This is a genomic window from Bartonella sp. AA168HLJHH, assembly GCF_042197365.1.
In the GTDB taxonomy this organism is placed as follows: domain Bacteria; phylum Pseudomonadota; class Alphaproteobacteria; order Rhizobiales; family Rhizobiaceae; genus Bartonella.
This window is the reverse complement of sequence record NZ_JBHIRS010000002.1, coordinates 57,672-115,342: the sequence shown is the minus strand read 5'-3', so window position 1 is coordinate 115,342 and position 57,671 is coordinate 57,672. Positions and strand designations below refer to the sequence as shown.

The 57,671-nt window shown below is 37.8% G+C and carries 47 protein-coding genes and 3 pseudogenes (2 of these 50 cut by a window edge); 29 read left to right on the top strand and 21 right to left on the bottom strand.

Annotated elements, in window-relative coordinates:
* From ACFINM_RS02420 to panB, 10 genes are all read left to right on the top strand, one after another.
* Positions 1-732: the final stretch of a RelA/SpoT family protein gene (locus ACFINM_RS02420; RefSeq protein ID WP_375620716.1), read on the top strand. The gene continues 1,494 nt to the left of window position 1, outside the view; the window shows 732 of its 2,226 coding nt (coding positions 1,495-2,226); the start codon falls outside the window, past its left edge; it ends in the stop codon at positions 730-732.
* A gap of 16 nt (positions 733-748) precedes the next feature.
* Positions 749-1,327 (top strand): orotate phosphoribosyltransferase, encoded by a 579-nt coding sequence (pyrE, locus tag ACFINM_RS02415; RefSeq protein ID WP_375620810.1) that lies wholly within the window; start codon positions 749-751, stop codon positions 1,325-1,327.
* 93 nt (positions 1,328-1,420) lie between these two features.
* On the top strand, positions 1,421-2,029 hold the full coding sequence (locus tag ACFINM_RS02410) for a DUF2062 domain-containing protein (RefSeq protein ID WP_375610146.1): 609 nt from the start codon (positions 1,421-1,423) through the stop codon (positions 2,027-2,029).
* Between the two features lie 26 nt (positions 2,030-2,055).
* Positions 2,056-2,457 carry a holo-ACP synthase gene (gene acpS / locus ACFINM_RS02405; protein ID WP_375612950.1) on the top strand — a complete coding sequence of 134 codons (402 nt, stop codon included), beginning with the start codon at positions 2,056-2,058 and terminating at the stop codon, positions 2,455-2,457.
* Positions 2,458-2,536: 79 nt separating this feature from the next.
* Entirely contained in the window at positions 2,537-3,349 is an 813-nt protein-coding gene (gene lepB, locus ACFINM_RS02400; RefSeq protein WP_375611213.1) for a signal peptidase I, read from the top strand.
* Positions 3,330-4,037, top strand: coding sequence for a ribonuclease III (gene rnc, locus ACFINM_RS02395; protein WP_375612949.1), 708 nt, complete (start codon positions 3,330-3,332; stop codon positions 4,035-4,037). Before lepB ends, rnc begins: the two co-directional genes overlap by 20 nt.
* A complete protein-coding gene (gene era / locus ACFINM_RS02390; RefSeq protein WP_375620719.1) occupies positions 4,030-4,935 on the top strand; it encodes a GTPase Era in 906 nt (301 codons plus the stop codon). Before rnc ends, era begins: the two co-directional genes overlap by 8 nt.
* Positions 4,936-4,960: 25 nt before the next feature.
* A complete protein-coding gene (recO, locus tag ACFINM_RS02385; protein ID WP_375620720.1) occupies positions 4,961-5,707 on the top strand; it encodes a DNA repair protein RecO in 747 nt (248 codons plus the stop codon).
* A 23-nt stretch (positions 5,708-5,730) separates the two neighbouring features.
* Positions 5,731-6,591, top strand: a complete 861-nt coding sequence (panC, locus tag ACFINM_RS02380; protein ID WP_375640151.1) for a pantoate--beta-alanine ligase — start codon at positions 5,731-5,733, stop codon at positions 6,589-6,591.
* Positions 6,588-7,403, top strand: a complete 816-nt coding sequence (gene panB / locus ACFINM_RS02375; RefSeq protein WP_375612945.1) for a 3-methyl-2-oxobutanoate hydroxymethyltransferase — start codon at positions 6,588-6,590, stop codon at positions 7,401-7,403. Before panC ends, panB begins: the two co-directional genes overlap by 4 nt.
* A 98-nt stretch (positions 7,404-7,501) precedes the next feature.
* Here the strand turns inward: panB and ACFINM_RS02370 are convergent.
* From ACFINM_RS02370 to ACFINM_RS02360, 3 genes and pseudogenes are all read right to left on the bottom strand, one after another.
* Positions 7,502-7,644, bottom strand: a pseudogene (locus ACFINM_RS02370) (integrase); the annotation flags it as partial.
* A 351-nt stretch (positions 7,645-7,995) separates the two neighbouring features.
* Positions 7,996-8,613, bottom strand: a complete 618-nt coding sequence (locus tag ACFINM_RS02365; RefSeq protein WP_375610152.1) for a YfbR-like 5'-deoxynucleotidase — start codon at positions 8,611-8,613, stop codon at positions 7,996-7,998.
* Complete coding sequence (locus ACFINM_RS02360) at positions 8,606-9,478, bottom strand: YgfZ/GcvT domain-containing protein (protein WP_375612944.1); 873 nt, start codon at positions 9,476-9,478, stop codon at positions 8,606-8,608. The genes ACFINM_RS02365 and ACFINM_RS02360 overlap by 8 nt, the downstream gene beginning before the upstream one ends.
* 64 nt (positions 9,479-9,542) lie before the next feature.
* Between ACFINM_RS02360 and ACFINM_RS02355 the strand changes: the two genes are divergently transcribed.
* Complete coding sequence (locus ACFINM_RS02355; RefSeq protein ID WP_375640148.1) at positions 9,543-10,871, top strand: dihydroorotase; 1,329 nt, start codon at positions 9,543-9,545, stop codon at positions 10,869-10,871.
* A 417-nt stretch (positions 10,872-11,288) separates the two neighbouring features.
* Here the strand turns inward: ACFINM_RS02355 and ACFINM_RS02350 are convergent, their stop codons facing one another.
* Positions 11,289-11,657, bottom strand: coding sequence for a TIGR02301 family protein (locus ACFINM_RS02350; RefSeq protein WP_375640144.1), 369 nt, complete (start codon positions 11,655-11,657; stop codon positions 11,289-11,291).
* 501 nt (positions 11,658-12,158) lie between these two features.
* Between ACFINM_RS02350 and cysS the strand changes: the two genes are divergently transcribed.
* From cysS to pssA, 5 genes are all read left to right on the top strand, one after another.
* A complete protein-coding gene (gene cysS / locus ACFINM_RS02345) occupies positions 12,159-13,667 on the top strand; it encodes a cysteine--tRNA ligase (protein ID WP_375612941.1) in 1,509 nt (502 codons plus the stop codon).
* 49 nt (positions 13,668-13,716) lie between these two features.
* The gene (locus tag ACFINM_RS02340) at positions 13,717-14,388 is read left to right on the top strand and encodes a DUF421 domain-containing protein (protein WP_375620811.1); all 672 of its coding nucleotides are present in this window, start codon (positions 13,717-13,719) and stop codon (positions 14,386-14,388) included.
* 115 nt (positions 14,389-14,503) lie between these two features.
* On the top strand, positions 14,504-16,387 hold the full coding sequence (locus ACFINM_RS02335) for an ABCB family ABC transporter ATP-binding protein/permease (RefSeq protein WP_375620728.1): 1,884 nt from the start codon (positions 14,504-14,506) through the stop codon (positions 16,385-16,387).
* A 117-nt stretch (positions 16,388-16,504) separates the two neighbouring features.
* Complete coding sequence (locus ACFINM_RS02330; RefSeq protein WP_375611224.1) at positions 16,505-17,203, top strand: phosphatidylserine decarboxylase; 699 nt, start codon at positions 16,505-16,507, stop codon at positions 17,201-17,203.
* A gap of 8 nt (positions 17,204-17,211) precedes the next feature.
* Positions 17,212-18,051: a CDP-diacylglycerol--serine O-phosphatidyltransferase gene (gene pssA / locus ACFINM_RS02325; protein ID WP_375640138.1), complete on the top strand. Its 840-nt coding sequence runs from the start codon at positions 17,212-17,214 to the stop codon at positions 18,049-18,051.
* 70 nt (positions 18,052-18,121) lie between these two features.
* On the opposite strand, the gene ACFINM_RS02320 is transcribed toward pssA, so the two are convergent.
* The 10 genes and pseudogenes from ACFINM_RS02320 to rpsF all read right to left on the bottom strand — a co-directional run bounded on the left by ACFINM_RS02320 (position 18,122) and on the right by rpsF (position 28,591).
* Positions 18,122-18,871, bottom strand: coding sequence for an SDR family NAD(P)-dependent oxidoreductase (locus tag ACFINM_RS02320; RefSeq protein WP_375640134.1), 750 nt, complete (start codon positions 18,869-18,871; stop codon positions 18,122-18,124).
* Between the two features lie 2 nt (positions 18,872-18,873).
* The gene (purF, locus tag ACFINM_RS02315) at positions 18,874-20,367 is read right to left on the bottom strand and encodes an amidophosphoribosyltransferase (protein ID WP_375610159.1); all 1,494 of its coding nucleotides are present in this window, start codon (positions 20,365-20,367) and stop codon (positions 18,874-18,876) included.
* Between the two features lie 115 nt (positions 20,368-20,482).
* Positions 20,483-21,025, bottom strand: a complete 543-nt coding sequence (locus tag ACFINM_RS02310) for a CvpA family protein (protein ID WP_375620729.1) — start codon at positions 21,023-21,025, stop codon at positions 20,483-20,485.
* Between the two features lie 142 nt (positions 21,026-21,167).
* Entirely contained in the window at positions 21,168-22,544 is a 1,377-nt protein-coding gene (gene radA, locus ACFINM_RS02305; RefSeq protein ID WP_375611228.1) for a DNA repair protein RadA, read from the bottom strand.
* 6 nt (positions 22,545-22,550) lie between these two features.
* Positions 22,551-23,495 (bottom strand): annotated as a pseudogene (locus ACFINM_RS02300) (DnaB-like helicase C-terminal domain-containing protein); the annotation flags it as partial.
* A gap of 603 nt (positions 23,496-24,098) precedes the next feature.
* Positions 24,099-25,589, bottom strand: coding sequence for a replicative DNA helicase (locus ACFINM_RS02295; protein WP_375610161.1), 1,491 nt, complete (start codon positions 25,587-25,589; stop codon positions 24,099-24,101).
* A gap of 594 nt (positions 25,590-26,183) precedes the next feature.
* Positions 26,184-26,780: a 50S ribosomal protein L9 gene (gene rplI, locus ACFINM_RS02290; protein WP_273791080.1), complete on the bottom strand. Its 597-nt coding sequence runs from the start codon at positions 26,778-26,780 to the stop codon at positions 26,184-26,186.
* A 25-nt stretch (positions 26,781-26,805) separates the two neighbouring features.
* Positions 26,806-27,786 carry a hypothetical protein gene (locus ACFINM_RS02285; RefSeq protein ID WP_375640129.1) on the bottom strand — a complete coding sequence of 327 codons (981 nt, stop codon included), beginning with the start codon at positions 27,784-27,786 and terminating at the stop codon, positions 26,806-26,808.
* A gap of 149 nt (positions 27,787-27,935) precedes the next feature.
* On the bottom strand, positions 27,936-28,184 hold the full coding sequence (gene rpsR / locus ACFINM_RS02280; protein ID WP_375620813.1) for a 30S ribosomal protein S18: 249 nt from the start codon (positions 28,182-28,184) through the stop codon (positions 27,936-27,938).
* Positions 28,184-28,591 (bottom strand): 30S ribosomal protein S6, encoded by a 408-nt coding sequence (rpsF, locus tag ACFINM_RS02275; RefSeq protein WP_375612935.1) that lies wholly within the window; start codon positions 28,589-28,591, stop codon positions 28,184-28,186. Before rpsF ends, rpsR begins: the two co-directional genes overlap by 1 nt.
* 335 nt (positions 28,592-28,926) lie before the next feature.
* Between rpsF and ACFINM_RS02270 the strand changes: the two genes are divergently transcribed.
* From ACFINM_RS02270 to gmk, 7 genes and pseudogenes are all read left to right on the top strand, one after another.
* The gene (locus ACFINM_RS02270) at positions 28,927-29,514 is read left to right on the top strand and encodes an undecaprenyl-diphosphatase (RefSeq protein ID WP_375620732.1); all 588 of its coding nucleotides are present in this window, start codon (positions 28,927-28,929) and stop codon (positions 29,512-29,514) included.
* A gap of 77 nt (positions 29,515-29,591) precedes the next feature.
* Positions 29,592-30,536 carry an ACP S-malonyltransferase gene (fabD, locus tag ACFINM_RS02265; protein WP_375620733.1) on the top strand — a complete coding sequence of 315 codons (945 nt, stop codon included), beginning with the start codon at positions 29,592-29,594 and terminating at the stop codon, positions 30,534-30,536.
* Positions 30,537-30,554: 18 nt separating this feature from the next.
* The gene (gene fabG, locus ACFINM_RS02260) at positions 30,555-31,292 is read left to right on the top strand and encodes a 3-oxoacyl-[acyl-carrier-protein] reductase (protein WP_375620734.1); all 738 of its coding nucleotides are present in this window, start codon (positions 30,555-30,557) and stop codon (positions 31,290-31,292) included.
* A gap of 261 nt (positions 31,293-31,553) precedes the next feature.
* Positions 31,554-31,790, top strand: coding sequence for an acyl carrier protein (locus ACFINM_RS02255; RefSeq protein WP_004860281.1), 237 nt, complete (start codon positions 31,554-31,556; stop codon positions 31,788-31,790).
* 101 nt (positions 31,791-31,891) lie between these two features.
* Positions 31,892-33,154: a beta-ketoacyl-ACP synthase II gene (fabF, locus tag ACFINM_RS02250; RefSeq protein ID WP_375620735.1), complete on the top strand. Its 1,263-nt coding sequence runs from the start codon at positions 31,892-31,894 to the stop codon at positions 33,152-33,154.
* A gap of 96 nt (positions 33,155-33,250) precedes the next feature.
* Positions 33,251-34,359 (top strand): annotated as a pseudogene (gene mltG, locus ACFINM_RS02245) (endolytic transglycosylase MltG).
* A 298-nt stretch (positions 34,360-34,657) separates the two neighbouring features.
* Positions 34,658-35,335: a guanylate kinase gene (gene gmk / locus ACFINM_RS02240; RefSeq protein ID WP_375620736.1), complete on the top strand. Its 678-nt coding sequence runs from the start codon at positions 34,658-34,660 to the stop codon at positions 35,333-35,335.
* 29 nt (positions 35,336-35,364) lie between these two features.
* On the opposite strand, the gene rsmA is transcribed toward gmk, so the two are convergent.
* The 6 genes from rsmA to lptF form a co-directional block, all read right to left on the bottom strand.
* Entirely contained in the window at positions 35,365-36,195 is an 831-nt protein-coding gene (gene rsmA, locus ACFINM_RS02235; protein ID WP_375620737.1) for a 16S rRNA (adenine(1518)-N(6)/adenine(1519)-N(6))-dimethyltransferase RsmA, read from the bottom strand.
* Positions 36,186-37,199: a 4-hydroxythreonine-4-phosphate dehydrogenase PdxA gene (gene pdxA, locus ACFINM_RS02230; protein WP_375620738.1), complete on the bottom strand. Its 1,014-nt coding sequence runs from the start codon at positions 37,197-37,199 to the stop codon at positions 36,186-36,188. Before pdxA ends, rsmA begins: the two co-directional genes overlap by 10 nt.
* The gene (locus tag ACFINM_RS02225; protein WP_375640123.1) at positions 37,199-38,155 is read right to left on the bottom strand and encodes a SurA N-terminal domain-containing protein; all 957 of its coding nucleotides are present in this window, start codon (positions 38,153-38,155) and stop codon (positions 37,199-37,201) included. Before ACFINM_RS02225 ends, pdxA begins: the two co-directional genes overlap by 1 nt.
* 109 nt (positions 38,156-38,264) lie before the next feature.
* Entirely contained in the window at positions 38,265-40,625 is a 2,361-nt protein-coding gene (locus ACFINM_RS02220) for an LPS-assembly protein LptD (protein WP_375640118.1), read from the bottom strand.
* Positions 40,626-41,717 (bottom strand): LPS export ABC transporter permease LptG, encoded by a 1,092-nt coding sequence (gene lptG, locus ACFINM_RS02215; RefSeq protein WP_375640114.1) that lies wholly within the window; start codon positions 41,715-41,717, stop codon positions 40,626-40,628.
* Positions 41,714-42,904, bottom strand: a complete 1,191-nt coding sequence (lptF, locus tag ACFINM_RS02210) for an LPS export ABC transporter permease LptF (RefSeq protein WP_375620742.1) — start codon at positions 42,902-42,904, stop codon at positions 41,714-41,716. Before lptF ends, lptG begins: the two co-directional genes overlap by 4 nt.
* 407 nt (positions 42,905-43,311) lie before the next feature.
* On the opposite strand from lptF, the gene ACFINM_RS02205 reads away from it, so the two are divergent.
* The 3 genes from ACFINM_RS02205 to ACFINM_RS02195 are packed head-to-tail and all read left to right on the top strand — an operon-like array spanning position 43,312 to position 44,208.
* Positions 43,312-43,758 carry a DNA polymerase III subunit chi gene (locus ACFINM_RS02205; protein WP_375620743.1) on the top strand — a complete coding sequence of 149 codons (447 nt, stop codon included), beginning with the start codon at positions 43,312-43,314 and terminating at the stop codon, positions 43,756-43,758.
* Entirely contained in the window at positions 43,758-43,955 is a 198-nt protein-coding gene (locus tag ACFINM_RS02200) for a hypothetical protein (protein ID WP_375640110.1), read from the top strand. Before ACFINM_RS02205 ends, ACFINM_RS02200 begins: the two co-directional genes overlap by 1 nt.
* Positions 43,942-44,208: a hypothetical protein gene (locus ACFINM_RS02195; protein ID WP_375620744.1), complete on the top strand. Its 267-nt coding sequence runs from the start codon at positions 43,942-43,944 to the stop codon at positions 44,206-44,208. Before ACFINM_RS02200 ends, ACFINM_RS02195 begins: the two co-directional genes overlap by 14 nt.
* Here ACFINM_RS02195 and ACFINM_RS02190 read toward each other — a convergent pair.
* Entirely contained in the window at positions 44,205-45,494 is a 1,290-nt protein-coding gene (locus ACFINM_RS02190; RefSeq protein ID WP_375620745.1) for an MFS transporter, read from the bottom strand. The genes ACFINM_RS02195 and ACFINM_RS02190 overlap by 4 nt on opposite strands.
* A 566-nt stretch (positions 45,495-46,060) precedes the next feature.
* Between ACFINM_RS02190 and bafA (ACFINM_RS02185) the strand changes: the two genes are divergently transcribed.
* From bafA (ACFINM_RS02185) to bafA (ACFINM_RS02175), 3 genes are all read left to right on the top strand, one after another.
* Positions 46,061-51,565 (top strand): BafA family autotransporter, encoded by a 5,505-nt coding sequence (bafA, locus tag ACFINM_RS02185; RefSeq protein WP_375640106.1) that lies wholly within the window; start codon positions 46,061-46,063, stop codon positions 51,563-51,565.
* A gap of 363 nt (positions 51,566-51,928) precedes the next feature.
* Positions 51,929-54,493: a BafA family autotransporter gene (gene bafA, locus ACFINM_RS02180; RefSeq protein WP_375640103.1), complete on the top strand. Its 2,565-nt coding sequence runs from the start codon at positions 51,929-51,931 to the stop codon at positions 54,491-54,493.
* Positions 54,494-55,332: 839 nt separating this feature from the next.
* A protein-coding gene (gene bafA / locus ACFINM_RS02175; RefSeq protein WP_375640098.1) for a BafA family autotransporter crosses the window boundary here: on the top strand, positions 55,333-57,671 show its 5' portion. The gene runs 229 nt beyond the window's last position; only the first 2,339 of its 2,568 coding nucleotides appear in the window; the start codon lies at positions 55,333-55,335; its stop codon lies off the right edge, out of view.

Genomic DNA, 57,671 nt, shown 5'->3' with positions numbered 1-57,671 from the left:
GAATATATGGGAAAGCAATTTTCAAAAGACCTTTTGAAGAAAGTTTTGCCACGTTTAGCACGTAAAGATGTAGAGGATGTATTGGCTGCTGTTGGGCGTGGAGAGCTGTTTTCCGCTGATGTGATTAAAGCGGTTTATCCTGATTATCAAGATCACCGTGTGGTACAAAAGTCATCTTTTAGGCCTGGGGAAGAAGGTTGGTTTAATATTGAAAATGCTCAAGGTATGATTTTTAAAGTTCCAGAAAATGAGAAGAATGCAAAGGTCGAGAATCATCAATCTAAAGCATTGCCTATTAGAGGAACCCGTGGAGATATACCCGTACGTTTTTCACCGGAAGGAGCAGTACCTGGAGATCGGATTGTTGGTATTATGCAGCCAGGAGCTGGGATCGTTATTTATCCAATACAGTCTTCAGCTTTGATGGCGTATGATGATCAGCCAGAACGATGGATTGATGTCCGCTGGGATATTGATGCCCAAATGAATGAACGTTTTCCTGCACGGATGGATATTTTAGTTGTAAATAGTCCAGGTTCTCTGGCTGAAATTACACAAATAATTTCTGCTAACGATGCCAATATCCAAAATTTATCTTTTATCCGTACAGCACCAGATTTTACAGAAATTATGATTGATTTGGAAGTGTGGGATTTAAAACATTTGAATCGTATTTTTTCTCAGTTAAAAAAGGCAGGTTCAGTAAGTACAGTACGGCGGGTTCATGGATAAAAAGAAAGATTTTGCAATGAAGACACAAGATGTCATTGATATTTTTAAACAAGCAGATGCTATTCTAGAAGGGCATTTTATTTTAACATCGGGGCGCCATAGTGCGACTTATATGCAAAAAGCGAAAGTATTCATGCATGCTGACTTGACGGAAAAGTTATGTCGTGGATTGGCTGAAAAAATCAAAAAATCTATCGAGGGAAAAATTGACTATGTTGTTGGTCCCGCAATTGGCGGTCTTATTCCTTCCTATGAAACTTCACGTCACCTTGGTGTTCCTTCTCTTTGGGTAGAGCGTGTAAATGGCATCTTTGAATTGCGTCGTTTTGAAATCAAGAAGGGTGCACGGATTGTTATTGTTGAAGATATTGTAACAACGGGTCTTTCCATTCGTGAGACTGTTGAAGCGCTTGTTGCAGCAGGAGCAGAGGTATTGGCTAGTGCATGTATCCTTGATCGTTCTGGTGGTAAGGTCAATGTTGGAGTTCCATTGATTGCGCTTGCTGAATACGAGATAACCTCTTATGCTAGTGATGCACTTCCTGCAGAGCTTTCTGTTCTTCCCGCGATTAAACCAGGCAGTCGAAATATTTAATTGTCGTTATATTTTTTTTGTGCAAAAGCTTAAAAAGATTAATTTGGATGATATAGATTATTTCATCATCAAAAGATGTATATTGAGAGTCATATGCTTTTTCGTCGTCGAGAACCAATAGATTTTGTAACGCGTATTCGACTTTGGTTATGGCCACGTCGTTCATTTTCTCGCTCATTTTGCTACATACATAAACGTATTTTGCGTATATCAGCAACACCGCATGAAGTAGCATTAGGGGTTGCTGTTGGCGTTTTTTTAGCTTGTTCCCCTTTCTTTGGGCTGCATATTATTTTGGCAATATTTTTTTCTTGGCTTTTGCGTGCAAACTTTGCTGCCGCAATCATTGGGACAATTTTTTCTAATCCACTCACATTTTTATTGATTGTCATGGCTGATTATAAAGTAGGGTATTTTTGTTTATCACTTTTTAGCGATGTCAAAGAGATTTCTCTTTCGCAAATTCGTGCTCTATTTAATGGTTTGACATTGTCAAATCTCTCTCTCCTCTTTAAAGGCGCATGGGACACAATTATGAGTCCTATGATTTTAGGGGGAACTCTTTTAGGTATTGTTTTTGGTGGTTTATCTTATATAGGTGTTTACAGAGCAACGGTTCGTTTTAAACAAAAGCGATATCAAAAGATTATAAAAAAAAGGCGTTTAAAGAAGCGCTCATCGCCTGTATTAAAACAGAAATAAATTTAAGAAAGATCGGGTAATATCTTATGATTATTGGTCTTGGAAATGATCTGGTTGATATACGACGTATTGAGAAAATGTTGGTTCGTTATGGTGAGCGTTTTATCCAACGTATTTTTACGGATATTGAAAGAAATAGATCTGAAAATCTCAAAAAAAGCTCCTCGTCCTATGCAAAAAGATTTGCTGCTAAAGAAGCATGTGCTAAAGCCTTAGGAACGGGAATCGCTTGTGGTATCAATTGGAAAGACATGGGGGTAGTTAATTTGCCATCTGGTAAACCAATAATGCAATTAACAAATCGTGCGCAAGTGCAACTTCAAAAGTTATTACCTCCTCATCATGATGCAGTTATTCATCTTAGCATAACAGATGATTTTCCTTGGGCACAGGCATTTATTATTATCGAAGCACTTCCACGTGGATAGATGGCGTGAGAGATTGTGCTTTTGTTATTTGAATATTATGATGAAAAAAATTATATCTGTGATGAGAAGGCAGTTGGTGATGATCCAAAAAGATAAAGTGCATAAAAAAGAAAAAAAAGGTGGGCTTCGTGAATTTATTTCTGTTTTAATACAGGCTTTGCTTTTAGCAGCGTTTATTCGGACACTTTTTTTCCAGCCGTTTAGTATTCCTTCCGGTTCAATGCGTCCTACTTTGTTGGTGGGAGATTATCTGTTTGTTTCTAAGTATGCATATGGGTATTCTCGTTTTTCCATCCCCTTTTCTCCTCCTCTTTTTTCTGGACGGATTTGGGCATCTCAACCTCAACGTGGAGATGTGGTCGTTTTTCGCTTACCAAGTAATCCGAAGATTGATTATATAAAACGCGTTGTTGGGTTACCAGGTGATCGTATACAAGTCCGTCAAAGTGTCCTTTATATTAATGATGAGGCTGTTTCACGTCACTTTATGGGGGAGATTGATAATTCTGATATAACAGAGGTTAACTATCCTGTTGAGGTTTATCGCGAGACAATGCCTAACGGTGTCAGTTATGATACACTTGATTTAGCTTTCATCCCGAAAGTTGATGATACAGAAGTCTTTGAAGTTCCTCAAGGACATTACTTTATGATGGGAGATAACCGCGACAATTCAGATGATAGTCGTTTAGATGTAGGCTATGTTCCAGAAGAAAATCTTATTGGTCGCGCGAGCGTGATTTTCTTTTCTATCAGTAATGGTTCAAGTGCTTGGCAGATTTGGCGCTGGCCATTTGATGTGCGTTGGAAACGTTTGTTTTCTTTCATAAATACGGTTCATGATTTGCCGCTTATCAAGCAAGGAAACAACGATGAAACGTCTCATGATTGATCAGCTTTTCAAGCTGACGGGGCATCGTTTTAAAGATGAAGAGAGGTTAAAGAAGGCATTAACACACTCGAGTGTACAAGATTCGGAACAGGGGAATTATGAACGACTAGAGTTTCTAGGGGATCGGGTTTTAGGGCTTTTGATTGCAGAGATGCTGTATCAACTTTTTCCTCAGGCAAGTGAAGGTGAATTATCAGTCCGTTTAAATCATCTGGTCAATGCACAGACATGTGCTGATATTGCGCGTGAAATGAGACTTCCTGATATGATCCGTGTTGGTTTTGAGATGAAAAATTTTGAGGGGCGTCGACTTATCAACATGCATGCAGATGTCGTGGAAGCTTTGATTGCCGTAATATATCTCGATGGAGGATTGGAAAGCGTTCGCCCTTTTATTCAAAAATATTGGCAAAGTCGGGCAAAGAAAATGGATGCTGGTCGACGTGATGCCAAGACAGAATTACAGGAATGGGCGCATATCCAAGGCAATGCACAACCACATTATCAGGTTATAAAACGTTCAGGTCCAGATCACGATCCTGTTTTTATGGTAGAGGTCAGTATTTCTGGGTTTGCTTCAGAGATTGGGCAGGGAAGCTCCAAAAGATATGCTGAGAGAATGGCAGCTGAAAAAATTTTGCGACGAGAGGGTGTATGGAAAACAGTAGGAAAAAATGATCATGAGTGACGTTATGAAAACGCGTTCTGGGTTTGTTGTGCTTATTGGGATGCCTAATGCCGGTAAATCGACATTGGTTAATCAATTGGTTGGAACAAAGGTTTCAATTGTAACACATAAGGTACAAACAACACGAACTTTAATCCGCGGTATTGTCATTCATGATGATGTGCAAATTGTGTTGGTCGATACACCGGGTGTTTTTCGTCCCCATAAGCGCTTAGAACGAGCCATGGTCTCTGCTGCTTGGGGAGGGGCTAAGAGCGCTGATGTTCTACTCGTTTTAATTGACGCTCAAAGTGGTCTTTCGGATGAAGTTGATATGATGTTAGATATTGTAAACAATATGAAACAAGAAAAAGTTCTTGTTCTTAATAAGGTTGATACAGTTGTTAAATCATCTCTTCTAGCGTTAACCACTAAAATAAATGAACGTGTAAAGTTTGCGCAAACATTTATGATTTCTGCTCTAAACGGTTCTGGTTGCAAGGATTTACTTCATGCGTTGAGTAACATGATGCAGGAAGGGCCATGGTATTATCCGGAAGATCAAATTTCTGATATGCCTATGCGTCATCTTGCTGCTGAAGTTACGCGTGAAAAACTTTTTCTTCGTCTTCATGATGAACTTCCTTATTCCTCAACGGTTGAAACAGAAAACTGGGAAGAGCGTTCAGATGGTTCCGTTAAAATTAATCAAGTTATTTATGTCGAGCGTGAGAGTCAGAAAAAAATTGTCTTAGGAGCAAAAGGCGATACAATTAAAGCGATTGGTCAAGCAGCACGTAAAGAACTCATGGAAATTATGGATCAAAAGGTTCATCTTTTTCTCTTTGTGAAAGTGCGCGATAATTGGGATACTGATCCAGAACGTTATCGCGAAATGGGATTGGATTTTTTAAAATAAGATTTTTAAAAATAATTAAAGTAAAATGAAGTGGAAAGAACAAGCCGTTATTCTTGGTACACGCCAATATGGTGAAACAAGTGTTATTCTTGAGATTATGACACGTGAACATGGTCGTTATATGGGAGTGGTAAAAGGGGGGCGGTCGCGTCGTATGGCAGCTCTTCTTCAACCTGGAAATTTTGTGGAGGCTGAATGGTGGGCTCGTTTAGACGAACATTTGGGACTTTTTCGGCTTGAAGCTCTTGATTTACATGCGGCACGATTAATCTGTCTACCAGAAGCACTTTATGCTTTGCAATTGATAGCTTTTCATTTGCGGCTTCTTCCCGAACGTGATCCGCACCCCATTTTATATGATATTTTACACCTTTTTATGCAGAATTTTGATGAACCATTTGTAAATGCAGAATTGCTTGTACGTTTTGAAATGCTGCTTCTTGAAGAACTTGGTTTTGGTCTTGATTTATCTTGTTGTGCTGCAACAGGTCGTCAGGAAAGGCTTCATTACGTATCACCAAAATCTGGTCGGGCTGTCTGTGAAGAAGCAGGAGAACCTTGGAAAAAAAAGCTTCTCATTCTACCACAGTTTCTTGTACAAAGAACGACTCGTCCTGCTGATTTTAGTGATATAATAAATGGTTTTATACTGACGGGTTTTTTTCTTATGCGTCATGTCTGGGAGCCACGAGATATAAAGCAGCCGTCAGTGCGCATGAATTTGATACAATTGTTTGAGCGCCAATTTGGTGTACAGGCATTAATTTGTTGATCTGATGATAATTGAATGGGAAAATGAGAATTTTAAAGACAATTGCTGAAGTTCGCCAATATACTTCAGAGGAACGACGTTTAGGTTTTTCGATTGGTTTTGTTCCAACAATGGGGGCATTGCATGATGGTCATCTTGCATTAGTACAGTATGCAAGAGCAATGTGTGATCGCGTAGTGGTTTCTATTTTTGTCAATCCAAAGCAATTTGGACCTCATGAAGATTTTTCTCAATATCCAAGAGATTTGAAGGGCGATTGTGCTTTGTTAAAAGAAGCAGGTGTTGAATGTGTTTTTGCTCCTTCTGTCGATGAAATGTGGCCACTAGGAAATGATACAATTGTGCAAGTGAAAAAATTATCACGTATTTTGATGGGAAAATTACGTCCGGGGCACTTTTGTGGTGTAACAAGCGTTGTTGCTAAACTTTTTAACATTGTCCAAGCAGATAAGGCTTTTTTTGGGGAAAAAGATTTTCAACAAATTTTAATTATTCGGCGTATGGTTGAAGATTTGGCTTTTCCTATTGAAATCGTTGGAGTTCCTATTCTACGGGAGTCAGATGGTGTAGCTTGTTCTTCACGCAATCAGCTTTTAACATTAGAAGATCGTAAAGCTGCCAAAATTATTCCTGAAAGTGGAAAAGCTGCTGAAAAGCTTTATCATGAAGGTGAACGGTCGGTTGATAAATTATGCAAAACTGTTCGTGATATTTTACAACAAGAAACGCGTGCAATCATTGAAGCGATAGATTTACGGGATATGGAAACTTTATGCGTGGTTAAAGGAACATTGAATAAACCAGCAGTTTTACTTCTTACTGTCCGCTTTGGTGAGATAAGGCTGATTGATCAATATATATTGCAAGAGAAGGGTGGAAAATGAGTGTACATAAAACCGTAAAGCGTATAACATCTTCCGAAATACGTGCACGAAAGGGACAACAGCCAATTGTTTCTTTAACAGCTTATCAAGCTTATACTGCGCGGATTGCTGATCCATATTGCGATATCCTTTTGGTTGGTGATAGCGTTGGGATGGTTGTGTATGGGTTTGAGACAACGCTTCCTGTTAATTTAGATATGATGATTTCACACGGGAAAGCCGTGGTGCGTGGATCTCAAAAAGCTCTTGTTGTTATTGATATGCCTTTTGGTTCTTATGAGGAAAGTCCAGAGCAAGCTTTTTTAAATGCATCGCGCATTCTTGCACAAACGGGGTGTGGTGCAGTTAAGCTTGAAGGGGGCGTTTATATAGCCGAAACAGTAGATTTTTTGTGTAAACGTGGCATTCCAGTGATGGGGCATATCGGTCTTACACCCCAAGCAATGAATCGTTTTGGTGGTTTTAAAACACAAGGACGCAAGGAGAATGATTGGCAAAGAATTGAAGCAGATGGAGCAGCGATTGAAGAGGCAGGTGCTTTTGCTGTTGTTTTAGAAGCAATGGTTGAACCTTTAGCGGTGAAACTGACAGATAAGCTTTCTATCCCTACGATCGGTATAGGGGCGTCCAATCAATGTGATGGGCAAGTATTGGTTATGGAAGATATGTTGGGCTATGGTTCTCATGTGCCAAAATTTGTACGCCGTTATGGAGACCTTGAACAAGCCATGGAAACTGCAATAAAGAATTATGCAGAGGATGTCACATCTCGTGCTTTCCCAGCGGATAATGAAGTTTATAAACTAAAATAAACTTCAGTTTAAGATGAAAGGTTTGACAAGAGAACATTTGTTATTTTGATAATGAATGTGCATTTTTAATATATTTTGTATGCAATTTGAACTGTGATTTTTTCCATTTCTTTAATGAAGTCACGCCTCTCATGCAAAACAGAACGCCATTGGGTCGCTAATTCACGTGCTTTTTTAAAGAAAGCTTTCTTAAGGTACCCAATCCTATTTCGCGACGGCGTTCGTGAATAGTATAGTGGTAAGTCCCTTATGAAGTGTATAAAATTTATAGAGTACTCCCGTCTTTACGCTTCATAAGAGAGCAAGCCGGCATCATCACACACTTTGCCAATTTTCAATGCTGCGACAGCGCTTAGCACTTGAGATGGTTCATAAGAAGCATTTTAACTCTTTCTTTAAAAAATTTTACCCACACGCCAGACCCGCTTGTGGTGTGCAAGAGAATGATTTTGATTGATTCAATATAAACAGATTTGAAATGAGTGAAGCTTACGATATTAGGAGCTCTCATTCAAAATGAAAAAACAATGAATTATTATTATAAGTCAGTGTGATGATTCTGTAATGACAAGGAATCAACAATGCGAAGGGGCTATAATCTTTGGACATCCAAGTCATTAAAGCGCGTTAAAAATGCGTTTTCAATGTGTTGGGTAGAATAGGGGGATAAATTCAGATCATCGGGTAAAATATTATTGGGAGAGCCAAAATAGTGAAGGGCTTCTTCTGTATTAAATCCAGCAAGCGTAATCGCTTCATAATAGGCAGCGATACGGTCGGCTTGTTTAATTTTTTTTAAAAGTTTTTGAGAAAGATCAACGGGAAGAGAAAAGCGCATGTGGATAGCATCTTGGATGCGCTTTTCAACGCGTTCATATTGTTTTCCTATAACAGCTTTAAAAGGGGAAATCATATCGCCGATGACATATTCTGGAGCATCATGAAGAAGGGCATAAAGACATTCGTTGCTTCCCGATTGTGGAAAAAGTTTTTGAAATATTTGTTCAACCAAAAGTGAATGTTGTGCAACAGAATAGGCATGCTCTCCTCGTGTTTGACCGTTCCAACGTGCTACGCGAGCAAGTCCATGGGCAATATCTTCAATTTCAACATCAAAAGGAGAAGGGTTGAGAAGATCAAGTCGCCTTCCAGAGAGCATTCTTTGCCAAGCGCGGGCTTCTCCATTTTTTAATAATTCAGCTTTAGCCATGAGTGTTTTCTATAGTATTTTCAGGAAAGGTAAAATTCATATTTTCAGCAATGCTTATAGTGACAGGAATGTTTTTTACAGTAAAGGGGATGTTATGATCCATAGCATCTTTGACGTGGTCAATACGCATTAAAGCAAGAGCCTCATTTTCTACACATGTTCCCAAGTAGCCAAGCACTTTTGTTCCTGCTTCAATGCTAGATTGAGGGATTAATTTACACTGGCCTTTTACAATAAAAATACGGCGACGTGCTGCACGGCGGTGGTGCATTCGTGAAACAATTTCTTGTCCAATATAACATCCTTTATTGAATGCAAGTCCATTGATTTGATCGTAATTAATATCATGAGGAAAGACTTTGCCAATTTCATAGTCTTGATCACTTTCCGCAATTGCATAACGGATACGCAATTGATTCCATGTGTCATGATATTCTGAAGTTAAAAAAGGTTTTTTGCCATAGATTCGTATTATTTTTTCTTTTTGTGGGAAGCGTTTATCAACAAAACTTGAATCAAAATTTAAAGCATCTGATTCATTATTCAAAGAAACTGTAACAAGCTCTTGGAATGGTTGTGTAATTTCTACTTTTTTGCGCAGCTTATAGAGCAACAGACGCTTATGGAGCGTATCAGCTAAAGGCATCCTGATATCAATCAGGTAACCATCTTCTTTTTTTCCGATAAGAAAATCAGCAAGAACCTTTCCTTGTGGGGATAAAAGGGCTCCAGGGAAAAGTTCCTGTGGACTGATTTTTTTTACATCTGTCGTGATCAGGGATTGTAGAAAATCTGTTGCTTCTTCGCCTGTAATTTGAATAAGTCCGCGGTTTTTTAAGCAAATGGCATTTTGTTTTTCAATCATGGTTCTTGCCTTTCTGCTCAAAGTTACATAATCGATAAGTGAGCAATATGTAAGGAGCGTGGTTATGTTTAAAACATTTGATACAATTTTTAAAGGTGCAACACTTGTGAATCATGATGGAAGAAGCAAGCGTGATATTGGTATTACAAATGGTCGTATTGCTGAAATAGGCGACCTTACATGTGCATCGGCTAGTGAGGTGATTGATTGTACGGGGCTTCATATTTTACCAGGAATTATTGATAGCCAAGTGCATTTTCGTGAGCCAGGAAATGAATATAAGGAGGATTTGGAAAGTGGCTCGTATTCTGCTGTGTTAGGGGGTGTTACGGCAGTTTTTGAAATGCCTAATACCAATCCATTGACAACATCAGAAGAAACATTAAGCGATAAGGTTCAACGCGCATTTCATCGAATGCATTGTGATTTTGCATTTTGGGTTGGAGGAACGCGTGAAAATGCTCATGAACTATCTGAATTAGAAAGACTTCCTGGTGCGGCTGGAATTAAAGTCTTTATGGGGTCCTCTACCGGTGATCTTTTGGTCGATGATGATGAAAGTGTACGCCTTATTTTGAAGAATACACGCCGTCGTGCGGCTTTTCATTCTGAAGATGAGGCGAGGCTCAAAGAGCGTAAAATATTGCGTATTGAAGGGGATGCATCGTCACATCCGATTTGGCGTGATGAAGTTGCGGCATTAAAATGTACGCAGCGTTTGGTAAAAATTGCTCATGAGACGAAGGCTCGGATTCATGTGTTACATCTTTCGACAGAAGAAGAAATTGATTTTCTAAAAAAACATAAGGATGTTGCAACAATTGAAGTGACACAACATCATTTGACGCTCACGGCTGATGATTATAAGAAGTTTGGTACATTAATTCAGATGAATCCGCCTATTCGTGAGCCGCGCCACCGTGACGCTCTTTGGTACGGTGTTCAACAAGGAATTATTGATGTCTTAGGTTCAGATCATGCGCCTCATACTCTTGAAGAAAAACTTCAACCTTATCCCTCTTCACCTTCAGGTATGACAGGCGTGCAAACAACAGCAGCAATTATGTTGACACATGTGAATGCAGGAAAAATATCTCTTGAACGTTTTGTTGATCTCACTTCACATGGCCCTAGTCGTATTTTTGGTATAAGTTGTAAAGGGCGCATTGCTGTTGGGTTTGATGCTGATTTAACCATTGTTGATCTTAAGCGAGAAGAAATTATTACGAATAGCTTAATTGGTTCGCGTACCGGTTGGACACCTTATGATGGTCAAAAAGTTAAAGGTTGGCCTGTTGGGACTATTATCCGTGGTATGCGCGTTATGTGGGAAGGTGAAATTGTCACACCTTCACAAGGAGAGCCTGTTAAATTTATGGAAACTTTGGTGTAAACAGATTAAAATTATAAGTATGCCGTAAAATACCATCCTTTAGAGTGGTGATATAGGGTATGTCAGCCTCTTTGATACATAAGTGTTTTTTTAATGAGTGGTGAATATTCTTAGGCTTGTTTGTAGAAACTATGCAGCAAATTACATGTGTTAGAAGCCAAGAGAAACCTTGTTCAACAAGAACCTAGATTATTTACAGAGCAAATTTAGTTAAAAATCTTTGTCCTTTGAGGTGTGGGGAGGAAGCCAAAGAACAGTTTTGTATGGGGAAAAAGGCGCATATGAATAAAAGCGTATCGAGACATTATTCTTTAAACGTCTCTCTATTTTCAGAGCTGGTTTATTGCTCCCCGCATTTGTGAAAGGAGTATCATTGATACCGCTAAAATTGAGAGAGATACTTTTTGTATAGATTAATTATTTATAATGCATGAGGAGGTTTTCAGATAAAATTCTTCCTTCCTCAATGTATCTTTGATTGGCTTCAATGGCTGCTTGTGTACAATGATGATAATTTTCTGAGAAAGCACGATACGCTTCATTAAACGCTTCATAAAAATAAGCACGTCTTTGTGGAATGGGGTGTTCTGCTTCAATCAGTGCATTCATATAGTCATACCATTGGTTTGTTGGAGGCTCGCAAAGATTTTGGAGAGAATGCAATGATCCCAAAATTTCTGCTAGTCGGAGTAATTTTTTTTCATAAGGTGGAGATTGTTGTGCAAAGGCTGGCATTGAAATGACAAGAAATATTAAAATAATGATGTTCATCAATCTATACCGCATTATTTTTATTGCTTTCTTTGAATAAAACTCTGTAAAGATAAAATAATTTTGTCATGAGAACGGTGTAAAAAAATAAAGTTAATTGCTACATCATTCTCAATTATTGATTATAAAATATAGGGCGTAAGAGGCAGTAAGGAAACCATTGTGGAATATTGAAAATACTGACGAAGCTTTGTGTGGTTAAAAATTTAAGATTTTCTGCCTGCAAGCTATCTATTTTTCACATAGATTTATATTGTATTGCCTATAGATTTTTTTCTAAGCTCATTTTTTTTAAAGAGAGAAAGCATCTCTAATGATAGAACGCTTTTGTCCAATCAAATAAAATAGATTGTTTTTATGATAAACGATGAATACAGCCGTAAATACAATGGGAAAATGGTAAGAAGAATTTACTATAAAAGATACAAGTTTTTAGCTTAAACCGCGTAATACAATGATTTGAGATAAGATACATCTAAAAGGATCGGTGCATAATATCGTCCATGGAGTCAATAAATGAAAGAGTTGCGATTTTATAATACGCTAACACGTAAAAAAGAAAAATTTACACCAATAGATGCGACAAGAGTACGTCTTTATGTTTGTGGACCGACAATTTATGATTATGCGCATATAGGAAATGCACGTCCTGTTATTGTTTTTGATATTTTATTTCGCTTATTGCGTCATGTTTATGGCAATGAGCATGTTCTATATGCACGTAATATCACAGATGTCGATGATAAAATTAATGCACGAGCAGCTAGCGAATATCCAAACGTATCATTGAATGAGGCTATTCGTCACTTAACAGAACGTACATATTCTCAGTTTCAACAAGATACCATAGCACTTGGTTGTCTGTTGCCAACCAGTCAGCCACGCGCCACTGAGCATTTAGAGGAGATGCGCTCTTTAATTGAGAGGTTGCTTGAAAAGGGGCACGCTTATGAAGCCGAAAATCATATATTATTTTCTGTAAGTAGCATAAAAAATCCTCCCCATTATGGGGCATTTGCAAATCGTTCTTTAGATGAAATGAGGGCGGGGGCGCGTATCGATGTTGCTGCTTATAAAAGGGAAGAGATGGATTTTGTTTTGTGGAAGCCTTCTGTGGAAGGAGAACCAGGTTGGAAATCACCGGGCGGAATTCCTGTTTTAGGTCGTCCAGGTTGGCATATTGAATGTTCTGCAATGTCAATGGCAAAGTTATTAGCGCCCTATGGCGGTGGTTTAACCTGTGATGATCCGACCGCCAATGTTTTTGATATCCATGGTGGTGGAATTGATTTAATTTTTCCTCATCATGAAAATGAGATTGCACAAAGTTGTTCAGCTTTTGGGACGGAGCGAATGGCTAATTTTTGGATGCATAATGGTTTTTTACAAGTTGAAGGCAAAAAGATGTCGAAAAGCTTTGGCAATTTCATAACTATTCGTTCTGTTTTAGAGAATAATTTGGGGGAGTTTAATGGTATTTTAACCGATGAAATGAAGCAAAATTGGGCTGGTTTGTCTGCGCGTTTTTCGATGTTGCAAACGCATTATCGTGAACCATTAAATTGGACAGCACAGCGTTTAATACAATCGAGCAGCGAACTGTATCGTTGGTATGAATGGCTTCGCAGCAAAAAGAGTGAGATGAAAAACAATGAAGCAATTGATGATACTTTGATAGATGCACTTAGTGATGATCTTAATACTCCAAAAGCACTGACTCTTTTGCGAAAATTTTATAAAGAAGGAAATGCTTTGGCTCTTCTGAATGGGATGAATTTATTAGGACTGTTAAGACAAGAATGGATTAAAGAAATAGATTGCCCATTATTTATGAGAAAAACTTTCCTTGATACAAAATTTATTGATCAGCGCATTGCCGAAAGACTAAGACTTATCCATAATAAAGAGTGGGAAGCTGCGGATACAATTCGTGATGAGCTTGCAGCCGAGGGGGTTCTTTTAAAAGACAGTAAGGATCCGCAGAGTGGTGAGCGCATAACTGTGTGGGAAATAAAGCGACACTAAAGCGCACTAATGTCTCTATTCCAGCAGCTCCATAAAAAAGGAGAATATGATGGAATTTTTATATCATTATGGATATATCGCGCTTAAACTAGCTGTAGGTCTTGTTGCCTTCTTATTTATTTTAAGAACGACGGGGCGGGGTAGTCTTAGTCAGATGACACCAGTTGATTTGGTCAGTAATTTTGTCATGGGAGGTATTATTGGAGGCGTTATTTATAATCAGAATATTAGTAGCCTTCAATTATTGCTTGTTTTATTCATCTGGCAAACCTTGATTACATCTTTTAATTTTTTTGCACGCTATTCAGTTTTTTTTCGTCGTCTTATTGCAGGGCGGAATGTCACATTAGTTTTAGATGGAGTTTTCCAAATGGATAAGATTAAGAACTTAGGGATCAATATTAATGATCTCATTACGATGTTACGTCTTAAAGGGTGTCACTTACATGAAGCTGCTTTTGTTCGTTTGGAAACCAATGGTGATTGCACTGTCATTAAAAAGGAAGAGGGAAAGAAATCGACGATTTTAATAGAAAATGGTGAAGTTATTGATGATGGACTTAAAGAGATTGGTAAAACAAAAAAATGGCTTCAGGCAGAATTGAAAAAAAAACATGTAAAAGTTGAAAATTTATTTGCAGCAGAGTGGTATGAAAATACAGATCAAAATAATAAATTGTATAGTGGATTATTTCTTGTTCCTTTTTCAAAAACAGTCTAACTTCAAAAAACGGGTAGGTATAGCTTATTGGAAGCCGTAATGAAGAGATAAATCTATAAATAACCACAGAGGGTATTTTGCCTGTTTGTGCGGATGATAGAGAAGTAAGGACTTTATGAAACGCAATGAAATGACAAAAACTGTATCATCAGATACAGGGAAGACTCTGCACACACTTTACAATTTATGGCCCTATATGTGGCCGGTAGGGCGGCGTGATCTAAAAATGCGTGTGCTATGGGCAATATTTTATCTTGTTTTGGCTAAGCTCGTTCTCATATCTGTACCGTATTTATTTAAATATTCTACGAATGTGCTTGATTCAAGCTTTCAGCTACCTGAATGGTTCCCATCCAGTTGGATTATTCCCATCATGCTTGTTTTGGCATACAATGTCGCGCGTATTATGCAGGCTGGATTAAATCAATTACGCGATTCCCTGTTTGCCACTGTTGGTCAATACGCTGTTCGTCAATTAGCTTATAAAACCTTTGTACATATGCATGAGTTATCCTTGCGATTTCATTTGGAACGCCGAACAGGTGGGCTTTCTCGTGTGATTGAGCGTGGAACAAAAGGAATCGAAGCGATCGTAAGATTTTCAATTCTTAGTACAGTACCAACAGTTTTAGAATTTATATTAACGGCACTGGTATTTTATATAAGTTATGGGTGGCATTATCTTCTCATTGTTGTTGTAACGGTTGGATTATATATTTTGTTTACCATTAAGGCGAGTGATTGGCGTATTCGTATTCGGCAAAAAATGAATACAGCGGATACTGAGGCGAATACTCGCGCTGTTGATTCTCTTTTGAATTTTGAAACGGTCAAATATTTCGGTAATGAAACTCTAGAAGCCGATCGATTTGATGCTTCTATGGTAGGTTATGAAAAAGCCGCAACAAAGATTTGGACATCTTTAAGCTGGCTTAATTTTGGTCAGACTCTTATCTTTGGTATTGGAATGACGATCATGATGCTGATGTCAGCTTATGAAGTTTTTTATAAGACACAAACTTTAGGAGATTTTGTTTTTATTAATGCGCTTTTAATGCAACTTTCCATTCCACTAAATTTTATTGGTTCAATGTATCGTGATATTCGACAAGGTTTAACGGATATTGAAGCAATGTTTGATCTTTTAGATGTTCAGAAAGAGATCGTTGATAAATCGGATGCTAAACCGTTAGAGATAAGCGATGGGACCATTTGTTTTCATCAGGTAAAGTTTTCCTATGATTCGAGACGTCAGATTCTCAGAGATATTGATTTTGAAGTTCCTGGAGGAAAAACAGTCGCTATTGTCGGTCCATCGGGTGCCGGTAAATCTACTATTTCTCGGTTGCTTTTTCGGTTTTATGATGTTGATGCAGGATCTATCACAATTGATGGGCAGGATATTCGTGACGTAACACAAAAGAGTTTGCGTGAAGCGATTGGCATGGTCCCACAAGATACGGTGTTATTTAATGATACAATTGCCTATAATATTTGCTATGGGCGTCCAAGTGCTACAGATGAAGAGATGCGCAAAGCTGCTGAAATGGCACAAATATCAAAATTTATTGAAATTTTACCGGAAGGTTTTCAGTCTATGGTAGGAGAGCGAGGTCTCAAATTATCAGGTGGTGAAAAACAACGCGTGGCTATTGCACGGACACTTTTAAAAGCTCCTCCACTTCTTATTCTAGATGAAGCAACGGCGGCTCTTGATACGGCGACCGAACAGGAAATTCAACAAGCATTGGATATTGTAAGCCGTGGACGTACAACATTGATTATTGCGCACCGTCTTTCTACTGTTATCAATGCGGATGAAATTTTAGTTCTTAAAAGTGGTCGTATTATTGAAAATGGGACGCATACAGAGCTTTTACGCAAGAAAGGTCTTTATGCTTCAATGTGGAATAAGCAGCTTGAAGCATCGCAAGCGGAAGAAAAATTACGTAAAATGCGTGAAGAAGATGAGACGAGTGTTGTTAATCGTAAAAAATAAATAGAGCAAAATGTAATCTATATCTTTATATGGAGTGATTGATTAAATACATAAAAAGACACAAGAGGAACAAAAAGCTTTGTTGCTTGTTTAAGTTTACGATGAATAGGAAATTATATGAGTATTCTGCAATCTTTCCATAATAGCTTTGTACCGGTTCATAAAGAAGGTTATCCTTTTATTGTAGCGTTTTTTGTTATTTCGCTCATTCTTGGTTGGATATGGAGTCCGTTGTTTTGGTTTGGTCTCGTTCTCACGGTGTGGTGTGTATACTTTTTCCGTGATCCAGATCGTGTGATCCCTTTGAATTCAAATTGGGTTATGTCGCCTGCAGATGGGCGTATTTCATTTGTGGAATCATGTGTTCCACCTGAAGAATTAGGATTAGGGAAAGATGAAATGATTCGTATTTCCATTTTTATGGATGTTTTTTCATGCCATATTAATCGTATTCCTATCAGTGGTACAGTAGAGTCTATCGTTTATCATCCAGGTCGATTTACCAATGCTGACTTTGATAAAGCTAGTCAGTTTAATGAGCGTAATGGGGTGGTAATTGATAGCAAACATGGTAAAATTGGTGTCGTACAAATAGCGGGAATGGTTGCACGCCGGATTGTTTGCTGGTCAAAAGAAAACGATGCCGTTATGACTGGTGAGCGATTTGGATTGATTCGTTTTGGTTCTCGCCTTGATGTTTATATACCAACTGAAATGAAATTGCGTGTTGCAGTTGGACAGACAGCAATTGCTGGAGAAACAGTTTTGGGTTCTTTTGATGATAAGAGTGCCACAACGGGCTTCAGATACGATTAGGACTCACAATGAAAAATTTTTCGCCATTTTCTTCATTCAACCCTGAGGGGCAGCATGATGATGTTGCAAATCGGCGGCGTTCACCTACATTAATGCGGTATGTTATTCCTAATATTATTACTATTTTAGCAATTTGTGCAGGGATGAGCAGCATTCGTTTGGCTTTTGAACATCGCTATGAAGCTGCTATTTTAATGGTGCTTTTGGCTGCAGTTTTAGATGGTGCTGATGGTCGTATTGCCCGTTTAATAGATGGTAGTTCATCTTTTGGGGCACAGATGGATTCTCTTGCTGATGTTATAAATTTTGGTGTTACCCCTGCACTCATTGTTTATTCATTTATCTTGAATCAAGCGAATCATATTGGGTGGGTTGCTGCCCTTGTTTATTGTGTTGCTTGTTGTTTGCGATTAGCACGTTTTAATGTGATGTTAGATAACCCCAATATACCTAAGTGGCAGAGAAGTTATTTTGTTGGTGTTCCAGCACCAGCAGGAGCATTATTACTTTTATTGCCTACCTATTTAGGCACTCTTGGTTTGGTCCCCAATTGGGGGTGGGCATTATTTTTTAGTCTTTATACTGTAATTATTGCTTTTCTTTTGATTAGTCGTTTACCGGTATGGAATGCAAAAACAATTGATCAAAATTTAAGGCGCGATATCGTTATACCGTGCATGTTGGTCATTGTTATTTATGTCGGTTTTCTTGCGACTTACACATGGGAAACTTTATTGATTACAGCTGTTAGCTATATGATTTTTCTCCCTTGTAGTTTTATCGCTTATAATAAACGTGCTACTTTAGAAGAGAAAAAGGCTGATGCTAAAGCTATCCAAGAATTATAAAGCGCTTCATTCTTCTGTCGAAAAGCACAGGAAAAAGAGAGAGTCAAACGATTTACTTCTCATATGATGATCAATCAGGTACATGATAATCTACAAACCGATTTTTATGGACATTAAAAAGTTTTCCAGTTTCCTTTAAATCAGGTGATAACAAATGGACTATCTTTTTTGCAACCTCTTGTGGTGAAGGAAGAGTTTGTGGATCTTCACTGGGCATAGCTTCAGCGCGCATGGCAGTGCGTGTGGCACCAGGGTTGACACAATTAATCTTAATAGGGGTTTGTTTGAGTTCTTCTGCCCAACAGCGGGCAATCACCTCTAAAGCCGCTTTAGAGGCTGCATAAGCTCCCCAGAAAGGGCGCGCAGCATGCGCAACGCTTGAGGATAACAGGATGGCTCGTCCAGCATCAGATTCACGTAATAAAGGCTCAACGGCTTTCATTAAGCGCCATTGGCTGAAAAGATTTATTTGAAAAACATCTTCAAATACCGTGTTTTCTATATGCGCTATTGGTGAGAGTGTTCCAAGAATTCCTGCGTTTGCAACGATAATATCAAGTTTTTTCCAGCGTTTGGCAATTGAGATAGCAAGGGTATCGATGTTTTCCATATGATGCAAGTCAAGGGGAACAAGGGTTGCATGAGCTCCTTTTTCTCGGATTTGATTATCTAATTCAGTAAGTCCACTGACTGTTCGTGCAAGAGCAATAATATGAGCACCGCGTGCAGCAAGCTCGAGTGCCAAATAATAGCCAATCCCTCTTGATGCGCCAGTAACAAGTGCAACACGCCCATGGAGACTAAAGTCACGTTTTGTCATCATTAATCTCTTGTTTTAAGAACAGATGATTGATGAATTTTGGAGAGATTTTCTTGATCAACCAGATGCGTAGGATAATATCCAGTAAAATAATGGTCAGTAAATTGTGGATCGGCGTTATTCCGTTTTTCCCCTGCTACAGCAAGATATAATCCATCCGTTGAAAGAAATTCTAATGAATCCGCTCCAATAAAATCACACATAGATTTTAAATCTGGATATTGATTTGCTAAAAGGTTTTCAGCTTTAGGTGTATCAATACCATAAAAGTCAGGATAAAAAATCATAGGGCTAGAAATGCGCATATGAACTTCTTTTGCTCCTGCATCGCGAAGCATTCGTACAATTTTAAGGGATGTTGTTCCACGCACAATGGAGTCATCAACCAGAATAACACGTTTTCCTTCAATCACAGGACGGTTTGCCGAATGTTTTAACTTGACGCCAAAAGCGCGAATTTGTTGTGTTGGTTCGATAAAAGTGCGGCCAACATAGTGATTACGAATAATACCAAGCTCGAAGGGAATTCCAATTTCTTGTGCATAGCCAATTGCGGCAGGCGTTCCTCCATCAGGAACAGGAACCACAACATCACCCTCACAAGGGGCTTCCTGTGCTAAACGGATTCCCATATTTTTGCGTGTTGTATAAACACTACGTCCTCCAACGATTGAGTCTGGGCGGGCAAAATAAACATATTCAAACAAGCAAAGTTTTTCTGGTTTTGTATTTTCTGGTTTTATAATTTTTTTTGTAATTTCCCCATTTTTTTGTATTTCACATATGATGATTTCTCCATTTTTAACATCACGGACATATTTTGCTCCAATAATATCAAGAGCACAAGTTTCAGAACAAAAGATAGGCTTACCATCAAGTTCCCCCATCACGAGAGGTCTAATTCCTGTTGGATCGCGTGCCGCAATAAGTTTTGTACGTGTGAGCGCTAACATAGCATACCCACCTTCTACTTGCCGAATCGCATCAACAAAACGATCAGAGGACGACTCATAACGTGAGCGGGCAATAAGATGGAGAAAAACTTCTGAATCCGACGTTGATTGACAGATAGCACCAGAAGCGATGAGTTCACGGCGTAATGTGAGACCATTGGTAAGATTACCATTATGCGCAATAGCAATACCTCCAACTTTCAATTCAGCAAAAAGGGGTTGAACATTGCGTAATGCCACTTCTCCAGTTGTTGAATAACGGGTATGTCCAATAGCACGATTTCCTGGTAAGCGCGCAAGTGTTGCAGGGTTTGTATAGTGATCTCCAACAAGACCTAAATGCTTTTCTTGATGAAATATTTTATTATGGTAAGAAACAATCCCAGCTGCTTCTTGCCCACGATGCTGAAGTGCGTGGAGTCCAAGAGCTGTTAATGTTGCGGCATCTTCATGCCCAAGAATACCAAAAACTCCACATTCTTCATGAAGGGTATCATCATCTAATGAAAATTCTTGACAGAAAACATCGCTTTTTATCATCATATTCTTTCAGTTGTGATATGGAGGAATCATTAATATCACATTTTACATCATTTAGTTCTCTTTCCTCATGAAAAACTATTCTCTATTTTTTGAAAATTATCTTTTCATGAGAGTGTTACTCATACGTATGTTTATTGCTGTCTTTAAACAAATTTTCCGTCTTTTCGAGAACAGATCCAATATCTTTGGGGAGTATTTCCCAAACTTTTTGTCCCAATGAATCTAAAATAGGCCTTGTTTTTGCATTTTTTAACCAATTCGCTTGAAGCTCGGGTTTAATCAGTGCATTAAGCAGCAACATACCGATGACCATGATAAGTAAACCACGAAGTGCTCCAAAAATAAAACCAATAGCACGGTCAAGGATACCAATTCGACTATCAATAATAAAATCAGAGATCTTCATTGTAATAATTGAAGTAATAATGAGAACAATAATAAAAATTGTGACCAATGTTGTGATCAATGCAATCATTTTATTAGAGAGATATTGTTCAAAGAAAGGTAAGACAGGTTTGAATAAAAACAGTGTCGTAACAGCTGCAACTGTCCAAGAAATCAACGATAACACTTCACGTGAAAATCCTCGAAGCATAGCAAGAAAAGCGGACAACAGGATGATTACTACGACAATTCCATCAAGGATTGTTATGATCATTTGTTTGTTCCTTATACATAAAGTTGTGTTCTTTTAAGTCTGTGTGCAAATATATTTTTTGTTATGCCATTTTTTGTTCTTATAGCAAGGATCTTTTGTATTTTATAGAGATTTTTCTATATTATCATATCTGTGGTGCAGATCATTTTTTACTTACGGTAAGAGTAGCAACGAGTTCGGGAAGGTCGGAGAAAGTTTTTTGTTGAAAGTTGAGCGACTTCATCATTTCGGTTGTTGTTGTGGGGTGAAAGGCTCCTTGAAAGCCGAGTTTTTTTGCTTCATTGATGCGCTGTGCTGAATGTGCAACAGCGCGGGTAGCTCCTGAAAGACTGACTTCACCAAAATATACATAATCCGTTGGCAATGCGATATTGGCAAGAGAAGATACCAAAGCAGCGGCTACAGCTAAATCAGCAGCGGGTTCTGATATGCGATATCCACCTGCTACGTTCAGATAGACATCATGCTGTCCAAAACGAATACCACAATGGGCTTCTAAAACGGCAAGAATCATAGAAAGGCGATTTCCATCCCATCCGACAACCGCACGTCTTGGTGTCCCAAGGGAAGAAGGAGCAACAAGCGCTTGAATTTCTACGAGTATCGGGCGTGTCCCTTCCATTCCTGCAAAAACAGCAGCGCCTGGTGCTTTTTCATTACGTTCCCCTAAAAATAATTCAGATGGATTTATCACTTCGCGTAATCCTTTATCAGACATTTCAAAGACACCAATCTCATCTGTTGGTCCGAAGCGATTTTTTACAGTTCTAAGAATGCGATAATGATGTCCTCCTTCACCCTCAAAATAGAGAACGCCATCAACCATATGTTCAACGACTCGAGGACCAGCAATTTGTCCATCTTTTGTAACATGCCCAACAAGAACAACGGCGGTTCCTGTTTTCTTGGCAAAGCGGATCATTGCCTGAGCACCGATACGTACTTGTGTGACAGTGCCAGGTGCTGAATCTGCTGTATCTGACCATAGGGTTTGAATCGAATCGATAATCACCATATCAAGGTTTTTATGTTCGCTTAAGGTTGCCAGAATATCTTCAACATTGGTTTCAGCAGCAAGTTTCACTTCTGTATTGTTAGCTTCAAGCCTTTGTGCGCGCAGACAAATTTGCGCAATAGCCTCTTCACCTGAAACATAGATGACATTATATCCTTTACGTGATAAAGCAGCGGCTGTTTGTGTCAGCAATGTTGATTTACCAATACCCGGATCACCTCCAACAAGGAGTGCCGATCCACGGACAAAGCCCCCACCGGTAACACGATCAAGTTCAGCAATACCAGAATGAATACGTGGAGCATCTTCAATATTTCCAGAAAGAGATGTGAGTGTGACAATGCGTCCTTTACGAGCATTCTGCTTAGGACCACTTCCTATGCCGCTATTTATAGTTTCTTCGATAAGGGAATTCCATTCCCCACAAGCGCTACATTTTCCTGCCCAACGGGAATGGATGGTTCCGCAATTTTGACAGATAAATTGAATACGATTACGCGCCATGTCGATTTAACCAATTTGCTCTGGAAGGTAATTGCTATCGGCCAGATCACTAAAGCGTGTGAAATCAGATTGAAAGGCAAGGGGCACGATTCCTGTCGGCCCATGGCGCTGTTTTGCAATAATAACGTCAGCTTTTCCAAAAGCTTTGTCCATTGTCTCTATCCATTTCATATGTTCAAGGCTACCGAACTTTGGTTCTTCATTTTTGAGGTAATATTCTTCACGATAGACAAATAAAACGATGTCGGCATCTTGCTCAATAGAACCAAATCCACCTAAATCTGAAAGTTTTGGGCGTTTATCTGTTCTGTTTTCAACTTGATGTGAAAGTTGTGAAAGAGCAATAATAGGGATATTTAATTCTTTCGCTAAGGCTTTTAATTCTGCAGTGATTTCTTGAATACGATATTCAGATGTGTATTTTAAATCACTTGTCATGAGTTGGATATAATCAATAATTAAGACATCCAAACCATGTTTTTGCTTGAGACGCCGAGCACGGGCAGCCAGTTGTGAAACTGATACTCCTCCAGTTTGATCAATATAAAGGGGTGCCTTTTGGAGCTGATTTACCGTACGAATAATTTTTGAAAATTGTTCATCTGAAATATGACCACGTCGAATATCAGAAGAAGAGACTTCCGTTTGTTCAGAAATAATACGTGTTGCAAGCTGCTCTGAGGACATTTCAAGTGAGAAGAATCCCACAATGCCGCCTTCATTTTCTTGGATATTACCATTATAATTATAAGCATTGGCAATATTAAAGGCAATATTGGTAGCAAGTGAAGTTTTCCCCATACCAGGGCGTCCCGCAAGGATAATTAAGTCGGATGGTTGTAATCCTCCCATTTTTTCATCAAGTGTTTGAATATGAGTCGCTATCCCTGATATTTGCGAAGAGCGCTTTTTTGCAGCACTTGCTATATCAACAACTCTTTTGATAGCTTCATCAAGACTGTCAAATCTACTATCGCAGTCTTCTTTTTTTTCTAGCATAATTATACACTTTCCTTTTGTTAGATATCAGTTTTTATGCAATTTTATATCAAGAATATTTTGCATGTTGTAGAATTTTCTCTGTGCTGTAGTATTTAAAACACTGCTTGTTTTTTATATTGCGGTAATTAGGGTAATTTTTCAGATAGATTAGAAAATATTTTTGTTAAAAGGTTAGAGGTTGTCCTATAAAGAGGAAAGTTTCTGATATTCTACATAATAGTCAGCCTTGCACAACAGCAGCAATTATTTTTGAATTTAAAAACAAGAAAATGAGTGTCTTGTGAGAAGGAGTTTTTTAAAAGAAGGAACAATATAGAAAGATTTAGATTAGCTATGGATTTTAATATATGTACCCCACTTACAACATTAAGAGATGTGTTATCATTTCATGCAAGAAGAATGTTATTAAATAGCAAATAACGGCGGCTAGAATCATTGAAAAATGATTCTTTGTAAGAAATTTCATTCTTGATAAGAACTATATTTTTTAATGAGAAGAATGGTTTCACAATTTTGACAGATAAATTGAATATGATTACGCGTCATGTTGATTTAACCAATTTGCTCTGGAAGATAATTACTATCGGCCAGATCACTAAAGCGTGTGAAATCAGATTGAAAGGCAAGGGGCACGATTCCTGTCGGCCCATGGCGCTGTTTTGCAATAATAACGTCAGCTTTTCCAAAAGCTTTATCCATTATTTCTTGCCATTTCGTATGTTCCAAGCTACCTAGTTTTGGTTCTTCATTTTTGAGATAATATTCTTCGCGATAGACAAACAGAACGATATCGGCATCTTGCTCAATTGAACCAGATTCACGTAAATCTGAGAGCTGTGGACGTTTATCTGTTCTATTTTCTACTTGACGTGAAAGTTGAGAGAGAGCGATAATAGGAATATTCAATTCTTTTGCTAATGCTTTTAATCCTGTGGTAATTTCTGTGATCTCTTGAACACGATTTTCTGATGAGCGCTTTGAACTGCTTGTCATGAGTTGGATATAGTCAATAAACAAGATATCTAAACCATGTTGCCGCTTGAGACGCCGCGCACGAGCAGCTAATTGCGTAATTGATATTCCCCCAGTTTGATCAATATAAAGTGGTGCCTTTTGTAGTTGGTTCACCGCACGAATAATTTTTGAAAATTGTTCATCTGAAATATTGCCACGCCGAATATCAGAAGAAGAGACTTCTGTTTGTTCAGAAATAATACGGGTTGCAAGCTGTTCGGATGACATCTCAAGTGAGAAGAATCCCACAATGCCGCCTTCATTTTCTTGGATATTGGCATTACGATTATAAGCATTAGCAATATTAAAGGCAATATTGGTAGCCAGTGAGGTTTTACCCATACCAGGGCGGCCCGCAAGGATAATTAAGTCAGATGCTTGTAATCCTCCCATTTTTTCATCAAGTGTTTTAATATGGGTGGCTATCCCTGATAATTGTGAAGAGCGCTTTTTCGCAGCACTTGCCATATCGATAGCTTTTTTAATAGCCTCATTAAAATTTTCAAATCCACCTCCATATTTCCCTTTTTCTGCTAGCTCAAATAACTGATTTTCAACAGTTTCAATTTGTTGGGTAGGCGTGAGTTCTACAGGAGCATCAAAGGCTGTATTGACGACTTGAGTTCCAAGGTTAATCAAAGACCGGCGGATAAAAAGATCGTAAATGACGCGTCCATAATCTTCAGCGTTAATAATAGTGACTGCCTCTGTGGCTAAGCGAACAACATATTGGTATACAGTAATATCTCCAATTTTTTCTTCCATTTGGATATAGGGCTTGATTGTAACTGGATCTACACGTTTTCCTATTTTAATAAGGTGAGATAAAACATGATAAATTTTTTGATGCAAAGGTTCAAAAAAATGTTCTGGTTTTAAAAAATCTGAAACGCGGTCAAGAGAATCATTGTTGATAAAGATGGCACCAAGCAATGCCTGTTCAGCTTCAATATTATGCGGAAGTTGCCGAAAAGAAGGAGAATCCTCTTTCTTTGAAGAGCTGACATTAACAACGTTAGTTTCTTCCATAATATTTTTCCACTAAAATTCTAAGTCTAGCTACTTTAGGCGATAAATTGAAAATCGTATAATTAAAAGAATAGAGCTACAAATCTTCATTTTAAGTTAAAATTATATAATTTTTTAAAACTCTCTTTTCGTTCCTCATTTATCATTTGTGTATTATTTATATAACATCTATCTATTTTATTTTATAATATGTGATTTTAAAGTGGAAGTTTTGCTACTCTAAATTTAAGTATTTTTAAGTTACTTAACCTTAAAATTCCAATATCTGTGTAAGTAAAATTATTTTTTTATAACTAAAATTATTTCAGATCATGTGAGGATATAATCAACTTAACGCTCATACAAACTTTAGCCTTAAGGGTAGGACTTTAAATTATTTTTGCTTTATATGCTGGAAGACAAAAGACATTTCCTCTTAGTGATATTATCATTCTCGGCATATAATGCCTTTAAATAATATATTTCTAATTCTTTCATAAAAATTAGGTTCTTTATGTACGATAGCCATAAAATACTCACTTTTAAAGTGTGAGTATTTTATGAGCGATATTTAAAATGGAATAAAAAATATAAAACAGAAAGCAAAAATAGCAATTAAGCTTCTTGATGAGAACTGTTTATATCGTTGTCATTAATTTCTTCTGCCAATAATTCCTCCTGACTTTCTTCTAATAATTCTTCTTGAATATTATATATTTCTTTAGCCGAAGTGAGGGTTTCACCTTCTGCTTGGCGTTGTGCTTCACTGGTAGAACGCGCAACATTAATAATCACAGAAATTTGAACCTCTGGATGTAAGCTAAGAGTGATAGTGTGAAGACCGATCATTTTTATTGGATGATTAAGTTCGATTTGATTTCTTCCAATAGAAAAGCCTTCATCTGTTATGATTTCAGCAATATCACGTGTTGACACAGAACCATAAAGTTGTCCCGTTTCACCAGCAGAACGAACAACAATGAATGATTGTCCATCAAGTTTTTCAGCAATTTTTTGCGCTTCGCTTTTGCGTTCAAGATTACGTGCTTCAAGTTGTGCACGTTGTACCTCAAAATGTTTTTTATTAGCTTCATTTGCGCGTAAAGCTTTACCTTGAGGCAAGAGAAAATTACGCGCATAACCATCTTTAACTGAGACAATATCACCCATCTGACCAAGACGAGGAATGCGCTCAAGTAAAATAATATCCATAGTTTTTCCTTTCGAACAAATAAATTTAGTGGAGTTTTTTGCGTGATTGAAAATTGTATTGAATAGCAGCCCAAATTCCCATCAAAAGCATCATGAAAACAATAGGTGGAGTAAAAACGACTGTAAAAATAGCAATATAAACAAGAGAAAGTATAATAATCCGACCGTTTACCCCTTTTGTAATATTGTGAAGATATGCTAGACCGCTAATTAATATGATGACAGTGTATGCAGTACTAAAGGCAAGGGTACTCAAGTTAAGAGAAGCGCTCAACTCAATCATCGATGCTATGCAAACAATAATAAAAATAATAATTCCAGAAATTGGAAGGCGGAGAGTTTGGCTCCAATCATCACGGGGTCTTTTCAGCCATTTCATATGTTGTGCTGCTATCATGGAAAAGTAAAGGTTACCAATGAGAAAAACCAAACTATAAATAGTCAAAGAAAAAGCAGTAAAAGTTGCTGTATGCGTCATTAAAAGCTCATTAAAAGCGCGTATATCGGCTTCTTTTATTGACTGTGTTTGTTGCAGAGTTTGTGCTATGTTTTCGGTGATTTTTTTTGCAACGATGGGTGTGGAAGGACGTGTTTGAACATAGAGCCCAATGAAAGTTGCTATAAGAGCGATAAAATTAGTTAAATGAAAAATAACCGATGATAATGGATACCATATCAGTTCGTTTTCTTTTTGCGCTGGTCGTGCAAGCCCAAGAAGCCAAGAAGCATAGACAGCAGGAAGGAAAAATAAGAACATAAAGCCAAGAGCAATATAGGTATTAGTGGTTATGATAAGAACAACAGTGGCACTTATGAGGGCGATGAGACTGGCTAATGTTCCTTGACCGAACGCAACAATAAAAATTGGCAATGAAAGAAAGCAGCCAAGAAGAAGAGAAAAAAAGGGCGCGATATTTGCAACACTGATGATTGCCAGTCCTATCACAACAGCAAATAATCCTGCCAAAATACCGGTTAATATCTCATAAGTACGATTTTTTTTCATTTATTGCTGTCCTGCTTTCTGCAGTTAGAGGCGTGTCAATACCCCAACTTTGACATTTAATAGCTTAACATAGGATACAACAAGCTATTTTTTAACCATATAAGAAAAGCAACTGGAGAAACTCTCCAGTTGCATAGCGTATTGATTGCTTACTTTATAACGTACGGAAGTAAGCCTAAAAAGCGAGCACGTTTGATAGCATTAGCTAATTCACGCTGTTTTTTCTGACTAACAGCAGTAATCCGTGAAGGAACAATTTTCCCACGTTCGGAAATATAACGTTGTAACAACTTGATGTCTTTATAATCAATTTTGGGAGCATTGGTCGCTGAAAAAGGACATGTTTTACGACGACGATGAAAGGGGCGACGTGCAGAGTTTTGATTAGTATCAGTCATCATTCTACCCCTTCTATAGTATTTTCACGTTGACGACGTGGAAAACGAGGACGCTCTTCATCATGTCCAATGTGACTATTGCGATCAAGGTGTGAGAGCATAGCAGATTTTTCTTTTTCGTGTTTTTCTACGCGAATGGTCATATAACGCAAAATATCCTCATTGATGCGCATCTGACGCTCCACTTCAGCAATTGCTGAAGCTGGTGCATCAATATTGACTAAGACATAATAAGCTTTACGGTTTTTACGAATACGGTAAGCAAGAGGACGAAGTCCCCAATTTTCTATACGCCCAACTTTTCCACCATGCGCTTCAATGACACCTTTGTAGAGACTCAAAAGTTCATCAACTTGCTGCGGTGCAATGTCTTGTCGGGCAAGGAACATATGTTCATAAAGAGCCATTGTTTTGCCTTTCTTCAATTAAATTTCACCGGTTTTAGCGCAAAGCCTCTGCGACTTGTCTTTTTTGGAAATCCAAAGAAGAAAGGACGCGTTTACAATTCGAGACATCTCAGAGCGGAGATACGGGAGGCCGGAAACATTGTATTTCCTACTGATATTTTACAGCCCTCCGTTCAACCTCCAGCTAAAGTGCCGGCAACGAATATTTCATATCTACAGGTTATCTTTTAAAATAGCAAGTTTATGCACATAAAAAAATTGATTTGTTAAATCTTGATATATTTCCTTCTTCTACAAAAAGATAATACTGTAATATAAAGGCAAAGGAGGGAAAAATGGACTTTTTAAACCAGATTGATGTTACACTCTTTGAAATGTTTGTCGGCAATCATCAAGCTTGGTCGATTGTAGTTTTGTTTAGTATTTTTTGTGCAAAGTTTTTAATTTATATTATTCCTCTCCATCTTTGTGCGTTGTGGTTTTGTGGTGGGGAGAGGGAGCGGTGTGTTGTGCTAAGCATTTGCATGAGTATTTGTGCATCTCTTTTCATAGGTTATCTCATTTCTCTTTTTTATTTTCATCCTCGCCCATTCGTGGTAGGGCTGACGACACCACTTATTCAACATCGTGCAACAGCTTCTTTTCCTAGTAATCATGCCTTGACCATTGCATCTTATGCAGCTAACTTTTATTTTTACCGATACAAAGTTACTTTTAAATTTGCCGTAGTGTTTTTATGCTTAATCTGTTGGGCGCGCATCTTTGTGGGTGTACATTATCCCTTTGATATTTTAGCAGGTGCACTTTTAGGAAGTCTCATAAGTTTCGGTGTTATTCAGTTTATAGCACCCTATTTCCCTAAGTTTTTATATCAAATTCCGCCTTTAAAATATAATTTTAAGTGTGGTATTCGTTTTAAATAAAGGGCTTTATCTTGATTTGTGCGGATGAATAAGGTCAAAAGAAAATAATTTAATTGTACAGTTTTAGGAGTTGATAAATGGGTGCAGCTTTTATTTTTCCAGGGCAGGGGAGTCAACTTGTTGGTATGGGGAAAGCGCTTGCAGAGCAATTTATTGTCGCACGGATGGTTTTCGAGGAAGTTGATGATGCTTTGGGTGAGAAATTATCAAAGATCATTTTTGAAGGACCTGCAGATGTTTTAACGTTAACAGCAAATGCACAACCGGCATTAATGGCTGTATCTATGGCTGTCATTCGTGTGATGAAACAATTAGGGCTTCGTATAGAAGAAAAGGTAAGGTTTGTTGCTGGTCATTCTTTAGGCGAATATTCGGCTCTTTGTGCTGCTGGTACATTTACTCTCACAGATACGGCAAGACTTTTGCGTATTCGTGGCAATGCTATGCAGGCTGCTGTCGCGGTTGGTGAAGGTTCTATGGCTGCATTAATTGGTTTAGAAGAGCACATTGTGGAAGAAATTTGTGAAACTGTTTCTGGAGAAGGACTATGTCAGATTGCTAATGATAATGGTGGTGGGCAAATTGTTATTTCCGGTAAAGCAAAAGCAGTTGAGGCAGCGGTAGAGATTGCATCAAAAAAAGGTGCAAAACGTGCACTTCTTCTTCCTGTTTCTGCACCTTTTCATTCATCTTTAATGCAACCTGCTGCTGATGCCATGAAGAAAGCACTTTTGACTGTTAACAAAATGTCCCCTATTGTTCCTTTGATTGCCAATGTTTCTGTTGCACCTGAGAGCAATCCAGAGCGTATTACTACTCTTCTTGTCCAACAAGTGACTGGGAGGGTGCGATGGCGTGAAACAATAGAATGGATCGCTGCTAATGGAGTTGATACGCTTTTTGAAGTTGGTTCTGGAAAAGTATTAACAGGTTTAACGCGTCGTATTAACAAAGATATAAAGGGGGTAACCATTGGAACAGTTGATGAAATAGAATCAGCGCTAGGTATGCTCGGCGTTTAATCTATAAGGAGTTAAAAAATGTTTAGATTAACAGGACGTAAAGCTCTTGTAACGGGGGCTTCGGGAGGAATTGGTGAGGCAATTGCACGCTGCTTTCATGCACAAGGAGCCATTGTTGGACTTCATGGAACACGCGAAGAAAAGCTTAGAGAAGTGGCGGCAGAATTAGGGCAGAATGTTTTTGTATTTCCCGCTAATCTTTCTGAACGCCAATCGATTAAACAATTGGCTGAAGTTGCAGAAAGAGAAATGGATGGCGTCGATATTTTGGTTAACAATGCGGGAATCACTAGGGATGGTCTTTTTGTGCGTATGCAAGATAAAGACTGGGATGATGTTTTAGAAGTTAACCTAACAGCTGCTTCTCTTTTGACGCGTGAATTAATACATTCTATGATGCGCCGCCGTTATGGAAGGATTATTAACATTACATCTGTTGTTGGTGTTGTGGGAAACCCTGGACAAACGAATTATTGTGCTGCAAAAGCAGGCTTGATAGGTTTTTCTAAAGCATTGGCACAAGAAATTGCTTCGCGAAACATCACGGTCAATTGTATTGCTCCAGGATTTATTAAATCCGCAATGACAGACAAGCTTAATGAAAAGCAAAAAGAAGCCATTATGGCTGCGATTCCGGTGAAGCGTATGGGAAGTGGGCAAGAAATAGCCGCTGCTGCTGTTTATTTAGCAAGCGATGAAGCAGCCTATATGACAGGTCAAACACTCCATATCAATGGTGGAATGGCAATGATTTGAGTATTTATTTTATTCCACATTGATTTATGAGTTGTATTATTTTAGATAGTAACGATTGAAATGGATAGATGCATCTATTTCTTTAATATGGTCGTTGATCAATTGATGTCGGAATGTCAGATTGGTTCATTTTGTAGGGGATATCCACAGGATGTTTTAAATCATTACTAAAATCTTTTAAAGTAATGCATCTATTGCTTGATTAGATGAACCGATATAGTTAACCAAATTATAGGAAAATATAAATTCGAGGATTTCAACATGAGTGATACAGTAGAGCGCGTTAAGAAAATTATCGTGGAACATCTTGGGGTTAATGCTGATAAAGTTGTAGAAAATGCAAGCTTTATCGATGATCTAGGGGCTGATAGCCTTGATACGGTTGAACTCGTTATGGCTTTTGAAGAAGAGTTTGGGGTAGAAATTCCAGATGAAGCTGCTGAAACGATTTTCACAGTTGGCGATGCAGTCAAGTTCATTGATAAAGCTTCTGCGTGATTACTAAAGGGCAAAGGCATGAATTGCTTTTGCCTATATTCTTCGGAGCTCTTTTGAAAAGAGAGCTTTGAGAGGTGAAGTTTAGTTCAAGGTTAGAAGTTATGAGACGTGTTGTTGTTACTGGTTTAGGATTGGTATCTCCATTAGCTGGTAATATTGAATATAGTTGGAAGCGACTTCTTGAAGGAAGAAGTGGTGTCCGACGTATCACAGAGTTTGATGTGTCAGATTTGCCATGCCAGATTGCTGCGCGTATCCCCTTAGGGGATGGAACAGAGGGGACTTATAATGCTGATTTGTATATGGAACCTAAAGAGCAACGTAAAGTTGATGCATTTATTGTTTATGCAATGGCTGCTGCTAACCAAGCGCTTGCAGATGCCGAATGGTTTCCTAAGAGTGATGAAGATCAGATTTGTACAGGCGTGTTAATTGGTTCGGGAATTGGGGGAGTTGAGGGTATTGTTGAAGCTGGTTATACGCTTCGTGATAAGGGCCCACGTCGTGTTTCTCCTTTTTTTATTCCAGGTCGTTTGATTAATCTTGCTTCTGGTTATGTGTCTATTCAATATGGTTTACGGGGGCCTAATCATTCTGTTGTAACGGCTTGTTCAACAGGGGCGCATGCAATTGGTGATGCGGCACGTTTGATTATGTTTGGTGATGCAGATGTCATGGTGGCAGGGGGGACTGAATCTCCGATAAATCGGATATCTCTTGCAGGTTTTGCAGCTTGTAGAGCTCTTTCTACTTGTCGCAATGATGATCCTGAACGGGCGTCACGTCCTTATGATATTGATCGTGATGGTTTTGTGATGGGGGAAGGAGCAGCTGTTGTTGTTTTAGAAGAGCTGGAACATGCCAAAAAACGAGGAGCGCGTATTTATGCTGAGGTTATTGGCTATGGTTTATCTGGTGACGCTTACCACATTACAGCGCCTTCAGAAAGTGGTGAAGGGGCTCAGCGTAGTATGATAGCTGCTCTTAAGCGTGCACAAGTGAATGTGAGTGAACTTGATTATATTAATGCTCATGGTACATCTACGATGGCTGATTCCATAGAGCTAGCAGCTGTTGAGCGTGTTTTAGGGAGTTATGCACCACACGTTTCTATGTCATCAACGAAATCATCTATCGGGCATTTACTTGGTGCTGCCGGTGCTGCTGAGGCTATTTTTTCTATTTTAGCTATACGGGATAATATAGCCCCAGCGACACTTAATCTTGACAATCCATCGATTGAAACAAAAATCGATCTTGTACCACACAAACCGCGTGAACGAAAGATTGATACGATTCTTTCTAATTCTTTTGGATTTGGTGGGACAAATGCATCGTTGGTGATGCGACGTTTTAGGGGATAATAAGTATTTTTATTTAATTTTTGCTTTTGAGTTTTCTACTTTATTATAAGGTGAATGAGAAATTATAATATTATCCTTAATCGCTATTGAGGGGTTATGTCCGATGTGAAAAATGGAAATCATTAAAGGACGTAAGTGATTCCTCTTCGAATCATTTAGCAGATAGTTATGACATGTTAATACATAAAAAACGAAAGAAATCATCTATCGTCCGTAATCCGTTGGTCATTCTCGGTCATTTTTTTCTTATGCTGATTGTGATTATTCTTTTTGCCATAAGTATTCCTCTTTATATTGGAAAAAGTATTTTTGAAGAAAAGGGAAAAATTGAGGAAGAACAAATTGTTCTTATCCATCCTGGTACCGGAATTCGTGAAATTGCTTCATTGCTAGAAAAACGTGGTTTCATTCGATCATCAGATATTTTTGTTTATGGGGTTGGTTATCACCAAAAAACAACGCATCTGAAGGCTGGTGAATATTTAATTCCAGCTCATGCTTCGATGCAGGATATTATGGATATTCTTGTGAAAGGAAAATCTATAGAGTATACATTTACAGTACCTGAAGGTTTAACGGTTCAGCAAGTTTTCGATCGATTAGCTGCGAATGAAATTTTGATTGGAGACCTTCCAAAAATTTTGCCTCCAGAAGGTTATTTAATGACGGATACTGTTCGTTTTATTCGGGGAACAACGCGTAAAGAGATTGTAAACAGGTTGCGTGAAGGACAGACAAAATTAATTCATGCTATATGGGCTACGCGTTCACCTGATTTACCCATTAAATCAATTAATGAATTTGTTATATTAGCCTCAATTGTTGAGAAAGAAACGGGAATTGCAGCAGAAAGACCAATGGTTGCTGCGGTATTTTATAACCGCCTTACAAAGCATATGCGTCTTCAATCGGATCCAACAGTAATTTATGGTCTCTTCGGAGGAAAAGGAAAACCATCTGGTCGTGCAATTTATCGTTCAGATCTTGAGAAGGAAACACCATATAATACTTATAAAATTAATGGTTTGCCCCCAACGGCTATTGCAAATCCAGGTCGAGATTCTTTAAAAGCGGTGGCACATCCACCAAGCAGTGATGCACTTTATTTTGTTGCTGATGGTTCAGGAGGGCATGTTTTTTCTCGAACTTTAGAGGAACATAATATGAATGTTCGCAAGTGGCGAGAATTAAAGGCAAAACATTGAATTTATAGTGATAACACATCTTTTTGCATCGTAAATGAGAATCCCAAATATAGTAAAATTTTTCTATTTAAATTTTTTATGAGAATGATAAAAAATCATTTTCTTGTCTGTCACAAGTGGGTTGGCGTATGGATAAAAATATTTAAGAAAAAAGTGAATATACTGCTAATACCTTATCTCAAAAAAGAGCAAAATAACATTGAGAATTGCTAAGAAAACACATTGATTAAGGGAGAGGTTGAGATAATGTATAATTCAAATTTTGGAGAAACATTTATGAACAAAGTAGAGTGATGTAATGACAGTCTTTGAAAGTAAATTGAGTGCTATAAAAATAAATCAACGCCGCGGTTTTTTATTTATTCTCTCTTCGCCTTCAGGTGCTGGTAAATCAACAATTTCTCGATTACTTCTAAAAGAGGGACAATTAGAGCTTTCCGTAAGTATGACTACAAGGAAAAGGCGTCCTAGTGAAGTAGATGGGCTGCATTATTACTTTATTTCAAAGGAAGAGTTTGAATATAAGCGTGATAGGGATGAATTTATTGAGTGGGCAGAAGTTCACGGAAATTATTATGGCACTTTACGTGAAACTGTTGAAAACGCATTGAATGCTGGCCAAGATATGTTATTTGATATCGATTATCAAGGTACCGAGCAGCTGCAAAAAAAGATGCTAGGAGACACTGTATCTGTTTTTATTCTTCCACCATCAATGAAAGAGCTTGTTTCGCGTTTACATCGTCGAGCAGAAGATAGTCAAGATATCATCAATTTGCGATTGGAAAATGCACGAACGGAGTTAAAGCATTGGCTTTCTTATGATTATGTTGTGATTAACGAAGATTTAGATCAGTCTTTATCTTTTATTAAATCAATTTATTTAGCTGAAACCGTAAAACGTGAGCGTTGTTCTTATCTTGGCTCTTTTGTTGATGGGCTTATTGCTGAAAAAATCGATAAATGTTGTGATTAAAAAAGGTTTTATAACACAAAGTGCATTTTTTAGAGCACTAGATGCGCTAAAGTTACAAATTCAGAAATCGAGAGCGTTTCAGCACGGCGCGTTCCATCAATTCCAGCTTTTTCTAATAGCTCTTCACCTCCAAGTATTTTGAGATTTTGACGAAGCATTTTTCGTCTTTGTCCAAAGGCGGTTTTTGTGACGAGGCTTAGTTTTTGTGCAGAGCAGGCAAGAGGTTGTGTTCGCGGAATAATATGAACAACAGAAGACGTTACTTTAGGTATTGGTATGAAGGCTTGAGGGGGGACATCAAAAGCAATTTTAGCAGTGGTACGCCAGCCAGTTAGGACACTAAGACGTCCATAATGAGTAGATTGAGGTTTAGCTGTAATCCGTTTGGCAACTTCACGTTGAAACATCAATGTCATTGATTCATAAAAAGGAGGCCATGGTTCAGTTAAAAGCCAATTTAATAAGAGTTGTGTCCCAATATTATAGGGAAGATTTGCAATAATGCGCGGTTTTACAGGGCTTGTTTCAAAGAGTTTTGAGAAGTCTTGCTTCAGTGCATCATTACAAATAACTTTTAATTTTTTAGGATAGTGTTTTTCTATTTCTAAGAGAGCCGGTATGCAGCGCTCATCGCGTTCTATTGCTGTTACAATGGCACCCTTTGCTAGCAAGGCACGTGTGAGACCTCCAGGACCAGGACCAATTTCTAGAACAGGTTTTCCTTCTATATTGCCTGCTTGATGAGCAATTTTAGATGTTAAATTAAGATCAAAAAGAAAATTCTGCCCCAAAGATTTATGCGCTTGTAATCCATATATATTAATGACCTCACGCAGAGGAGGGAGATTATCTATTGGCATGGGTTTAAACTATTTTTTGCAAGTTGATTTGCAAGTTTAAGAGCAGCAATAAAGCTTTCGGGAGAGGCTATTCCTTTATCAGCAATGTCAAAAGCAGTTCCGTGATCTGGAGACGTGCGAATAAAAGGTAGACCTAACGTGACATTAACAGTGCTATCAAAGTCTAATGTCTTAACAGGGATAAGGGCTTGATCATGATACATACAAATGGCAACGTCATATGCTTTTCTTGCGCATTCATGGAACATTGTGTCGGCAGGCAGCGGGCCTGCAATATTGAGTCCTTTCTTTTTAAGATATTCAATAGCAGGAGTGATAATTTCAATATCTTCTTTTCCCATTGCACCTCCTTCTCCAGCATGAGGATTAAGACCAGCAACAGCTAGTCGGGGTGACGTTATTTTAAACCTTGTTTTTAAGTCATATTCAGTAATAAGTACCGTTTGAATAATTAAATCACGGGTAAGCTGTGAAGGAACATTTTTAAATGGAATATGAACAGTTATTGGTACTGTTTTTAATCGAGGTCCTGCTAACATCATAACTGGATGATAACATTTATGAAAAGCTTTATGGGCTAAATCGGCTAAAAATTCTGTATGACCTGGAAATCGAAAACCGGCATCATAAAGACTCTTTTTTGCAATAGGACAAGTGATAAGTGCACATGCATGGCCATTTTGAATCAATTGAACACAGCGTTTAATTGCTTCAATAATTCCAGCTGTATTTTTCGATGAAGGTATACCTAATTGATCACTTTGTTTGTTTTTTAACGGTATGATAGGAAGAGCTTTTTGAAAATTTTTTGCAGGATTATTGATTAAAACAGATTGCACCTCAACATCAATCTGTAAAAAACGAGCGCGCGAACGAATAACATCTGGATCAGCAAGAAGTACAAAAGGTGGAATTTGGCGCGTAACACGCAAATTCCACGCTTTTAGTACTATTTCAGGACCAATTCCGGCAGGATCACCACCGCTAACAATAAGAGCAGCCATTATGAATTTTGAATGCGTGCCACTCGGCGCAGTTCTCCTAAATATTTGTCGCTTAATTCTTCAAGTTTTTGCGGGCTTCTTTTTTTACTATCTTGAAGAGAAAATATCAGTCGAGCGACATAATCATCAGAAACTCTTTTTATTTTGCAGACAGCAATTGCTTCGATTCCATCAGATGTTTCTTGTAATTTTGTCATTTTTCCAGCAGGCGTTTCAAGAATAGCTTGTTCCCATGCATTAGGAAGTTGTGGCTCCAGAAACTTTCCTAAGTGGCGGATAGTAACGTCTAAAATACCTCTTGCTTGATTGTGAGCATTGGCACATCCACGGAAATGTGCGCGAAAATTACTTGCTTCTCTTTGACGTCTTTCAAAGATCTCTGAACGACGATGTGCAGGAATGACAAAAACAATCCGCTGTAATGTATATTCGTTGGTTGAAGGTTTTACACCACCATTTTTTAATATTCTGCGTACAGCTTCTTGTTCGCTAATCATACCTGTTTCAGCTTGATAGCGTGCGCTAACAAGACGCCCCCATCCTATTTGTCCACGGATGTAATCTTTAAAGTGTTGCACTGTGATCTCAGTTTGGATCAGAATCTGGTTGAGCTGATCAATCGTCATATTATTTTGTGTCGCAAAATTCTCAAAAGCTCTATCAACTTCATCATTGCTTACTTCAATATTACGACGTTTTATTTCAATATTTTTTAGCTTTTCATCAATAAGCTCTTTTTTAGCCTGTGCCACCAAATTGCCTTGCTTTTGTTGTAGCCTGAGAAAAGCAAGGCGTCTTTGTATATCATAATTTGTGATGGGGTTGCCATTAACTGTAACAACAATAGAAGTCTGCGCAAAGACTGTCGGAATCAAAAATCCATTTATTATCAGGCTACTTACGCTCAAAGATGCAATATAAAATAAAGCAAGAAAACGCTTTTTCAATTTATTCATGTAAATAGGCTTTCGCATTGTTTATTAATTCTCATCAACAACTTAAAATACACGCTTTCTTTCATAAAAACAATGATAAGTTAAATGACTGATACATTCCCTTTATAAATTAATCTATCTTTTTTCCGATATCTGCAATCGTACGCAATGAAAGAGAGAAATTAAAGTTTTGCAAGGGTGCTTTCCTGCCTGGATTCGTTACCTGTTGATAACCGAATGTTAACCCGAAACATTCATCCATATAACTCAAGCTAATTCCTCGCTTTATAAATGTACCAGATACTAAATCATAACCGGCGTTGCTATTAATGGACCAATAATCTGCTAATTTAAGTCCTGTTTGAAAAGAAATTTCTTGGCGCTCTTGAGAATATTCATAATCTGGTTGCTTTGCGATATAGGCATATTGTAGAGCCGCCCAAAAATTTTGCCATTTTTGTGATGCTTCGATTTCACTACGGCGGATTTTTCCTGTTTTTTTGTCAAAGCGTCCACGCGTTTCTAAGGAAAAACCACTTTTATGGGTTGTACCAAACATTGCAACATAGTCTGAACGTTTTGCCTCTAAGCTAGAATGAGTACCGACATTGATAAAGTCCTTGTCTGCAAAAGAATTCTTTCCTGCTAGATGGAAGGATTGTCCAATGAGACCATAAAGAGACCAATTATCATTAAGGCTTCCAGAATATCTTATACCTATATTGGCTCTTGTACCACCTTCTACACGATCATAACCAGAAAATTTGTCTCGTTGAAAGAGAGTGGTTGCATCAAAGACAAAGCTTTGAGCATCTTCATTAGGAATTTGTCCAATATATTGTTCATTATTGCGTATAAAAATTTGTGCAGTTGGTTCTATAATATGTGTAGAATGATCAGCTGTAATGAGGAAGGGATAGCGTAGTTCCAATCCTGCTGTTGCCATGCCACGAATTGCTGAACCATGAATTGCGGATAAGGCATTGTTTTCTATAGAATCTGTGTGATTTTCGCTTGCATTGGTTGTAATGATATCAGCTCGTAGAGAGAGAAGAGGGGTTAAGATGAGTCCGTTGTGCGTGTTGAAGCGCTTTTTCCACTGAAGCTCGTTTGTTAAACGCAAACTATTTCCAGCCATACCAGAAAGTTTTACTGTGTTGAGAGGGTTTCCGTTCTGGTCGGGTGAACTGAAGTCAGCATGGCGACGATAAACTGATTGCATATTACTATGGAAGGTAAGCTCTCCATTATAAATGGGTTCATCTGGTGTGAAAAAATAATCGATGCGTGGTAAGACCCACGCTTGCCGAGAGTGACGTTCATAATGAGGATCATTCAATATTGAATCTTGAACTTTAAAATGATAAAAACGCATATCAAAATAATTTTTTCCTGCAAGACCATTCAGATAGATCTGAGAAAGTTGTGTAGGATTGTTATAGTTTTCAAGTTTATAGGCACGACTAAAATGCCGATCTGATTGTGCAAGAATATCCCATCCATAAGTCCAGTGTGAATTAATACGAAAATCCCCCTTTGTCGCCAGCATATAACGGTTTTTATGTTGGGCATCAATCGTATCATTATCAAATCTATGCGGTTTCATTTGATATATATGAGCAAAGCGAATGTTATAACGTCCCGTTTTTAAACGCTGACGCCATTCCCCTTCGGTTAAAAGCCCTTGTTGGGTATAAACCGTAGAAGAAAGGGTAAAATCATAATGGGGGGCGAGATTCCAGAAATAAGAATTCTTTATCCCCATACCGAGATAATCAGTATAAAAAAAATGAGGAGTAAGCAGACCGCTAGCACGCCTGACAGTTGGATCATAGATCTCAAAATTTGGAAATTTTATAATCGGTACACCAAAAACTTCAAAACTGCTATTTTCAAACCGAATTTTTTTGACGCTATTATTCCATATGATCTTTCTTGCTTTAATTTTCCATAGGACGTCTCTATCTGGTTTATAAGAGCAAGGTTCACAGGCTGTATAGGTTGCATTTTCAAAGACTGTTATGTGATTGTGTTTGCGTGTAGCATTTTGGGCTGAAAAGTGAACATTGTTGGCTGTATCAATACGTAGGGCGTTTACAAAACCCTCGCCAAGATCTTTGGTCATATCAATTTGGTTGGAATAAATTTTATTACCATCCTTTTGAGTAATTTCAACGTTCCCTTGTGCTATAAGCCGTCCTGTTTTTTGATTGTAAATAATTTTTTGAGCGACAACTTTATTGCCATCATATTTGATTTGGACATTACCGTGTGCAGAAACAGTGTTTTCATCACGATTGTAGATGAGTTCATCCGCAGAGAGCAAAAGAGGAGGTTCCAGATTTTGAATGCGACTTTGAGAACGAGATTGAAGGCTTTGAGCGTGCGCACAATAAGACAAAGCACTTCCTAAAATAACCCCCACAACACTTTTAAAAGCGAGAGCACTTAATTTTGTTAAAATAGTTTTTTTAAGTGTTAATGCTTTCACTTAGCCATCCTCTTTATGAAGTAAAAAAGAGATTCCTAAGAATAACGCAATAACAACGGGTGTCCAAGCTGCAATAATTGGTGGAATATATCCAGCATTACCGAAAGCTTGAACAAGTACGGAAATAACATAAAGCATAAACCCAGCTATTACGCCACCAAGAATCAACATTCTAGATTGCCCAAAACGTGTAAAATTTAAAGATACAGTTGCTGCAATGAGGGTCATTGCCACAAGCAATGCCGGTAATGCAATCAAAGATTGGAAATACATATCAAAATTATTAGCAGAATAGCCAAATGAACGTGCAATCATAATTTTTTTTGGCAATTGGTAAAATGGAATAGTTGCGGGATTCACTAAACGTTCCGTTAAAAATTCAGGTTTTAGATTGGTTTTTATTTGCAACACGGTAAATTTTTCAGGAGGATGCCCTATTTTATAGATTGTTCCATTTGTTAATAGCCAAAATCCATTAGTCAAGGTTGCTTTTGGGGCGTTAATCCAATTTTTAACGGTTGCATTGTCATTGTATTGTACAAAGGTTGCATCGAGAAGAGAAAGTCCTTGATCGGTGATAGATTTGGCACCAATGGTTGTTCTGCCTAAATTTGTACGTTGTGTTAACCAGTGGATACTTGTATTGTGAAGAGGTGTTAGTACATTGTGATTGCGCCATTCAGTCATCTTTTTTTCTGCTTGAGAAAATCCCCATGCAGCAAGTGGATTAATGAGAAGAATTGAAAATAATCCCAAAAGAAAAGCTCCAAAACAAGCTGGCATAAGAAATTGCCATGCAGAAACACCGATTGAACGAGTTACTACAAGTTCAAGTTTTTTGTTGAGCGAGATAAGCGTTGCCATTGCAGAAAAGAGTGCAATGAAAGGGATAAGTTGTTGCATGATAAAAGGGATGCGTAAAGCAGAGAGGAAAAATGCATCTTTTGCTGTATAATGCGGAAGGGAAGATAGCCTACCAGAATTCTCTGTGAAATCGATTAAAAGAGCAAGAACAAAAATGCTTCCCCAGAAATAACAAGTTATTTTAAGATACCGTATAAAAAAATATCGTCCAAGTATCCACCCAATCATGATATTTCATCCGAGGAATCTTGAGATTTTCGATGTTCAAATTTGTTCATTATTTTTTGAAAAGCGATTTGAAGTATCTCATTAACTTTTGTGGGAAGCCCAATTTTATGATTCGTTAAAAGCATAAAAAAGACAAATGCACTTGTTCCTATAGGTATAATATAAAGGAGAGGAACGTATGCAAGATCGCTTTTTGCCTTTTCTGCGAAAAAATATCCTATCCAATACACCAGAAAAGAAAGGGCAATTGCCGAGAGATTTGCGGAATGACGAGCTTGTCGATGGGAGCGTACATCCCCTGCCGCTGCTAATGCAATAAGTGAAAAAACAATAGGGTAGAGCCATTGTGTTAATCTGCGGTGAAATTCAGCTTTATATTGGAGTGGTTTTCGTTGATAGTAGGGATCTTTTGGGTCAGGGTTTTGTAAATAAGAAAGAGACCGATCTTTTGGATAAAGAGTAGGTGTTTTATCACTGGGGATAAACTCTCCTAGGCTAAAAGTATATGAGCTAAATTGCACGATTGAAACACTGTTATTTTGATGATTGACTCTTTCTATTTCACCGTTATTGAGAACCAGAAAACTGCCGTTTTTATTGCTCACAATGGATGCGTCTGTTGCATAATAAAAAAGATCAGTCTTAGGATCACGCTGGTCGGCAATGAAAAGGCGTTCAAGTGTTCCATTTGGATTTCGTTCGCCAATTTCTATGTAAAGGTTATTGGCGAGTTTTTGGAAGCTCCCTTCACTAATGAATAGATTAATAAGATCAAAATGAGCGCTTGCTAGCATTTGTCGCATATGAAGACGCGCTTGAGGAACAACAAAATTAGCTATAGAAAAGGAGATACAGGATGCAACAATAGCAAGAAGAAGGATAGGTTTCCAAACAGTACTTTTAGGAAAACCAGAGGCATTGATGACAGCAAGTTCTGAGTCTTGATGCATTGCTGAGAGGATGGTTGTAATTGCGATGACTAATGCAAACGGAATGACAACAAAAATAACAGAAGGAACCAATGAGAGTGAAAATTGTAAGACTGTGAGGAGTGTTTGTTTACTTGTTGTGAGAAAGTTTATCCGTGCAAGAATTTGTATAGTCCAACTAACGCCCACTGCTGCAATCATGACAGAACTAAACAAAACAAGGACACGTTTCAGGATGTAGAACTCAATAATACGCATAAATTGGGGAAAATCCTCAGTTTTTAATTCGATAGCAAATATTCTTACTGCTTTCGGTTAAAATGTAATAAAGTTTGAAAAAATATCCTTTCATGAATTGGATATTTTTACCAAATAAATAATATAAAATTGCCTATGAGGTCCTCTTTAAATTTTCCGTACATTATATTTTATTTTCAACTATAGTCTACAAAGAATCTAGAAGAATCTAGAAAATAACTTAAAAAACTTTTTTATTAACGTTGAAGATAAAAATTTTTGTCTTTTAAAGACACGTGCAAAAAGATAATGCATCTCAATCAAAAAAGAGGGTTTATATCTTGAACCGTTTCCTTTGTATTAGGGATATAGAAGTTTTTTTAAAAAGATGTTAGCTTTTTTATAAAGAATGATGAAGGCTTAAGAGATTGGATATTTTATTCTATCATTTGACGCAGTCAACGCTGAAGGATATTTTGCCGACGCTTGTGGAGCGTGCATTGGCTCGTTTTGGTAAAGTAACAATACAGTGTGTGAGTAAAGAACAACGCGATTCTATAGATATACATTTATGGGTTTATACTGATGAATCATTTATTGGACATGGAACGGAGTGTGATCAATATCCAAACGTTCAGCCTGTATTTCTTACGACAGGACAAGAAAATCCGAATGATTCAAAGATTCGTTTTCTCATAGAGGGAGCTGTTTGTTCGGATATTGATGCTTATCAACGGCTTGTCGTGATATTTGATGGTAGAAGTGAAGAGCAGTTGAATCTCGTTCGTGCACAGTGGAAAAAATATAAAATGGAAAATCATAATTTAACGTATTGGCAACAGACTGAAGATCGTCGCTGGGAAAAACAGGTTTAATGCGTCTTGTATCTATTGTTCTGATTTTTATAGGATTACTGGGAATAGTAAATCCTGCACTTTTTATTACGGAAGGCTCAGGGGGAGGGCGTTGGGTTTTTATTGTGATTTTTCTTTTAGGCATGTTAAATATATGGACTATAATTAATATATGGACTATAATTAAAAAAACGAAACGCCATAATGATAATTATTGATCGAATTTTGCTTGTTTTATGGGCTGTGATGTTGGCCTTCTTTTGCGTTTCATGGTTGGGGACAACGCATATCTTATCAGAAATGTTTGCTGTTTCTTATATAAGCAATATTGCAGATTTTTTATTTTTCTTTTTGAGTGCTTTGTTTGCAGGAATATTGTGGTGGAAAATACCTCAACCCCTGTCTTTAAAAACGAAACTGGCAGCATTTTTGCCGCCAGTCCTTATTTTATTCTTCATTATTATATTTTAGTTGGATATTTCATCATCTGTAAATCCGACGAAGCAAATCAGTGAAATAAAAGAAGCAAGAAGCAAATAATAACCGATATAAGATGTATCGAAATGTTGCACCAGATATTCTGCAATATAAGGCGCGAGAGATGCTCCTATAATAGCAGATAAATTGAAAGTAATAGAAGAACCGGTATATCGAATTGCTGTTGGGTATGGTGAAGCCAAAACAGCACCAAGAGGACTGTATATCATTCCCATGAGAGACAAACCGATAACAGACATTGCAAGGACTCCTATAACTCCAGAATTTAAGAAATAAGGAATTGCGAAAGAATAAATACCGGTGATGATTGTAATCCAAATCATCAAAGTTCTACGTCTAATACGGTCAGCGAGTCTTCCCGTGATGACAGTAAAAATCCCACAAAAAATAGCACCGACAATTTCGATTTGAAGAGCTTGATGAAATGGCAATTGCAAATGGTTTGTTGAATAGCTTAGCAAATATGTAGTAACCAAGTAAAACAAAACAAAAGTTGCCATACCAGAAAATATTCCAAGAAATAGGATTCGTGGACATTTTAAAAAGACATCTATGATAGGAACTTTGACATGTTTTTTACTTTCAAGAGTTTTTTTGAATTGAACAGTTTCATTGATTGAAAGACGGACCCATAATCCTATAATCATAAAAACAACTGAAGCAATAAAAGGAATACGCCATCCCCAGGCTAAAAGTTCTTCACGATCAAGGAAATGCAGCAGACCCAAATAAACAGCAATAGATAAAAACAAACCTATTGAAACGCCTAATTGGGGGAACATTGCATACCAGCCGCGCTTTTCTGGAGGGGCATTTTCTGTAGCGAGCAAAACAGCTCCTCCCCATTCTCCTCCTAATCCAATTCCCTGTCCAATACGGCACAAGGTTAAGAGGAAAGGGGCAAACCACCCAGCTATTTCATAAGTAGGAAGAAAACCAATAATGACTGTTGAAAGACCCATTGTGAGAAGAGAAGCGATAAGTGTTGCTTTTCTTCCAATTTTATCTCCAAAATGTCCAAAAACAACTGATCCAAAAGGGCGGGCAAAAAAGGCTGCTCCAAATATTAGGAAAGATTGTAAAATGGCAATTTGATCATTTTGTGTTGGAAAAAACACATGAGGAAATATAAGAGCTGCGGCAGTGCCAAAGACATAAAAATCAAAGAATTCAATTGTTGGGCCAATAAGGCTTGCAAATAAAATCCGACGAGGGGAGTTTCTGTTGCTTGTAGCTTTCATTTCTGAGTTTATAGACATGAATAGAATGTCCCTTTCAGTATATGACAAATCAAATGACGAGTTAACTGACTATAACTATAGAAATTTCAAATCAGTGTCGAGTCAATATTATGACACTTCGTTATATATTAGAACAATGATTATGGGCTGATGAGTATGAATAAGTGCTCTATATATTATCCAAATTGAATAAGATAAAGACACTGCTTTAAATGCTGTAGAAGATGGCAATAGATGGCTATAAACGCAGCTCTCATTCACATTGCTGTGTCCTTTAAAGTTTAATGCCATTTTTATCTATTAAGGGATCAATCTTATTCGTAGATCAGTGTTTAGTGTCTCAAAATATTAAAAATATTTTTCATGGATGCAATTATAACACTTTTAAAGTGTATCTAAAAAATTAAATCTTTTAGTTGTGCATGCATTTTAAAACACATGGTGTATATTTGATCTGTCAAAGCTTAATCCATCGAATGCTTTGCTGTCTTAAAAGACATGAGGTTGAGCAATTACGTTGTGTTGTTTTGGTCTATGCACTTTTTTCTAAATGGGAGTAAATTTAAAATTATGGAGTGTAAATAATGCAACGCAAATTGAAATTAAGTTTTTGTGCGTTAATGGTCAGTGGTTTTTTTGTCAAGATTGCGAGTGCATATGGAGTAGCTACACCAAGAGAAAAGTTATTAACACCAGTAAGTATCAGTGAACACCTAGAAGAGACAAGAAAGTTGTTATCAGAAGTGAGGGGACTAAAAGAAAAAAAGGGAGGATCAAAAAAGATAGAGAATAAACAGACAGCAGAAGGAAGTGATCTTTCAGAAGAGGAAAGGAAGAGATTAGAAAACCTATTCTTTGAAGTACTCACAAATTCAATAATAAGCGATGGTGCTGCGATCTATATTACTAACCGTGACTCTGAAGGTTCTGAAATAAATAGCTTTAACTATAAAGATGCAGCTTATTCCATTAATAATACGGTTAGAGAAGGGGGAAAACTCTACATTGATGCAGCAAGTGTTAGCAGGGATACGACAATTGAGCATGGTGGGATTGAGTTTGTCCAAAACTTGAGCATTTCAGAATATGCTACTGTTAAAAAAGGGGGTAAACAAATTGTTGAGAGTGGTGCAAATGCAGAAGGGGCTCAAATCCATGGTGGCGAGCAGATTATTTTTGGTAAGAGAAGCCTTGGATCTAGTTTGTCGCGAAAAGATAAGGAAAGTAGTGCTTATGGCACTGAAATTCATGCTGCAGATGGAATGCCAGGAATACAAAGTGTTTATAGTGGGGGGATGGCTGTTGACACAAAGGTTATGAAAGGAGGTATCCAGAATCTTGATGGTAAAGAGAATTTTCATAACGGTTTCTCAGAAGATGCTGATACAGCCGATATAGAAGATGAAGATTTTACAATTAATGAGGGGGCTTTTGCACTGAGTACTGAACTTTTTAAAAATGGTATGCAGAATATCTTTGCAGGAGGGAATGCGAGTGAAGTTACTTTATACGATAGAGCTATTCAGAATATATATGATTCTGGATATGCGGATAATCTAACTATTAATCATCAAGCAAGGTCACGGGGTTTTGCTGGTGCGATATTAGGTGAAAATACAAATGTTAATGATTTTGGCAACCTCTATCTCTATGCTGGAAATGGTGAAGCTGTTACGGAAGTAGAAAATCTTAATTTAAATGGAGAAGATACCAAACTATACATTATTGCGTCTGAAGATAACGGCAAAAAACCTGAGATTAATGTTAAGAATTTAAAAGGAAATGGCAGAGTTATTTTTACATCTTCTGGGGCTGATAAGCATTATTCTCAGCTTAATATTGATGATCTTTCAGGTTCTTTACATTTCGATTTTAATATCAATTTTGCCAAGCAGCTTAGTGATTATCTTGTGATTAAAAAAAGGGGCTCTGGTTCTCACACAATAAGTGTGGCTGATTCTGGGCGTGAAATTACAAATTCTTCTTACAAAAAGCTTAAATTAATTACTGATCGCAGCGGAAATGCCCATTTTACTCTGACAAACACTTTTGGTGAAAAAATCGGAACTGTTGATGCCGGAACCTATCGGTACAGTTTGCAACATAGAAACAATAAGGGTACTGGTAAAATTTGGTATTTAGATACAAACCACACCATTGATGAGACAACTTCTCAAGTTTTTGATAGTGTATTGAAACCATATACTGGTTCATCAAGTGATTTACTTACAGAACTCACAATTGATCAAGGAGCAACTGTTTCTATTGCAGATCCTAGCTTTGACACGAGTAGCAAGGAAGTTGATAGCAATGGAGAAACTTCAATTAGTAATACAGTTAAAGATGGTGGAAAGCTTTCCGTTTATAGCGGTGGTTTTAGCTTGTATACGACAATTCAAAGAGGTGGCACTGAGCTTATTAAAACACAGGGTCTTTCACAGGATACTATTGTTCATAAAGGTGGGCAACAAAAGGTTAAAGAGGGGGGAAAAGCTGAAGGGGCTAAAATTTACGGAGGTGAGCAATTTGTTTCAGGAAAGTCTGATATTAAAGGTGCGATGGTGAGGAGCAGCGCCTATGACACTATCGTTTCTGGTGAGAATGGAGTGCGAGGATATCAGAATGTGTATGATGATGGAGAGGTTTTTAACACACAGATCATGGAAGGAGGGATACAAAATCTTTATGGAGAAGAGGATCTAGACGAGTATAGCAGTTTTGCCTTTGATACGAAGGTCTTTTCTGGTGGACAGCAACATGTTTTAGCGGGAGGAATCGCGATTGGCGTTCTTTTAGAAGGGAGTGCTTTTCAGGCAATAGATTTAGGAGGTTATGTAAAAGATTTAACCGTTAAGGATCAAGCACAATCGTGGTTACATAGTGGCGCAACATTGGAAGGAAAGACAACGGTTAATGATTCTGGACGGATTTATCTTTATGCTGGTGCAGAGCAATCTCGTACTGAAGTAGAAAAAATTGTCTTAAATGGCAGAGATACAAAATTGTACGCGATTGCCTCTAATATAGATGGTGAAAGTTCTTTGATTGAGAATCTGAGTGGGAATGGTCGTGTTATTTTTACTTCTACCGTGTTTAATCCACATTACTCTAAACTTGAGATCAATGATCTTTCAGGGAGTTTACATTTTAGGTTGCATACTAATTTTGCAGAACAGCGCGGTGATTATCTTCTGATAAAACAAGGATCAGGTAATCACACCATAAGTGTTATCGATTCTGGTGTTGAAATTACCAATTCTCCTCTACAAGATCAGAATTTAGTTTTGGAGCTTGATTTAATTCATGTTCAAAGCGGAAATGCGCATTTTACTCTGACAGATTTTTCTGGTGAAGAGACGAGTACGATTGATGGTGGAGCCTACATGTATGGCTTAAAGACAAAAGATGATAATGGGGGAAAGACTTGGTCTTTGGCTATATCACAAATAACTTCTGCTCCTGTAATTCCTTCACCTCATGTGGAGTCGCCTATAGATAAGCTTCCTGAAAAAGAAGAAAATATGACGTCGGCAAAAGATTTTAGTATCTCTGATGTAATTCATTACAGCATTGGGGAAGGAGGAGGAATTCTACAAAGCTCTTTGCTCGGTGATGATAACGTAGTTTATGTCTCTGATGATGGAGAGCAAGGTGTTCTTAAGAAGTCTATTAATAATACAATTCAGGGATCAGGAAGACTTTATGTTGAAGCTGGTGGTTTCAGTAAAAATACAACCATTGAAAATGGTGGTACTGAGATTGTAGGGGAACAGGGGGTCTCAGAATCTACGATTATTTACGAGGGTGGAAAACAAAAAGTGGAGGGGGGAGGCTCTGCATTGAGAGCTGAAATTTATGGTGGGGAGCAGCTTGTTTTCGGAAATGGTTATGTAAATGGTGGAATTGTGGGGAGCAGTGCTTATAACACGACACTTTATGGTCAAGGTGATACGCTGGGACAGCAGAATGTATATGATGATGGGATGGCTGTGGAAACAAAAGTGATGAGTGGAGGAGTACAAACTCTTGCTAAGTGGTTTCCTAATGATGATAACTTTGCAGAAAAAGCCGGCGGTTTAGCTGTAAATGCTGAAATCTTTTCAGAGGGTGTGCAGCGTGTTTTAGCAGGAGGTGAAGCAAATACAGTCATTTTACGCACTGGTGGTGTTCAAGAAGTCTATGCAGGTGGAATTGTAAAGAATCTAACGATTGAAGGTAATGCTAATTCATGGATTTCTCCTGGTGCAATATTAGGAGGAGAAATAAAAGTTCAGGATTTTGGTGGGCTCCATCTTGATGCTGGAGACGATGGTCAACAAACTATAGTAGAAAACATTGAATTAAATGGAGAAGACGCTCAATTATACTCCGTTGCTCGTGGGTTTGACGACAAAAGTACACGCATTCAGCAGTTAAGCGGTGTAGGAAAAGTCATTTTTACCTCTTTTGAAGATGATTTATATTACTCTCAGCTTTACATTGATAATCTAGCAGGGAGTCTACATTTTAACTTTAATGTTAGCCTTGCAGAAAAAAAAGGTGATTACCTCTTTATTGAGAATGGGAGTGGTTTTCATACAATAAGTGTCGTAGATTCTGGTATTGAAATTGTTGATCCTTCTTCAGCAGGACTTGATTTAATTTTTGATCAAAGTGGTGGCGCACATTTTACCCTGAGAAGCTTTTCTGGTGCAAATGTTAAAACTATTGATGGCGGAACCTATACGTATGGTTTAAAACAGAGAATTGATGAGGATGGGGGTGAAAAAGTTTGGTATTTATCTGCAGTATTTATTGATAATGTTTCATTTCTCAACAGTTTACCACGTAGTAGAAGCAGATCTATGCGGCATTTAAATCAAAATCAATCAGTTTCTTCTCTTTCAACTATTGCAGCACCACAAGCGCGTGTTATTAAATTGCCACGTCGAAGAAAAAACCGCCAAAACTTGAATCAAAGATCTCCAGCTTTTGTATCTCCAACTGTTTCCTCTCTTGGAAGTCACGTTATTGAAGTCTTAGGTTCAGGAAGTCTTCATCCTCTTTCTGATGAAAAACAACAAACTGCTGTTTCAACCTCTTCTCAATCTTTAGCCGATCAAATGACTTTGCGTCCAGTTCATAAAGAACACCCTTTTCCACAATTGAGTGAGAAACTTTCAGTTTCTCACTTTTTGACCACTCCCTCTACAGATGCGGTATTGTCTATGTCTGCGGCTCCAGCGATGATTTTTCACAATGAAATGCAAACCGTACGTGCGGGAAGAGGAATTCTAGATAAAAGTAAAAAGAATGCAGCTTTATGGACCTATGCGATTAAATCTAAAGAGAGCATTGCTACAGAGCATATAGATTTTAAACTGGATCAGACCGGTATCGTTTTGGGGATCAATGGTTTAAGCGAGTGGGAAAATGGAGAGTTTTATATAGGTGGTTTTGGCAGTTATGATCGTGCCCGTGTTGCGCATGCACGGGGGGGTAACAGTGGAATCAATACTTATGGTATTGGTGCTTATGTCACTTATTTTGATCATAGTGGATGGTATCTCGATGGTATTTTAAAATACAATCATTATCAAAATACTCTAAAAGCCGTTTCAACGAATGGTTTAGAGATTGAAGGAACATATACTCAAAGGGCATTGGGAACTTCCTTTGAAGCTGGTTATCGACTTAAGACGTCAAAGAACAGTTGGTTACAGCCTTATGGACAATTTACATGGTTACAAGTTGAGGGTAAAGAAATCAAGTTATCGAATGATATGACAGGTGACATGCGTCCATTCACTTCATTACGCAGTGAGGTTGGTTTATCTTTAGGGTATGAATTTGGTTCACACATGGATTCCTCATCGCTTGCGTATATTACAGCAGCATGGTTGCGTGAGAATAAAGATGACAATCAAACGTTAATTAATCAACGCCATCCATTTACCACTGACTTATCGGGGAATGCAGGTAAATTAGGAATAGGTTTAAGCAGTTTAGTGAGTGAGAAGTTAAAGTTATATGGTGAGGCACATTATATTAAAGGGCGTAAAACAAAACAGTCCCTTCAGGGTGTTTTAGGTGTACGCTATAGTTTCTAACGATATGGTTATTTTTTAGTTATCTTTAAATGTATGATTAGTTTTTTAAAGTTTTTAATGCAGCATCAGAGAACAATTTTTCAGAGCACGCAGCTTCGTTGTTCATGATAAACTGTATACCCTTATATACTTGATTATGCATTACTTTTTATCTTTGATAAGAAAACTCCGAGAAAATGCTAAAGAAGCACTATAAAAACGCCCTTATATTCTTGATCAAAAAAGTATTTAAAAAACTGTAAAGAACGGTTTTTTATGAGATAAGGAGGATTTTTAAGAAGGATTGTTGCAATCTAAGGTTGAAAATATGTTTTGTAGAGCTAATTACGTTCAGTGTCTATGCAGGCGTGAAGGGGGGAGGATATGGCTCTACAATATAAATGGAAACGAAATTTTTGGATACTCATGTTGAGCAGCTGTTTTGTGCAAGCTGCTGCTGCAAATGAGGAGAGAACAGCACTTTTTTGTCAATCTTCAAGTTATGAAAATGATAAAGTATTTCAAGATCAATACAATGAGGATATGAAATCAGCAAGATGCATACTTGGAGCCTCTAATGATGTTATGGTAAGAACGCGCAATGAATTAGACTTTTTAAAAAAGCCTAGAGATTTTATCATGGATAAGGGTGCTAGAGTGTTTGCGAGTCAACAGGAGCTTGACAGCAGTCATCGTGACAATGCTGGATATAATGCACAAGAACAAAATACTGCATTTCTTAAAAAGCCTGAACTTATTTCCATTAAAGATGGGGCAATGTTAGAAAATTATATCCTTGATAATGAAGGTAAAGCATACATTTCAAATGATGGTGAGATTGATAGTCCAGGGCGATCCATTAATAACACTGTAAGGAATGGTGCAGAGCTTTATGTGTATGCAGGAGGACTCAGTGAGAATAGTAAAATTGAACATGGTGGAATTGAAAATGTTCAGGCTTTAAAGGGAAAACAAGGTTTTTCGAAAAATGCTGTTGTTAAAGAAGGCGGGCACCAAAGTGTTGGAAATGGAGGGAAAGTAGAGGGGACTAAAATTTATGGCGGTGAGCAGCTTGTTTTCGGGGAGGGGGATATTGGAGGAGAGATTAAAGGCAGTAGTGCTTCTCATACTATCATTTATGGTCAAGATGAAACACTAGGCCAACAAAAAGTATATGATGGCGGAAAAGTTTGGAATACAAAAGTTATGCAAGGGGGTGTCCAAGAAGTTGGACAAAAGTCTCAAAGTGCAAAAAATGGTGGTTTTGCATTTCACACAGAAGTTTTTGGTGGTGGTAAACAACGTATCTTAAAAGGCGGTCAGGCTATTGGAGTCACTTTAAATGAGAGTGCTATTCAGGAAATATATACTGATGGATCTGTAAAAAATCTAACAATGAATGATCAAACAAAATCATGGGTGCATGCTGGAGCAACATTAGAAGGCAAGACACAGGTAAACCATTCTGGGCAGATCCATCTTTATGCTGGGAATGATCAACAACGCACCACAGTAGAAGATATTATTTTAAATGGAAAAGATACAAAACTATACTCTATTACTGATGAGTTTGATGGAAAAAGTTCTTTGATACAAAAATTAAGTGGTGAAGGGAGTGTTATTTTTTCGTTTACAGGTTCTGATCCATATTATTCTCAGCTTCATGTGAATAATCTTTCAGGAAATTTACATTTCGCGTTCAATACTACGATTGCCCATAACCGTGGTGATTATCTCTTGGTTGAGAAAGGCGCTGGGAAACATACAATAAGTGTTGCTGATTCTGGAGTTGAAATCACGGATCCTTTTTCAAATAAGCGTGATTTAATTACGGATCAAAGTGGTGGAGCGCATTTTACGCTGACAGATCTTAAGGGTGAAAAAATTAACGCCATTGATGGTGGAACTTATATGTATGATTTGAAAGAAAGAAAGGATGAAAATGGAAAAGTTTGGTTTTTATCGGCAGACCGCCTCAGTGGACCAGAACCTTCTATACCAGATCCGACAAATCCTTTTTTTCCTGGAGAAACATCAACAACCCCCTCTACAGATGCAGTGTTAACGTTGTCCGTAGTTCCTGGGCTTATTTTTAATAATGAGTTGCAAATTATACGGAATGGTAGAAAAATTTGGGACAGAAATAAGAAGGATATCGAACTATGGACTTATGGGATTAAGAGCAGAGAACGTGTTGCGACAGGCCATACACACTTTAAGCTTGGGCAGACAGGTTTAGTCTTTGGTGCTGATCAGTTGAGTGAATTAAGGCATGGAGAGTTGTATGTTGGTGGTTTCGGGAGTTATGATCAAATACGTATTTCTCATGCACGAGGTGGTGATAGTGATCTGAGCTCTTATAGCATTGGAACTTACGCAACTTATTTTGATCGTCGTGGATGGTATATGGATGGTGTTTTGAAATATAATTATTACCAGGATGATTTGAAAGCCATCTCAACGAATGGTTTAGCCATTCAAAGTCATTACAATCAGTGGGCGATAGGTGGATCATTTGAGATTGGCTGTTATTTTGAACCGGCACAGAATACTTGGATGCAGCCTTATATCAAGCTAACAGGTTTGCAGGTTGAAGGTAAAAGAATAAAACTTTCCAATGGAATGATAGGTGATCTAAGCCCATTAACTTCATTCCGCAGTGAAGTTGGATTGACTGCAGGACATGAATTTTTTGTGAGTTCAGAAACTTCATTAACAGCTTACATTATGGCAGCTTGGTTGCGTGAGAATATAAATAATAATTATACGACAATTAATAACCAGTATAAATTTATTACAGATTTATCAGGCAGTGCGGGTAAATTGGGAATTGGTTTAAACGGTTCGGTCAATGATAAACTAACACTTTATGCGGAAGCACATTATCTAAAAGGACATAAGATTCAGAATGCTCTTCAAGGTATTTTAGGATTACGCTATAGTTTCTAAATATGTGTGTACACGGCTAATTGACTTTACAAATGTAATTGTTTTGCAAGCTTAAACAGATAACGCTCGGCTATGTCTTCTCGAGAGTGTAAGGACTTTCTCAAACAGTAGAAATGTCTTTATACTCTCTCTTTTAAAGGTAACATACTGAATTTATAATAATAATTCATTTCTATGCATGTTGAATGAGAGTCGCGAAAATCATAGGATTCTCTCATTCCAAATCTGTTTATGTTGAATCAATCAAAACCATTTTCTTGCACGTCACAAGCAGGGAAGCCTGCGTGGATAAAAATTGTACAAGAAAGAACTAAAAATACCTCTTATACACTGCCTCAAGTACCAAAGGGTGTCGCGTTGCAACATTTTAGGGCTGGAAAAGTGTATGATGATATCGGCTCGCTTCTTCATAAGTGTAAAGATTGGGAGTTCAATGGCTTTACCGGTATATCATTCATGGATGACGTGGCGAAATGGGCTTGAGTGCATTGAGAGATGTCTCTTTAAAACAAGTGTGTGAATGTACAACCCAATGGCGTTTTGTTTTACGTGAAGAGGGGCTCCATTAAAGGGCACGAGCATTTTTTTTCATCTATAATTCCAGATATGCAAATTATTCCTTGAATTTAAGTGAACATTTGAATTTTATTCAATTTTTCTGCCTTAAGTTAGAGTTTTTTAGTGGCTTATAGATAAACAACTTAAAGTTGCTTAAATTAAAAAATACACTAAAAAATTGTATTTAGACATAAATAAAACACATTATGATACAATCTAAACCGAGCTACCTATGTGGCCGCGGGATATTTTTCTAAATAATTGAGAGTGGAGTGTGGATAATGCGGTATAAATACAAATTAAGTTTTTCAGTATTGATGATCAGTAGTTGTCTTTTGCAATCTGCAAGTGTAGTTGAGAGTAGGAATAGAGTTCTAACAAGAGCAACATATGTGGGAAATAGAGAAGAGGAAGAAAAAAAATTAGAACAGATTGCTAGTTTTTTCAAAAATAATATTACGATTGAATATGGTGATGTAGAGCTTGTTGAAAATGGAGAAAGTTCTGTAGGTTCCACTATTAAAAAAGGAGGGATGCAAATAGTTACACGGGCAGGAATTGCAATGAACGCCAAAATTTTGGGAGGTCAGCAGTTTATTCATGAAGAGCCATATATTGATCTTACAAGCGTGGAGAGAAAAAGTAGTGCATATAATTCCACAGTTACTGGGGATGGTGGAACAGTTGGACAGCAGAATGTGTATGATGGAGCGTGGGGTTGGTATACGAAAGTGGGAGATAACGGAGAACAAAATCTTTATGCAGGACAAAGAAAAGAGGGGGGAAAATCAATGTATGCTGAGGTCTCTGGGAATGGGAGACAGCACGTCTTAGCGTTAGGAGAATCTTATGCTACTAATTTGAAAGATCATGCTATTCAAGTTGTATATCCTGAAGGGTTTGTGGATGGTCTGACTGTTAACAACTTTGCTAAATCGTGGTTCCATGTTGGTGTACAAGAGGTCCTTGGAGAAGTAAGGATCAATGATCACGGAGAACTTTATTTATTCGCTGGTGATAGGACAAATCATACGACTAAGAAAAAAATTCCTATAAAGGACAGAGTGGATGAAACAATATTTGAGGTTGGTGAACGGAATATGGGAGAAAAACCTCAGATTGAAATTGAAGATTTAGGGGGGCAAAATGGGACTGTTATTTTTACTTCTATACCGTATGATCCACGACATATTTCACTTCATGTTGAGAAACTTTCAGGGAGTTTACATTTTCGATTCAATATTAGTGCTACGGGGGATTCGAGTGATTACTTATCGATTGATGAGGGCGCCGGTAATCACAAAATAAGCGTTGCAGATTCTGGTCGTGAAATTACAGGTCTTCTCTCACAAAAGAATAGTTTGGTCACAGGGATTAATTTAATTACCGATAGAAGCCACAATGGAGGCGCTAATTTTACTCTGGCAGACCTTTCGGGTAAGGATATTACAGCTGTTGATGGTGGGGCCTATCAATATCAATTGCTAAAGAGAGATAGATGTGCTGATTCTAGTGGTAGTGCTACAATTTGGTATTTAGGAAGAGCCTCTGGAGGTACGACACGTTCGAATACTGAAGCACAGTGTGTAAACAAGAAAACGAAGATTCCTCTTGCATTATCTGATCAAGGTGCTTCTTCTAGAGAAAAAAATACAGGCTCTCGTAAACCTACTATAAAACAACCAGCTAAACCACGACCTCCACGTCATTTAAGAGGGGCACAGAATGTCTCTAGTGTTTCTGTATCTCCCTCTCAAGAAAATCAGACTCTTGTAGCGTTACCTCCATCAGGTCCTCATCCTTTTTCTGATGAAAAACAACAAACTGCTGTTTCAACCTCTTCTCAATCTTTAGCCGATCAAATGACTTTGCGTCCAGTTCATAAAGAACACCCTTTTCCACAATTGAGTGAGAAACTTTCAGTTTCTCACTTTTTGACCACTCCCTCTACAGATGCGGTATTGTCTATGTCTGCGGCTCCAGCGATGATTTTTCACAATGAAATGCAAACCGTACGTGCGGGAAGAGGAATTCTAGATAAAAGTAAAAAGAATGCAGCTTTATGGACCTATGCGATTAAATCTAAAGAGAGCATTGCTACAGAGCATATAGATTTTAAACTGGATCAGACCGGTATCGTTTTGGGGATCAATGGTTTAAGCGAGTGGGAAAATGGAGAGTTTTATATAGGTGGTTTTGGCAGTTATGATCGTGCCCGTGTTGCGCATGCACGGGGGGGTAACAGTGGAATCAATACTTATGGTATTGGTGCTTATGTCACTTATTTTGATCATAGTGGATGGTATCTCGATGGTATTTTAAAATACAATCATTATCAAAATACTCTAAAAGCCGTTTCAACGAATGGTTTAGAGATTGAAGGAACATATACTCAAAGGGCATTGGGAACTTCCTTTGAAGCTGGTTATCGACTTAAGACGTCAAAGAACAGTTGGTTACAGCCTTATGGACAATTTACATGGTTACAAGTTGAGGGTAAAGAAATCAAGTTATCGAATGATATGACAGGTGACATGCGTCCATTCACTTCATTACGCAGTGAGGTTGGTTTATCTTTAGGGTATGAATTTGGTTCACACATGGATTCCTCATCGCTTGC

What these genes read in the sequence shown, in the direction of transcription:
- pdxA (WP_375620738.1), bottom strand. Translation starts at nt 37,199, where the DNA reads ATGGCTGCTCTTATTGTTAGCGGTGGTGATCCTGCCGGAATTGGTCCT.
- ACFINM_RS02410 (WP_375610146.1), top strand. Translation starts at nt 1,421, where the DNA reads ATGCTTTTTCGTCGTCGAGAACCAATAGATTTTGTAACGCGTATTCGA.
- radA (WP_375611228.1), bottom strand. Translation starts at nt 22,544, where the DNA reads ATGGCGCGTAATCGTATTCAATTTATCTGTCAAAATTGCGGAACCATC.
- era (WP_375620719.1), top strand. Translation starts at nt 4,030, where the DNA reads ATGAGTGACGTTATGAAAACGCGTTCTGGGTTTGTTGTGCTTATTGGG.
- ACFINM_RS02190 (WP_375620745.1), bottom strand. Translation starts at nt 45,494, where the DNA reads ATGTCTATAAACTCAGAAATGAAAGCTACAAGCAACAGAAACTCCCCT.
- ACFINM_RS02320 (WP_375640134.1), bottom strand. Translation starts at nt 18,871, where the DNA reads ATGACAAAACGTGACTTTAGTCTCCATGGGCGTGTTGCACTTGTTACT.
- rplI (WP_273791080.1), bottom strand. Translation starts at nt 26,780, where the DNA reads ATGGATATTATTTTACTTGAGCGCATTCCTCGTCTTGGTCAGATGGGT.
- fabF (WP_375620735.1), top strand. Translation starts at nt 31,892, where the DNA reads ATGAGACGTGTTGTTGTTACTGGTTTAGGATTGGTATCTCCATTAGCT.
- panB (WP_375612945.1), top strand. Translation starts at nt 6,588, where the DNA reads ATGAGTGTACATAAAACCGTAAAGCGTATAACATCTTCCGAAATACGT.
- ACFINM_RS02225 (WP_375640123.1), bottom strand. Translation starts at nt 38,155, where the DNA reads ATGAATAAATTGAAAAAGCGTTTTCTTGCTTTATTTTATATTGCATCT.
- pyrE (WP_375620810.1), top strand. Translation starts at nt 749, where the DNA reads ATGAAGACACAAGATGTCATTGATATTTTTAAACAAGCAGATGCTATT.
- purF (WP_375610159.1), bottom strand. Translation starts at nt 20,367, where the DNA reads ATGATGATAAAAAGCGATGTTTTCTGTCAAGAATTTTCATTAGATGAT.
- ACFINM_RS02295 (WP_375610161.1), bottom strand. Translation starts at nt 25,589, where the DNA reads ATGGAAGAAACTAACGTTGTTAATGTCAGCTCTTCAAAGAAAGAGGAT.
- ACFINM_RS02195 (WP_375620744.1), top strand. Translation starts at nt 43,942, where the DNA reads ATGATAATTATTGATCGAATTTTGCTTGTTTTATGGGCTGTGATGTTG.
- panC (WP_375640151.1), top strand. Translation starts at nt 5,731, where the DNA reads ATGAGAATTTTAAAGACAATTGCTGAAGTTCGCCAATATACTTCAGAG.
- fabD (WP_375620733.1), top strand. Translation starts at nt 29,592, where the DNA reads ATGGGTGCAGCTTTTATTTTTCCAGGGCAGGGGAGTCAACTTGTTGGT.
- ACFINM_RS02330 (WP_375611224.1), top strand. Translation starts at nt 16,505, where the DNA reads ATGAGTATTCTGCAATCTTTCCATAATAGCTTTGTACCGGTTCATAAA.
- ACFINM_RS02365 (WP_375610152.1), bottom strand. Translation starts at nt 8,613, where the DNA reads ATGGCTAAAGCTGAATTATTAAAAAATGGAGAAGCCCGCGCTTGGCAA.
- fabG (WP_375620734.1), top strand. Translation starts at nt 30,555, where the DNA reads ATGTTTAGATTAACAGGACGTAAAGCTCTTGTAACGGGGGCTTCGGGA.
- bafA (WP_375640106.1), top strand. Translation starts at nt 46,061, where the DNA reads ATGCAACGCAAATTGAAATTAAGTTTTTGTGCGTTAATGGTCAGTGGT.
- ACFINM_RS02355 (WP_375640148.1), top strand. Translation starts at nt 9,543, where the DNA reads ATGTTTAAAACATTTGATACAATTTTTAAAGGTGCAACACTTGTGAAT.
- cysS (WP_375612941.1), top strand. Translation starts at nt 12,159, where the DNA reads ATGAAAGAGTTGCGATTTTATAATACGCTAACACGTAAAAAAGAAAAA.
- ACFINM_RS02255 (WP_004860281.1), top strand. Translation starts at nt 31,554, where the DNA reads ATGAGTGATACAGTAGAGCGCGTTAAGAAAATTATCGTGGAACATCTT.
- bafA (WP_375640103.1), top strand. Translation starts at nt 51,929, where the DNA reads ATGGCTCTACAATATAAATGGAAACGAAATTTTTGGATACTCATGTTG.
- lptF (WP_375620742.1), bottom strand. Translation starts at nt 42,904, where the DNA reads ATGCGTATTATTGAGTTCTACATCCTGAAACGTGTCCTTGTTTTGTTT.
- ACFINM_RS02340 (WP_375620811.1), top strand. Translation starts at nt 13,717, where the DNA reads ATGGAATTTTTATATCATTATGGATATATCGCGCTTAAACTAGCTGTA.
- ACFINM_RS02335 (WP_375620728.1), top strand. Translation starts at nt 14,504, where the DNA reads ATGAAACGCAATGAAATGACAAAAACTGTATCATCAGATACAGGGAAG.
- ACFINM_RS02270 (WP_375620732.1), top strand. Translation starts at nt 28,927, where the DNA reads ATGGACTTTTTAAACCAGATTGATGTTACACTCTTTGAAATGTTTGTC.
- lepB (WP_375611213.1), top strand. Translation starts at nt 2,537, where the DNA reads ATGATCCAAAAAGATAAAGTGCATAAAAAAGAAAAAAAAGGTGGGCTT.
- lptG (WP_375640114.1), bottom strand. Translation starts at nt 41,717, where the DNA reads ATGATTGGGTGGATACTTGGACGATATTTTTTTATACGGTATCTTAAA.
- ACFINM_RS02310 (WP_375620729.1), bottom strand. Translation starts at nt 21,025, where the DNA reads ATGATCATAACAATCCTTGATGGAATTGTCGTAGTAATCATCCTGTTG.
- rpsR (WP_375620813.1), bottom strand. Translation starts at nt 28,184, where the DNA reads ATGACTGATACTAATCAAAACTCTGCACGTCGCCCCTTTCATCGTCGT.
- gmk (WP_375620736.1), top strand. Translation starts at nt 34,658, where the DNA reads ATGACAGTCTTTGAAAGTAAATTGAGTGCTATAAAAATAAATCAACGC.
- rnc (WP_375612949.1), top strand. Translation starts at nt 3,330, where the DNA reads ATGAAACGTCTCATGATTGATCAGCTTTTCAAGCTGACGGGGCATCGT.
- ACFINM_RS02360 (WP_375612944.1), bottom strand. Translation starts at nt 9,478, where the DNA reads ATGATTGAAAAACAAAATGCCATTTGCTTAAAAAACCGCGGACTTATT.
- ACFINM_RS02285 (WP_375640129.1), bottom strand. Translation starts at nt 27,786, where the DNA reads ATGAAAAAAAATCGTACTTATGAGATATTAACCGGTATTTTGGCAGGA.
- rpsF (WP_375612935.1), bottom strand. Translation starts at nt 28,591, where the DNA reads ATGGCTCTTTATGAACATATGTTCCTTGCCCGACAAGACATTGCACCG.
- ACFINM_RS02200 (WP_375640110.1), top strand. Translation starts at nt 43,758, where the DNA reads ATGCGTCTTGTATCTATTGTTCTGATTTTTATAGGATTACTGGGAATA.
- ACFINM_RS02350 (WP_375640144.1), bottom strand. Translation starts at nt 11,657, where the DNA reads ATGCGGTATAGATTGATGAACATCATTATTTTAATATTTCTTGTCATT.
- rsmA (WP_375620737.1), bottom strand. Translation starts at nt 36,195, where the DNA reads ATGCCAATAGATAATCTCCCTCCTCTGCGTGAGGTCATTAATATATAT.
- recO (WP_375620720.1), top strand. Translation starts at nt 4,961, where the DNA reads ATGAAGTGGAAAGAACAAGCCGTTATTCTTGGTACACGCCAATATGGT.
- pssA (WP_375640138.1), top strand. Translation starts at nt 17,212, where the DNA reads ATGAAAAATTTTTCGCCATTTTCTTCATTCAACCCTGAGGGGCAGCAT.
- acpS (WP_375612950.1), top strand. Translation starts at nt 2,056, where the DNA reads ATGATTATTGGTCTTGGAAATGATCTGGTTGATATACGACGTATTGAG.